The organism is Lysinibacillus sp. BF-4 (genome assembly GCF_000743635.1).
GTDB classification, from domain to species: domain Bacteria; phylum Bacillota; class Bacilli; order Bacillales_A; family Planococcaceae; genus Metalysinibacillus; species Metalysinibacillus saudimassiliensis.
Genome location: NZ_JPUW01000012.1, coordinates 1 through 54963, shown reverse-complemented (window position 1 = coordinate 54963; position 54963 = coordinate 1). Strand labels below are relative to the sequence as shown.

Genomic DNA, 54963 nt, shown 5'->3' with positions numbered 1-54963 from the left:
TCTGCCTAAAAAAGAGCACTACGACTAGCGTAGCGCTCTCATTTTTATTGTAATCCTTCTGTTAATACAGGGACAATTTGCTTTTTACGTGATACTACTCCTGGTAATACAATACGTGAGTTAGTAAGAGTTGCATTAAATGCTTGCGCCGCTTGTGACTGTGCAGCACCTAAAACGATAGCTTCAGAGTTATTGTTTAAAATATCCGTTACTACGAAGAAGTATAAGCCTAAGCCCTCTTTTTCGATTAATGCAGCACCTAATTTTTCGACCTCTGGCTGACGTACTAATACATCATTTACATCAACTGCATTAACTTGCGCTACGATTGCTTTATGTTCGCCAAATGTAAACTCTTTAGCATCAAGCGTTAGTAACTCTTCAGTTGTTTTTTTACTTAAATCAGCGCCAGCTTTCAGCATAGCTAAGCCGTACTCTGCAGCATCTACACCAGCAATTACAGCTAACTCATTAGCTGCTTTAACATCTTGCTCTGTACATGTTGGTGATTTAAATAATAATGTATCCGAAATAATAGCTGATAACATTAGTCCTGCAATATTTGCTGGGATTTCGATGTTATTTTCTTTAAATAATTTATTTAAAATTGTAGCTGTACAGCCTACTGGCTCAATACGCATATATAATGGATCAGCCGTTACAAAGTTTGCAATACGGTGGTGGTCCACTACTTCTAAAATTGTTACGTCTGCAATATCTACAGCTGATTGTTGAAACTCGTTGTGGTCAACAAGCATTACTTGTGTTGTCTCTGCCGCTACTCGTTCTACTAAGCGTGGTGCTTCAAAGCCAAACTTATCTAATGCAAATTGTGTTTCACCATTTACTTCGCCTAAGCGTACTGCCTCAGCATCAACACCTAACTGTTGTTTTAAATACGCATGTACTAGTGCCGAAGAAATTGAATCTGTATCTGGATTTTGGTGTCCAAAAACTAAAACTTTCGTCATTTTATTGCCTCCTAAATGATTATCTACATTCACGTTTTATTTTATCACATTTAGGTGTAATTGAAATCAATGTCTACCAAAGAACACTCTCAACTTGTTGTACCTGTGGATTTTTTAAATCTTGTCGTAGCCGTTCCTGTAAAGCTGCAAAGCCGTTGACATCAATTGCATAACAAAAACGCACAATGGTCGACTCACTAACACCAATCTCCTCACTTATCCGAGCAATACTTTCCGTCGTTATTTTTTTAGGTTGTTTGATGATATACTGCGCCACAATCTTTTGTCCCTTGGATAAACGAATATATTTTGCTTTAATTTGTTCGTTGAGTGTCACGACTCTTGTCCCGCCTTTTCATTTACATTTTTTGTTCACCCTAACGTACCACCTTAACAATCTGAAAACAATGATTTTTCTGATAATTTACTAATTTAGACATAAAGCACGCCACAAATTGTAGCGTGCCTATCGTTATGTTAATTCAATTTGTTTTGTTTCCTTACCTAATATAACAAGCACAACAACGCCGAGTAAAATGGCCCCACAAAAAATTGTAAATACCACACTAATATCATAACCACGAGCTAACATCGAACCAACGAGTAATGGCCCAAAAATACCACCTATACGCCCGCTAGCTGCTGCTAAGCCTGCACCAGTCCCACGTATTACTGTAGGGTATTGCTCAGGTGTATACGCATAAAGTGCTCCCCATGCACCTAAATTAAAGAAGGATAAAAACATACCTGCAATTAATAATGTAGTTGCTGTTTCTGCATTACCAAAAACAACTGCACTAATGGCAGTGCCTATTAGATAGGTAGCAAGTACAAATTTTCTTCCTGCTCTTTCGATTAGCCAAGCTGCAGTAAAATAACCTGGTAATTGTGCTAGTGTCATGATTAACACATATTTAAAACTCGAAATTAAATCAAAACCTTTACCCATCATTACACTTGGCAACCATAGGAACATACCATAATACGAAAATACAACCGCAAACCATACTACCCAAAGCACAAAAGTTTGGCGTGCATGCTCTTTTGACCAAACCTCTTTAATATTTTGCCATGCACTACGATTAGGATTTGCCTTCGCCGTAAACTGCGGGGAGTCTGGTAAATTCCAGCGTAAGTAAATCGCATAAAAAGCTGGTAACGCTGTTAAAATTAAAGCTATACGCCATCCATACGTTGGTATAATAAAGAAGGAAATTAGTGCTGCAACTAACCAACCTGCTGCCCAAAAACTTTCGAGCAATACTACCATTTTGCCTCGCTCTTTAGCATCGACACTTTCTGCTACTAAGGTAGAAGCCACCGGTAACTCTCCCCCTAGCCCCATGCCTACAAAAAAGCGCAATAGTAAAAAGATTGCAAGTGTTGAAGTAAAGGCCGACAGCCCGCTCGCTACAGAAAATAAAATCAGCGTTGCCATAAAAATATGTTTGCGCCCAACTTTATCTGCTAGTACACCAAAAACAATAGCTCCTACCGCCATACCAATAGAGTTAACACTACCTATCCAACCCATTTCGGTTGGTGTTAATGCCCAGTCAGCTGCAAGCGCTGCAATGACAAAGGATAATATCCCCACATCCATTGCATCAAACATCCAGCCTAACCCTGCAATCCCTAGTAGTTTGCGTTTTGAAATCGTTTGTTCTTTCATGTTAATTCTCCTGTCTTGTCAGTATGTTTTACACTATACGCCTCTTTTTTTCCGCTGACAATGGTGTTATCTTACAAAAGTCATGCGAATTTAACACATTGTTGCGACAATTTGTTGTATCCTATTGTATATAAGGGCTATTTACGTTAGAATGTCCTGTATACAAAAACAACTGTTCATCACAAGAGAACATTAAGGAGCTCGTTAGCTATGTGGAAAGGTTTAATCGAAGAATATAAAAATTATTTACCTGTAACAGAAAATACACCAGCACTAACTTTAAATGAAGGTAACACACCGTTAATTCATTTAGTAAATTTATCAAAAGAGTTAGGCATCGAACTATACGGAAAAATCGAGGGCGCTAACCCAACAGGTTCATTTAAAGACCGCGGTATGGTTTTTGCAGTAGCAAAAGCTATTGAAGACGGTAGTAAATGTGTAATCTGTGCATCAACTGGTAATACATCTGCGGCAGCAGCGGCTTATGCTACACGCGCTGGTATCCAATCAATCGTTGTTATCCCTAAAGGTAAAGTAGCGCTTGGTAAATTAGCACAAGCTGCAATGTATGGCGCTAAAATTATTGAGATTGATGGCAACTTTGACGATGCACTTAACATCGTACGTCAAGTAAGTGAAACATCACCTGTTGCACTTGTTAACTCAGTAAACCCTTACCGTATTGAAGGTCAAAAAACAGCATCATTTGAAATTGTTGATGCACTTGGTAAAGCACCAGACTATTTATGTATCCCTGTTGGTAACGCTGGTAACATTACAGCTTATTGGAAAGGCTTTAAAGAATATAATGAGGCTAAACAATGTGGTACACCAAAAATGTACGGCTTTGAGGCTGAGGGCGCTGCTGCTATCGTAACAGGTCAACCAATTGCACAACCTGAAACAGTAGCTACAGCCATCCGTATCGGTAACCCAGCGAGCTGGTCATTAGCTGAAGCTGCTCGTGACGAGTCAGGTGGTATTATTGACGCAGTAACAGATGCTGAAATCATCGAAGCTTATAAAATGATTGCTGGTAAAGAAGGTATCTTCGTAGAGCCAGGTTCGGCAGCATCATTAGCAGGCGTAATTAAATCTGTTAAAGCAGGTAAAATCGAAAAAGGCGCACAAGTTGTTACTGTATTTACAGGTAATGGACTTAAAGATCCTGACACAGCAATGGACGTATCAACAGTTGAGGTTAAATCACTGAAAAACGATGAAGCTGAAATTCGCACTTACATCGAGGGCGTACTATGAGTCAATGGCGCATCACTGTGCCAGGCAGTACAGCTAACCTAGGTCCAGGCTTCGACTCAATCGGGCTTGGCTTAGCACTGTACTTAACGCTGGACGTAAGTTTACAAGATGAGTGGGAAATTATTCACCTTGATGAAAATGGTCCTTCTGATTTTATACTAAAGGATCACCTAGTTTATAAAATCGCTAAAATGACTGCAGACAAGTATAACGTAGCGCTACCTGCTTGCCGTGTAGAAATGGCAAGTGAGTTACCATTAGCACGCGGCCTAGGAAGTAGTGCTGCTGCAATCGTAGCAGGTATTGAGCTAGCCAATCAGCTCTGTGATTTACAGCTTAGCACACAAGATAAACTCGATTTATCCTCTGCAGTCGAAGGTCACCCTGATAATGCTACAGCTTCTGTTTTAGGTGGGCTAACTATTTCTAGTATGCAAACTGAAGACACAACTGATACATTGCATATTAATGGTATTGATGCAGCGTTTGTCGTCTATATCCCAGATGTTGAACTAAAAACTGCAGACGCACGTTCTGTGCTTCCTGAAAAGTTTTTACGCGGTTATGCGGTAACAGCGAGTGCCAATGCAAATATGCTAGCGGCCTCTTTAATGGCAAAGGATTTTGAGCGTGCAGGACGCTATATGGAACTTGATAAATTTCACGAACCTTACCGTGCAACGCTAATCCCTAACTTTGCTGATATTAAACAAACTGCTAAAGAATACGGTGCTTACGGTACTGCATTAAGTGGCGCGGGTCCTACCATGATTTCAATAGTACCTAGTGTTGGTGCGGAAGACTTTGCACAAAAAATGCAAGAAGCTTTCCCTAAACATCGTGTAATTTTAACAAAAGCAGATGAACACGGTATTCGTGTAAACTAAAAAAATGAGGCATTGCGTAAATTCGCAATGCCTCATTTTTATTGACGTTTAATTACACGCTCACGGTACTCGTACCAAAATACACTTAGCATAAACCAAGCAAAACCTAAACTAAAGCCACCTAGCACATCAGAGCCAAAATGACGGCTCTCAGCAATGCGTGATAGACCAATTAATATCGTTAAGATAGCTGCACCTAGCCACACGATATAAGCACGCTTTTGAGATGTTGTATAATGCGAAAAAATATACGCTAAAGTAAATAAATAAATAATGCCGCCCATCGAATGTCCCGATGGAAAACTAAATGACGATAATTGCTCAAGACGCTCTGGTCTTGGGCGTTGTATTGCATACTTAAATGCTTGATTTAATACCATACCACCCGCGTTAGCAATAAGCACAAAAAACATGGCGCGGTAATTTTTACGCAACCATAAAAATGCCATTAATAGTGCAACCACAACTACTACAAAAGCCGGCTCACCAATATAATGAAATACAGCAAGTAGCTGATTGCCCTTAAACCAATGAGCTGCTGTGGTATCCAATTGTAAAATTGCATCGCTTTGTAAGTTTAACCATATCGCAATAAAAGCGAGTAACCCTACGCCACCTAAGGCATAAGCCGTTTTTTTCATTCTCTCAACTCCTCTACTTTAGTATACCCGTTTTTTTTGCACAAAAATAGGCATCCCACTTGTGTGGAATGCCTATTGTGCTAATTAGAATGCTGCGTCGATTGACTTCACTTTTTCTAATTCAGATACTAAACCGCCACCTGATAAGTACCAGATTGTTGGGTCTAAGTAGTAAATGTCTTCGTTTTGTGCTGCTGTTGTTTTGCTCACAATTTTATTCTCGATTGCTTCTGCAGTTTTTGATTCTTCACCAATTGCTGCATCACGGTCGATAACGAATAAGATGTCTGGGTTTTTATCTAAAATGTATTCAAATGATACTGAGTCACCATGACCTTCTACTTTGATGTTTTCGTCTACTGCTGGTACACCGTAAACATCATGTACTACGCCAAAACGTCCACCAGGACCATAAGCAAATAATTCACCAGCTGAACCTAATGTTACTAATGCTTTTTTGTCTGTTGCTTTTGCTTTTTCTTGTAATGCTGCTACTGCTGCATCGAACTCTGCTAATTTTTCAGTTACGATATCTTCTTTACCAAAGATTTTACCTGCTAATTCTGAATTAGCTTTGAAAGAGTTAACGTAATCTGTGTTGTCTAAACCGATGTAAACAGTTGGTGCGATTTTGCTTAATTCTTCGTAAGCATCACCTTGACGACTTGAGATAAAGATTACGTCTGGTTTCATTGTTGCAATTGCTTCAAAGTTTGGCTCTTTTAAGCCGCCTAAGTCTTCGTACTTGTCATCGGCAAATTTATCTAAATAACTTGGTAATGATTGTTTAGCTACTGCTGCTACTTCTACACCTAATGTGTCTAATGTATCAAGGAAACCATAATCAAATACCGCTACTTTTTCTGGCATTTTGTCTAATGTTACTTCGTTAAAACCATCTGGTTGTGCAATTGTTAGTGGGTAAACGCCTGCGTCTTCTTCTTTTGTTGTTTCTTCCGCTGGTTTGTCAGCTTCTTTTGATGTATCTTCTTCTGCTTTTTCTTCTTTGTTACCACAAGCTGCTAGTACTAATACCATCATCGCCATTAATAGCGTTAAAATCTTCCAATTTTTCATTGTGAATGTGATCTCCTTTTAAGTTAAGAATTAAAGTATACACAGATGCGACAGCCATTTTGCTCTTGCACAGGGATATCCATGTCGTAAATATCCTTTAGTGCCTCTGAGTTAATGATGTCATGTGTAGGACCATCTTTTACAACACGACCATCTTTTAGTGCTACGATGCGATCCGAGTACACCGATGCAAAGTTAATGTCATGTAATACGATGACAACTGTTTTACCTAGCTCATCAACAAGCTTACGTAAAATTTTCATAATTTGAACAGAGTGTTTCATATCTAAGTTGTTTAGTGGTTCGTCGAGTAAAATGTACTCTGTGTCTTGTGCAATGACCATTGCGATAAACGCACGTTGTCGTTGACCACCTGATAATTCGTCTAAAAAATTATGCTGTAAATCTTCTAAATTCATATACGTAAGAGCTTCGTCTACTTTTACGTTATCCTCATCATTTAAACGCCCCTTAGAGTAAGGGAAACGACCAAATGCTACTAGCTCACGAATCGTTAAACGAACGTTCATATAGTTAGATTGTTTTAAAATTGATACGCGTTTAGCAAACTCGTCGGATTTCCAACGACGTACATCTGCCTTATCTAGTAATACTTCACCTGTATCTGCGTTAAGCAGTCTACTTACCATTGAGAGTAATGTAGATTTACCAGCACCGTTAGGGCCAATGAATGATGTAATCATGCCTGGTTGAATATCTACTGTAACGTCCTCAACAACGGACTTGTTACCGTATTTTTTCGTAAGCTCTTTTACCTGAATCATTTTGCCGACCTACTTTCCTTCAATAATAAGTAAATAAAGTAAATACCACCGATAAAGTTAATAATTACGCTAAGCGTCGTATTAAATGTAAACAAACGCTCTACTACAAACTGTCCACCTACTAATGCAACAATACTCATTAGCCCTGCGCCAACGATTAATGTTTTATGCTTATACGTTTCAAAAAATTGATACGATAAGTTTGCTACAATTAAACCGAAAAACGTAATTGGGCCAACTAGTGCTGTGGATACAGCAATTAATACTGATGATAGTACAAGCATCGTTTTAACGAGCTTATCATATTGAACGCCGAGGTTAATCGCATTTTCGCGACCAAGCGTCATAACATCTAATGAGTTCATTAAGCGCCAGCCATAGATTAGCGTCACCGCAATAATCGCACCAGCGAACCATACAAGGTCACCATTTACATTGTTAAAGCTCGCAAACATTTTGTTTTGTAAGCTTAAATATTCGTTAGGATCAATAATTACCTGCATAAATGTTGTAATACTGCCTAAAAACGTACCTGTAATCATACCTACTAATAATAAGAAGTAGATTGGACGTTTTCCCTCTTTAAATAATAAACGGTAAAATAATAAGGCAAAGACAACCATTGCTACTACTGCTATTGTAAAGTTTAAGTATTTATTCATGACGAACATCGAAACCCCGCCAAAGAAGAAGTAAATACAAGTTTGAATAAGCATGTAGAGCGAATCTAGCCCCATAACACTTGGCGTTAAAATGCGGTTATGTGTAATCGTTTGGAATATAACCGTCGAATACGCAATTGCCACACCTGTAAATGCCATAGCTACTACTTTAATTGCACGTCGTGGTAGCGCATAATCATAGCTGCCATTTAAGCCATAAAAAATATACAGTAAGATGGATACTATTGCTAAGGCTACTAATACTATCATGCGAATTTTATTTGCTTTGTCTCGATTACGCATATGCTTTCCCCCTAAATAACATAATTAGGAAGATGGCACTTCCGATAACACCAACAGTTAAATTAATTGGTATTTCGTAAGGATACTTAATCACGCGGCCTAAAATATCACATGCGAGTAAGAACGACATACCAAGTAGTGCGGTATGTGGGATTGTTTTACTTAAATTATCACCTTTAAAAATAGAAACGATATTTGGGATGATTAGCCCTAAGAAAGGAATCATACCAACTGTTAGCACTACAGTTGTAGATACTAATGCTACTAGGATTAACCCTAGATTGACGATGCTCTTATACGATAAACCTAAGTTTTTCGCGAAGTCTTCGCCCATGCCTGCTACTGTAAAGCGCTGTGCATACACATACGACAAAATCAGTACAGGTAAACTAATGTAAAGCAGCTCATAGCGCCCTTGCATAATTAATGAAAAGTCGCCCATCAGCCATGCAGAGATATTTTGAATAATATCTGCGCGATATGCAAAAAATGTCGTAATGGAAGATAAAATGTTACCGAACATTAAACCAATGAGTGGGATAAAGACGGCATCTTTAAATTTAATACGATTTAAAATTTGCATAAATAAGAATGTGCCCGCTAAGGCAAAAACAAAGGCAAACGATATTTTTTGAAAATAGGTTGCATTTGTAAAAAATAACATAGACATTAATATACCGAGTCTCGTCGCATCCAGCGTACCAGCCGTAGTTGGTGATACAAATTTATTGCGGCTTAAGCTCTGCATAATTAATCCAGCAATACTCATGCCTGCACCCGCTAATAAAATGGCCATTAAGCGTGGGATTCGGCTAATGTAAAAGATTTGTGCTTCTTCCGATTGAAAATCAAGTAAATCCTTTGGCGAAATGTTATAGGCGCCAACAAATAAGGAAATGACCGCTAATACAATCGTTATAGGTAATAGATATCTTATTTTCATTATAATCCCCGGTAGATTCATTTTTGTATGTAATGACAAGTCAGTGAAAATGATTATCATTACTTACGATTTCAATTATAGCATGTTTATCACTTAGGTCAACAATAAGTGAGAATCATTATCACGTTTTGCGAAATAAAAAAGAATTTCCTGCTTTATTAACAGAATTAGCTACAAAGCGCGATATTCCATAAAGAAACCTTTTCCGTTTAAGTATAATTTCTCGTTGAAACGATATATTTCTGTAAGACTTTATCATTTAGCTCATAGCCAATACCCACTGTTTGAGGCACTTTAATTTGACCATCTATCATCTCCACTTGTGGGGAAATAATATCCTCCTGCCAGTAATGGGAGGAGCCAGAGGTATCACCTGGTAAAGTAAACTGTGGTAATGAAGTGAGTGCTACATTATGCGCACGCCCAATCCCCGCCTCTAACATGCCACCACACCAAATGGCAACATTATGCATAGCACAGTAATCATGGATGTTACGTGCCTCTGTTAGCCCACCTACGCGCCCAATTTTTACATTAATAATTTTACAACTGCCTAAGCTAATTGCCCGCTTAACATCTGCTAAAGAGTGAATGCTCTCATCTAAGCAAATTGGTGTTGAAAGCGCACGCTGTAATGTAGCATGCTCTACAATATCATCATAAGCTAGTGGCTGCTCAATCATTAATAAGTTATAGCGATCAAGTTGCTGTAATAAGGCTGTATCTTCTAATGTATAGGCCGCATTAGCATCTGCCATTAATGGGATGTCAGGGTATACCTCACGTATGGTATGAATTATATCCACATCAGCACCTGGCTTAATTTTAACCTTAATGCGTGCATAACCTTTTGCTAGGGCTTGCGCTATTGCTGTCAGTAAAGCTTCTTTTGTTGGCTGTAAACCAATAGCAATACCAACATCAATGGCTGTTCTTGTACCACCAAGAGCATGAGATAAGGACTGCTTAGTTTGCTGACAATAAATATCCCACATCGCACCTTCAATCGCAGCTTTAGCCATATTATTCATACGAATACTCGAAAACAGCTCGCTAACTTCATCAGGATGTTGCAAGGTTTTGCCGATAAGCATAGGGATTAAAAAGTCTTCTAACATATGCCAGCAAGTTTTTACAGTTTCTTCGGTATACCAAGGCGCGACAAAGGCGACACATTCGCCGTAGCCAACTGTGCCGTCCTCGTCTGTCGCCTCTATAAGTAAAAATTCTTTTTCATTCATCGAGCCAAAACTCGTTGTGAAGGTAAACTTCATTGGCATTTTAACATGATGAATGCGAACACTTTGTAACTTCAATGTAAACGCTCCTTATAGTGCGAGTATTGCGCGCTTAACTAGCACATAATGATTCACATGCTCTGTTCCACGAATCACATCTACAATGGCATAGCCTTGCGCAAATAATGTGCTTAAAATTGTACGCATTTTATAGCGCCAATCCTCCGCAAGTTGTGGACTTTCGACCTTAAGTTTTTGGAAATATTGAGGTATTGCAACAGTATAAGCATCCTGTGTGTAGGCTTGCTCAGCATCAAAACTTGCTAAGGCAGGTAAGCCTGCTGCTGTTACTTGCCAAGATACTACCGGTTTTGCTTCTTCTGCTAATTCTTCAATCACATCGTCTGCATGAGAGCGTTGTACCCACCACTCCGCAACAATACGATCAGATGGTAAACCACTATTAAAGTAATCATCAAGCTGTCCATAGTAATCATTAACATACGTTTGGCTAATGGCGCCTAGCTTCGCAAAACCAAGTGTTGCATTCGTTGACTCTAATGGGTCAAATACCCAACGAATTTCGTCATAGCCACGGTCTTTTGCGATTTGCTTTTGCTGATGCTTTAATAACTCACCAATACCATGTTCGCGATAAACTTGCTTTACACCAAGTTTGTGAGAGTTAACATACATCTGCCCATCCTTAAAACCTATAAAGCTGTAGCTAAATCCTACAAGCTCGCCTTGATAGTAAGCACCTAATAAAATACCACCATTTCGAATAGCACCAAGCGTTTGGTGTGTAGGTAATGCGTCAGCCTCCCAAATTTCCTTGTCGAGCACTTGTAACTGTTGTAATTGTTCTGCTGTTGTTAATTCTTTAACCTCAACTTGTTGTAACATATTACCCCTCCTATTGTGCTTTTTGTATAGCTAATAGTAAAACGCGTGTTAATATTTCCACCCCTGTAATTAAGCGAGTGTGATTAAACTTCATGTGGGGGTGATGCAAACCTGGCTCTAGCCCACAACCTAAGCCAAGCATTGTTGTTTTTAATGCAGGTCGTTGTACCGCATAATGGTGAAAATCTTCACCGCCTGGTGTGTGTACAGGAGGACGTAGATTAGCTTCTCCTACACTATCAATAATGGCTTGCTCTAGTAACATCATCGCATCTTCATCTACCTCAGCTGCTACAATGTCTGACGCAATATGTGTCGTGATTTTCACGTGGTACAGTAGTTCTTCAGAGTCCATGACACGTTGCACATTATCCTTTAGCTCTTTCATTACGCTGTTTTCTTGTGCGCGTACATCTAAGGTAAATGCTGCGCGCCCTGGAATCACATTAGCTGCCGAGCCACCAGCTTGAAAACGTGTCATTTTAACAGAAGTTGGCACCATGGGATTTGTATACGTCGAACGAATGTCCTCAATAATTGCCGCGCCTACCTCAATCGCATTTTGCCCTAAATGTGGTCGCGCTGCGTGTGCATCCTCGCCTACGATGTTTCCTTCTATTGTAACAGAGGCTCCGTGGTAAAGGGCTGCACAGTACGTACCGTCGCTTAATTCTTCGATTGGTCTAACATGCACACCAAATAAATAATCTAAATCGTCAATAACGCCCTCTTTTAATACAGCTAATGCGCCAAGCCCTTTTTCTTCTGCAGGCTGAAAAATCACACGAATTGTACCTTTAAAAGACTGTGGTAATTGTTTTAATAATAATAGCGAGCCAAGCGCCATTGTCATATGCCCATCGTGACCACAAGAATGATTGGCTTTAAACACACCGTCCACCTCTTGCCATAATGCGTCCATATCTGCACGTAAGCCAATATAAGGCGCACCACTGCCTACATCCACATATAAGCCCGTACAATTTTTAAAGCGATGTGGCGTATAGCCTGCCTCTATTAATGTACGCTCAATAAACTTTGTTGTGTTGTACTCCTCAAAGCTTACCTCTGGATTAGCATGCAAGTGCTCAAATATCTCCATGATTTTTGGTCGCAATTCGGTCAATGGTTCTATCATTAAATCAATCCCCTCAAGTTAATTGTAAAACTATTATATACAATTTGTTAGTGTTACACGTCATATTCCCCTTTTTTCCATAAAAAATGCCTAGTTGGCGCACCAACTAGGCAAAAACTTTATTTTACACCACGCATCGCTTTTGACACGATTGGCGAAATGATTAAGATAATAACACCGAAGGCAATTGCAATACCACCAATAATACCAAAGTATAAAAACTCAGATACTACTTCATATACTTTTGCCAGCTGTGCGTTAATTGCTTGAGCTGCAGCACTTGTTAAGAACCAAAGGCTCATTGTTTGTGCAGCAAAGGCTTTAGGCGCAAGCTGTGTTGTTGCTGATAGACCAACAGGTGATAGTAAAAGCTCACCTACTACTACAAGGAAGAAGCTAAGCACTAACCATAGTGGACTTACTAAAGTTGTACCACCTGATAGTGAAGAAGGAATCATCATTACAATAAATGATAGCCCCGCAAAGAATAAAGCATACGCAAACTTACGCGGAGTTGTTGGTTGCTTCTCGCCCCATTTTACCCACAACATCGCAAACATTGGCGCGAGTGTAATAATAAATAATGGGTTAAGTGATTGGAACCATGATGACTTTAATGTAATACCTAAAAAGTTTAAGTTAGTACGGTCATTGGCATAAGTCGCTAAAATTGTAGCTCCTTGTTCCTGAATCGCCCAAAAAATTACCGCCGAAATAAATAACGGGATGTAAGCAAGCACGCGTGATTTTTCATCCTTTGTTGTTTTCTCACTGCGATACATCACAAAGAAGAAAATCGTAGGGATTAAAATACCAAGTGCTGTTACTACTAAACCAAATGTATTTACAGTTAGTAGACCTTGCGTGTGCAATGCATACGCAGCTAAGGCAATAACTACTGTACCACCTAGTGCCATCATTGCTGTTTTCTTACGTTCTTCAGGTTGAAGTGGGTTGTTAACTTGCGTACCCGCTACGCCTAAATATTTTTTCTCTGTTAATTTAAAAATAACAAGACCAAAGAACATACCTACAGCTGCGATACCGAATCCTAAATGGAAACTGTATGTTTGACCAATTGTACCAACAATTAATGGTGCTAAAAACGAACCTGCGTTAATACCTGTGTAGAAAATAGAAAAACCTGCGTCACGACGGTAATCACCATCTGCATAAATATCACCAACAATACTTGATACGTTTGGTTTTAGTAAACCTGTACCAATAATGATAAATGCCATTGACGTAAATAACATTTCAATACCGCCGGGTAATGCTAATAAAATATGACCAATCATGATCAAGATACCACCATAGAAAATGGTCTTACGTGTACCTAAAATACGGTCAGCAATCCAGCCACCAATAATACCTGACATATATACGAGTGAACCATACAGCGCCATAATAGAGTTCGCTGTGCCTCGGTCTAAACCAAGCCCACCCTCATTTAATTCGTAATACATAAAGAAAATTAAAATTGCGCGCATACCATAATACGAGAAGCGCTCCCAAAACTCAGTGAAAAATAGTGTAGACAATCCTTTAGGATGCCCTAAAAAGCCTTTTTGCGGCACACTTTTGACGATTTCATCTTTACTCAACATAAAAATACCTACATCCAATCCATCTTACATGTTTGATAGAATCTAATTTTATCGGAATAAATGATATTTTGCAATAATTTAAAAGTAATCTGAATTACTTATAAATTCAATAAAATCAATTATTTTACGCTAAAAATATAATGATTTATTATACCAAACAATATAAAAAACGATAATTACGCACAGGTAATTATCGTTTTTGCTATTTCACTGCATATATTCGCTAAAGCGTTTGGCGTCCATATCATTTAATTCTACCAAAATTCTTGTGCCATCTTCCTCATAATCTGTTGACTGAATTGCCGCATTTTCATTTAAATAAGCGACTACTTCACCACGGTCATACGGTACAAGTAGCTCGCATTTTACATAATTAGCAAAGACATGTTGGCTAATAATCGCTAGTAACTCATCTAAGCCGACACCTTCTTTAGCTGCAAGCCAAATATGATCACCACTCACAACAGGGTAAGGCTTATCTGTAATATCACATTTATTATAAACATGTATCGTTGGTATACCCTCAACGCCAACAGCCTGCAAAGTTTGGTCCGTCACTTCCATCATATAACGATATTCCTCATGTGATACATCTACCACATGTAATAATAAATCTGCATTTCTAGCTTCCTCTAGTGTTGATCGGAAGGCTTTTACTAAATGGTGAGGTAACTTACTGACAAAGCCAACGGTATCTGTTAATAAGAAAGATTTTTTATCCACTAGCTCAATTTGACGCACGGATGTTTCGAGTGTGGCAAACAGCATATCTTTTTCAAATACTTGCTTATGTTCACTCTGTCCTGATTTTTCGAGCAGTTGGTTCATAACGGTCGATTTACCTGCGTTCGTGTAGCCTACTAAAGATACAACGGGCAATGCATTACGTTCACGTTGCTTACGCTGTGTATCACGTTGTTCTTTTACATGCTCAAGCTCTTTTTTTATTTTACTAATTTGGTCTTCAATTTTACGACGGTCAAGCTCTAACTTAGTTTCACCAGCACCACGGTTTTTAAAGCCACCGCCTGTGCCCCCACCTTGACGTCCAAGCGAAGCACGTAAACCAATTAAACGCGGCAACATATATTGTAATTGTGCAAGCTGTACTTGTAGCTGTGCCTCTTTAGTATTAGCTCTGCGCGCAAAAATATCTAAAATTAACATCGTGCGGTCAATAACTTTACAAGCTAACTCTTGTTCAAGATTACGGATTTGTGAAGGCGTCAGCTCATCATTAAAAATAACAACGTTAGCCTCGCGCTCTTCATAAAACGCTTTGATTTCTTCAATTTTACCTGTACCTACATAGTAGCCAGGGTTAATACGCTCTAAGTTTTGTGTGACTGTGCCAACAACCTCAACATTTAACGCGTGCGCTAAATTTTCGAGCTCCTGCATGCCGTAGTCAAAATGTGTATCTTTTTGTAATTGCACACCAACTAAAACCGCATATTCCTTTAGTGTATCGACTTCTTTCATTGGTATAGCCCCCTTAACGTTCAATATAAATTCATCTTAACATATGTTACAATTAACCCCATTATGAAAGGGGCGAACATGTTATGGAGTTTGCACAAATGCTAGAGGCGTTAAACGAACGCATCTTAAATGAACAATTAATCCACGCGACGATTAGCCAGCCAAGGATGCGCTCAAATGAAGTAAAGCGTATCAAATTAAAACCGGTGATGGTGAAGGAGCTTTACCATATTCAAGTCGAATACCAATACGAACGTATTTTAAAGCATGATAACATTTTATTAGCTGACTTCCCCGCAAAACTAGAAGCCATTTTTGCTGATTTCCGTCAGGCACAATTACGCTTTACAGAGGAAAGTGTGCACATTCAGCTTTCAAAGAAAAACAAAGTACTTTGGAAACAAAATGCGGAACAAGTAACGAATGCCAGCCTTACACATAACCGCAAAAAGCAGTATGTACTTGAGGAAAACACCGCCTATCCTTTTTTAGTACGTCTTGGCGTACAAACAGCTGATGGTAAAGTGAAGCAAGCAAAGTTTGATAAGTTTAAACAAATTAATCGCTTCGTTGAAATGATTGATGACAGCCTTAGCTATTTACCTAAAGACCGTACGATTCGTATTTTAGATTTCGGCTCTGGCAAATCCTATTTAACTTTTGCACTCTACCACTATTTAAAAATTGAAAAAGGCCTAGACATTCATGTTACGGGGCTTGATTTAAAAAAGGAAGTTATCGAAGAATGCGCGCAAATTGCGGAGGATTTAAACTATGAGCACCTTGAATTTTTAGTTGGTGATATTAATGATTATAACGACGAAACCGCTGTTGATATGGTCGTAACCTTGCATGCCTGTGATGTAGCAACGGATATGGCACTAGCGCGCGCTGTACGCTGGGGTGCCAGTGTTATTTTAAGTGTACCTTGCTGTCAGCACGAACTTAATCGTCAGTTGCAAGCACCTGCGTTAGATGTAATGTTACAACATGGACTTGTTAAGGAACGCTTTGCTGCCTTAGCGACAGACAGTATTCGGGCCGAAATTTTATCGCTCGTTGGCTACGAAACACAGCTACTGGAATTTATCGACATGGCACATACACCTAAGAACATTTTAATCCGTGCTTACTATACAGGTAAAAAGCCAAGTGCTGAGCAATTTGAGCGTTACGAGCGTTTTACTCAACTACTACATGCACAACCCTTCCTAGCGAAGGAATTAAAAATCGAGCGACCATAAGCGGCCGCTCGATTTTTTTATACTTCTTGACGCAATGCTTGAATGACATCAATCTTTGTAGCTTTGCGTGCAGGACGCCAACCAGAAATCATTGCCACACCAATACTAATAGCAGAGGCAATAACGACAAGTTGCCACGGAATAGCAGAAAAAATCATTTCACGCTCGCCCATATCTTCACCCGTTGCCATCTCTAATACAATCGGTAGTGCAAAGTTAACCGTAACGCTAATCACATACGAAATAATTACCGCAATTACTGTGCCAACAATGCCAATAAAAGCACTTTCCATTAAAAATAAACGTTGAATTAATTTAGGGCTTGCGCCAATAGCCTTTAATACACCAATTTCGCGTGTACGCTCAGTTACTGCCATCGTCATCGTATTAAAAATACCAATAGAAGCAATTAATACGGCAATTGTGCCGACAAATAATAGCCCTGCCTTAAATACGGCAAAGAACACATTGATTTGGTCCATCTGCTCAATAACAGAGTATACACCTAAGCCTTCTTTTTTCAGTTTTGTTAGTAAAGGCTTAACGTTTTCCATTGAGTCCATATGAATAATATACTCACTTGGGAAAGGATCAGGTTGTAAGCCTGCAAAGAAGTTAATAGCTTTATCGCTAAATATAACTTGATTATCAATCATCCACTCATAGCTTGGCGCTTGTAGTACACCTACTATTTTAAATGGTTTAACCACTTGTTGTTCCTCATCATTTTCGACAGTAAGTGCTACGGTTTGCCCAACAATAGCACCTTTAAACCCTTCGTCTTCACCCATATAATTTTCTTGCTTTTTATTCGCCGCTTCTACTTTTTCGTTATAGGCTTCTTGATCTGCCTCATTCATTAAGCGCTGTGCATAATGGTAGCCAACGACAATTTCATCTGCTGCCTTTGGATAACTACCTTGTGCTAACTTGCCATTTACCTTTTGGAAAGCAGTCATGTCATAAAACTTACCTTCACTATGTGCCTCGTGGTCATCAAGCTCAGATTTTAAAGCCATTGGCAACTGTGTTTTTTGTACAACCGCTTTAACATTATCTTCGTCTTTAAGTGATGCTGCTCGCTCTTTTGTTAAACTATCATCATAAAGCTGGATACGGGTCACCGCTTCGTCTGATAAAATTTCATTTTTAACGGTTTGTTGAAGCCCAAAACCAACAGAGGCAAGCACAATTAAAAAGGCACAGCCAATCGTTGCCGCAAGAATGGTCATAAATACACGCATTTTATTTTTTACAATATGCTGTTTCACAAAGTCCAATTGGTCTTTCAGTAACATTAGGCTTCCTCCTTTAATTGTCCGTCATGCATTTTTAATCTGCGATGCGCAAAGCTCGCAACCTCGTCATCATGCGTAATAATCACAAATGTAATACCAAACTCTTTATTTAAATCTGCAATTAGCTGAAGAATTTCTTGTTCGGTTTCGGAGTCCAAGCTACCTGTCGGCTCATCCGCTAAAATAATTGGCGGGTTTGTAATCAGCGCGCGCCCGATACTGACACGTTGCTGCTGACCTCCTGATAGCTCATTAGGATAATGCGCTGCAACCTCTGTTAATCCGATACGTTGCATAAGCGCTTCGACACGTGATTTGCGTTCACTTGCTGGTATGCCTTGTAGTTTTAAGGGTAACTCAATATTTTCAGCCGCAGTTAAACCTGGCATGAGCTGAAAATTTTGAAAAACAAAACCAAAGTTTGTTAAGCGAAAAGCTGCGTGCTCTGCCTCATTTAAGTCTGTTGTTTCCTTACCATTAATTTTTACGCTACCTGTATCAGCCTTCATAAAACCTGCCATCACTTGCAGTAATGTGGACTTACCAGAGCCACTCTTACCAACTATAGCTACGATTTCCTTTGGCTTAATCGTAAAACTAATTGCTTTTAATACGTGAATAGGTTGTTCTGCACCCTTTTTACCAATTAAAAAGGTATGCGCAATATTTTGTACTTCTATCATGTATGTACGCCTCGCTTTCATTACTTACTATACGAGGTAAATCTTAATGTTAGCTGTTGATAATTATTAAGATTCTCTGAAGAAAAAAGGTCGAGCGCTAGGCTCGACCTTTAAATTTTGGCAGTAAAGTGTTCCTTTAACTTACCTATCATCATTTTAGCATTGTATTTTTCCATTGCTTTTGCTAACTTGCCTGCATCAATCATCGCAAACTTCATCATATCCTGTGCAGAAATCATTTGTCCTGCCTCTAACTGATTAGCTAGACGTGCTGCTATGCGTTGATCTTCAGCTCTTGCTTTTTTCATGTCTTCAGCATAGCCCTTATCACGTGCCGCGATTTGTTGGGGCGTCATTATGCTAGCCTGACGCTCTGCCTCAATAGCTTTCATACGGTCAGCGTAGAGCTTAACACCTTCGTCATAATAGCGTACGGACGCTTGCTCAGAATCCCGACGACGGAAAAATGAAGTTAAAAAATAGTCGCGTAGCTCACCTTCCGACTTACCGACAAGGTCTGGCAAAATATAGTCCGGTCCATAAGGGTCAATCCCTTTGTTAAACAACGCAATGGGATCCTTTGGCACGCCAATTGCTGGGTTATCTTTTAAGCGTTCCATACGCGCCATAATTTCTTCTGTGCGTTTGAGTGCGATTTCCACTACTTGGTCATCCGTCATTGTTGCCATAGGTAAATGAGGTCGCCAATGTGTGGCGCCTGATGCATAGGTACGATTATAGCCAAAATCCTTATCTGCTACTTGTGTCCAACCATCACCTGTAGTGGGCGGTTCTTTACTTAATAGAGCATTTGAGGATTGATTACTGTAGTGCGACAATGCCGATGAGTACTGAAAGTTTTTTTCGTCCTTAGTTACAGCAGGCTGTAGCGGTTGTTTAGGTAGCGCCTTAGCTACATGTGATGTCGCGATTTGCGGGTGAGAAGCAATAATTTTCATCCTGTCACATCCTTGTGTTAAGTTACTCCTTATATCGACATATCCTACAAAAAAACACCTTCACAGTAAATGTGAGGGTGTTGAGCTGATGTAATACGTTGTATCAGCACTTGTGTTAATTTGTACAGGCTTAGGCTCGTAATATTTGAAAAACAAATAAATGCTAAGCGCACAGCCTGCGGCTACTAATATTGCGAGTGCAATAATAAGTGATGCCATCTTCTTACCATTCATAAGGCTGCCTCCTTATTGTTTTTTAAAGCCTTCCTCATAAAGATAAGCCTTTGCCTCTTCATACGTACCGAAAGCTTCTTCAAAGTTGCCATTATAATAAACAACCCATGAGCGTTGTTCAAATAATAATTTGATTTTATCGCCGCTTACATTTTCCCAGTCTTCCTCAACATTTGTGTCTTCTGATAAGTAGGCGATAGCTGCTGCAATAATTTCACGCAGTGCCTCCTCATCATAGTCACGAATATTAACCATACTTTTAACTGCTTGTTCGCTATATTTTGGCATATCTCCTACAAAGACAAAGCCATTACCGTTAGGGTGTAATTTTTCTACGACAATTTTCTTTTCATATAGGCTTTCCTCAAAGTGATAGTTTACACGCTTTAATGAAATTTCTTTTTTTGTTAATTGGGCAAACGATTCAATAATCGCTTGTTTTTGTTCAAATGTTAGCACGTTGCCAACTCCTTTTCTACAATCTCTCTACAGTATAGCCGAAAAAAAGATGCTCGAATATGACTTCGAGCATCTTTTCATTAAATTGATTTAGTTGCGGCCTTTTTAATAGCCTGACGCGAACGATACATATTCATTACTAACACCTTCATTACCGCATAAAACGGTACTGCAATCACGATACCAATAAAGCCTGCAATTTTACCTGAAGCTAAAATAATCGTTATTACTGTGAGTGGGTGAATATCTAATGACTTACCCATTACTTTTGGTGTAATAAAGTTACTGTCCGTTTGTTGTGCAACAAGTGTAACTACCGATACCCAAATCGCTAGCATCGGATCTTGAATTAAAGCAACAATTAACGCTGGCGTAAAAGCAATCCATGGCCCAATAAACGGTATGACGTTCATAAAGAACGCAAAGATTACAAGTAATAGCGCATAGTCAAGACCAATAATTAAATACCCAATAAACATAATAGTTGCAAGCAAAAAACTAATCAATAATTGCCCTTGAATATAGCTACGTAACACATTATCAATTTCGCTAAGTGTCTTCTTTACCCACTCGCGACGCTCGCCAGAAAATAAGCGGTAAATACTTGGCGCAAATTTTTCGTGATCCTTTAGCATGAAGATTAAAAAGAACGGTACTAACACAGCAAGCAGTGAAACTTGTACAACAGATTGCAAGAAGCTCACAAGCCATGTACTCGCAACAATTGCGATATCCTGCACAGAGTTTGTAATATTATCAATAATTTCAAGTAACTGCGGTGGTAAATTATCCTTGTTACGTAAGTAATAATTTACACCGTCTTCTAACTGACGCCCAATCTTTGGTGCGTTTTTTACAAGCTCGTTTACTTGGTTAGCAATCGGCGTACCAACAATCATAACGAAGGCAGTAACAAAAGCAATAATCGTTAATAAAATCGTTAGCGTACTCCAACCGCGTGTAAATTTATGTTTTTCTAAAAAACGTTGCATAGGCTCCGTTACATAATACAATACCCCGCCCAATAATAATGGCACAAAAATAGTTTTTAAAATCGTAAGTAACGGCGAAAAAATCCAATTGACCTCAATAAAATATTTTACAATAAGCAGGGCAATTAATATCCCAACCCCTACTTGAAACCATACCTTCCTTGTCAAGAAGCCACCTTCTTTCTATAGCTTACATTTTATCATCTTCAACACTATTTAAATATACCTCTACAGCCTCAATTACTGCTGCTACTGTACCGTCCTCAAATGGTGAATTTAAATTAGCTGATGCTACAAGCTGTGTAAAAGATTTAGACCCTCCAAGCTTACATAAATTTGTATAATCTTGCCACGCCGCCGTGAAGTCCTCACGCGACTTTTGCCAAAACTGCAACGCACAAATTTGAGCTAATGTGTAATCAATATAATAAAATGGACTGCTATAAATATGTTGCTGACGTTGCCAAAAAGCGCCATCCTCTAAATAAGCTAAGCCGTCATAATCGCGGTGAGGTAAATAAATTTGCTCAATCTCACGCCACTTTGCATTACGCTGTGCAGGTGTCATTGTTGGATTTTCGTATACTGCATGCTGAAATTCATCTACAGCAACACCGTATGGTAAAAATAATAACGCACTGCTTAAATGACCAAATTTATATTTATCGGTTTGCTCTTTAAAGAATAGTTCCATCCATGGCCATGTAAAGAACTCCATACTCATTGAGTGGATTTCACATGCTTCATGAGTTGGCCAAATGTATTCAGGTATTCCAACATTACGGCTTGAGTATACTTGGAAGGCATGCCCCGCTTCATGTGTTAACACATCAATATCTCCTGACGTACCATTAAAGTTTGAAAAGATAAATGGTACTTCATAATCTTCCATAAAGGTACAATAGCCGCCGCCTTCTTTACCTGTTTTCGCTACAAGGTCCATTAAATTACGCTCAATCATCATTGTGAAAAATTCTTTTGTTTCTACTGAAAGCTCACTGTACATTGTTTTTGCATTAGCAACAATCCAGTCTGCATCACCTTGGGGTGTAGCATTACCTGTTAAAAAGTTTAATCCCTCATCATAAAATGCTAACGTAGGTACACCAATGCGTTTGGCTTGTCGCTCATATAGTTTTGTAGCTACTGGTACAATTTCGTCACGTACTTGGTCACGGAATTTTTTGACCATTGTTGCATCATAATCTACGCGGTCCATACGAATATAGCCAAGCTCCACAAAGTTTTTAAAACCAAGTGTTGTTGCAATCTTATGACGAAGCTTTACTAAGTCATCATAAATCGCATCAAATTGCTCACGATTTTGTGCATAAAAATTAAAGCGGGCCTCTGTTGCACGTTTGCGTACATCACGCTCTGTTGACTCTAAGTAAGGCCCCATTTGTGCTAGTGTTAAGGTTTGCCCATCAAACTCAATTTGTGCTGACGCTACCAGTTCTTGATAGCTCGATATTAATTTATTTTCTTGCTGTAACATTGGCATAATGGCTGGCGAAAAAGCATCCACTGCATTTTGTGCTAACGCAAATAGTTGTGTGCCCCACTCTTGCTCTAACTCTACACGAAACTTCGAACTAACTAATGCCTCGTAATATGCACTTTGTAATTCCTCAAAACGCGGACCATTATCATCAAGATAATCACGCTCTGTTTTATAAAACGCATCGCGTGTATCAACACTCGCACGAATATAAACAAGTGTAGCGTTTGTTTGGTAGTTAGCCGCAATGCTATTCCACGCACTAATTACTTCACTTTGCTGCGCTACAGAGTTAGCCTCCTTAAATTGTTGCATTAATATTTTATGTTGCTCAGCCATGGCTGTTAAGTTTGGTCTTTCATAAGTAAATTGGTCAAATGTTTTCATTTTAGCTCACTCTTTTCTTGAATATTTGTACTTTTCTATTATCATATGAAATGCTGTAGCATGCAAGGAATGTAAAAGACTAGGTCCAAAAGAAAAATGTTAGACCAAGATGTAATTGGTCTAACATTTTTTCCGTTTATCGAGGCTGAATTTACCCCTTTGACATAAAAAAGTTACTATTCGATGTTATAGTTTTTCATTACAATCAAGTTATATCCCAGCCTTTGCTACTAACGTATACGGAAACGTGCAATAGCTTCATTTAATGCAATAATCTCATCGCTTAGCTCATTTGCTGAACGCGTGACAATCGCAATTGCATTTTGTTGCTCCTCTACGGAAGCAGTTACCTCCTCAGAAGCCGCGGCATTCATTTCGCTCATACCCGCAATACTATCAATAGCCGCTGTCATAATTTCCTTTGACTCACTAATTGTACTTACACTTGTTAATACTTCATCAATAGCACCTACAATATGAGTCACTGCTTGTTCAAGTTCCTCAAAAGCAAGCTCTGTGCTAGCTACTGATTGATTTTGTGCTTGGACAATCGTATACGTATTAGTCATTTCGTTTGTTACAACTGCTGCCTCCTCTGCAATCCCTCGCAGTGTTGTACGTACAGAGTCTGTCGCTGTTACAGTTTGGTCCGCGAGTTTACGTACTTCCTCTGCGACTACCGCAAAGCCTTTACCATGCTCACCTGCACGTGCCGCTTCAATGGATGCGTTAAGCGCTAATAAATTAGTTTGATCGGAAATATCACTAATCGTACCGACAATGCTTTCGATTTCCTGCATTTTATTAGTAAGCTGTGCAAAAATGGTACGCATACGCTCAATAATTGTAAATGTCTCTGCTGATTTTACTTGTAGTGCCTGTAAGCTTTGTACCCCTTGCTCATTTGATTTCTTCATTTCTGTAGAAGATGCGTACATCACCGCATTACGGTCATGCAGTACATTAAGTTGCTCTGTAAATTGCTGTGAGGTTTCCTGTGTGCTCTCTGCATTGGTTGCCTGTTGCTCAGCACGTGCCGACACCTCTGTAATAGCGCGTACAATCTCATCACCATAAGCGGTTGTTTCTTCGGACACAGCTGATAGATTGCCTGAGGTATCTTTAATTAATACAATCGCGCCTTCTACTTCTGTAATGAGACTCTTTAAGTGCCCAACCATTTCGTTAAAATTACGGTTTAATGAACCTACCTCATCTCGGCGTTGTAAATCCTCTAGCGGCACCGTTAAGTTACCACGTGCTACTTCACGCACACGTTTTGTTAAACTAGCGAGTGGGCTAGATATGTGTCGAGCTACTAGTGAAATTACTACAATGCCAATAACGACAGCAATGGCTAACATTAGTAAAATCGTTGTTAAAATATTTTTTGCAGGTGCGTTAAAGTCCTGCATATATGTACCTGCCGCAATAGTCCAACCCCAGTCCTTATCTGTTTTAGCATAGACTACTTTTTGTGCAACTGTTGTTTGAAATGGTAAAGCAAAATAGTATTTAGTAAAGCCGCCTGTCTCAGCCGCTTCAATAACGTGTCGAATAAAATATTCGCCGTCGGTATCTTCCTCCTCCCATAAACTCTCTCCCTCACGCGTAGGATGCATTAACAGCACACCCTTGCTATCTACAATATAAAGGTAGCCCGTCTCTCCTAAATCGGCAGGATGTGTAATTTCTCGCTTGCCATCAGCTTGTTGCTTACCAAGCAATAACGTTTTAACTTCCTCCTGCGCTTCCTCTAATGTAAGATTGCCCGCATAAAAATCACGCTTCACACTCTCTAATAGCTGCATAGATGTTTCTACGCTATTTTTCAGCACAGTTTCTCCTAGTGTGTTCAAACTATTTTTAGCTTGTGTGTAACTCACAAATGCCATAATCGCGCTAGGAATTAATAATAAGGCTAGGCATAAAATCGTAAGCTTACCTCGTATTGTATTCAAATATCCCAACATACCTACCCCCGTCATTAGTATTTTAGTAATATCCTTATAATATCCATGTCACGCCTAATTAATCAATACATTTATTAAGTTTTTTGCTACTCTACACCATTTTTATATGCTTTAAGACATAATAAAAGCAGCCAAACAATTAAGTTTGGCTGCTCATTATACTAGGCTATTAGTCTAGGTCTGCGTTATGGTAAACCGATTGTACGTCCTCTAAGTCTTCTAGTACGTCAATTAGTTTTTCAAACTTCTCTGCATCTTCACCTGTTAATGCAACTTCAGTTTGTGGCATCATTGAAAGCTCAGCTACTGTAAATTCTTCTACACCTGCTGCTTTTAATGCTTCCTGTGTAGCGAAGAATTGGTCTGGCTCAGCGTAAACAATTACGTGGTCATCTTCTTCAAATACATCACGCGCATCAACATCTGCTTCAAGTAATACTTCTAACACTTCATCTGCTGTTTTGCCTTCTAGACCAAATACAGCTGTTGAATCAAACATGTAAGCAACTGAACCACTTACACCCATGTTGCCGCCATTTTTACCAAAAGCTGCACGTACTTCAGAAGCTGTACGGTTTACGTTATTTGTTAGGGCATCCACAATAATCATCGTACCTGCTGGGCCAAAGCCCTCATAACGTAATTCGTCGAAACTTTCTTCGCCGCCGCCTTTTGCTTTTTCGATGGCTTTTTCAATAATATGCTTTGGTACTGAATACGTTTTAGCACGCTCTAAAACTACTTTAAGTGCACGGTTAGCCTCTGGATCTGGCTCACCAGATTTTGCTGCTACATAAATTTCACGTCCAAATTTTGCGTTTACGCGACTTGTACTTTGGTCCTTTGCCGCTTTCTTTTCTTTAATATTATTCCACTTACGACCCATGTTTGTCATCTCACTTTTCTTGTTTTCTGTCGTTTATTTTACTACTACTCTTAGCTATTTGTAAAAGAAAATCTTACAGCGCCTTTGCATTAAATGTGTCGCCACCTTGAATGGTACCAGTTTTGTATCCATTTTTAAACCAGCGCTGACGTTGTTCTGAGGTACCGTGTGTAAAACTCTCTGGTACAACATAGCCGCGTGCTTGCATTTGTAATGTATCATCACCAATTGCATTTGCTGCTGTTAAAGCTTCGTCTAGGTCACCCACATCTAAATAGCCTGCATTTTTTTGATGATGTGCCCATACACCTGCATAATAATCAGCTTGTAATTCTAGTTTAACTGTAGCTGCATTATATTCTGCTTCACTGACTTTGTTACGTAGCGCATGTACCTTTTGTGACGTACCTAATAGCGTTTGTACATGGTGACCTACTTCATGTGCTACTACATAAGCCATCGCAAAATCACCTGGCGCTTTAAAACGGTCTTTTAACTCTTTATAAAAGCTTAGGTCAATATATAACTTATGATCACCAGGACAATAAAACGGACCAACAGATGCACCTGCTACACCACAAGCTGACTGTACACTATCACTAAAAATAACAAGTGTCGGTTCTTCATAAGTTAAACCATTATCTTTAAAAATACGTGACCAAACGTCTTCTGTGTCTGCCAATACGACCGACACAAACTCCATCAGCTCGTCTTCTTCTTCAGAACTAATGTATGGACGCTCACTTTGCGGTGCTGTTTGTTGTGTGCTATTGCCTACATTACTAATAACATCGCCAATACCGCCGCCACTTAATAAGGTAAACAGCACAACAATAATTAAACCAATACCGCCAATGCCACCTCCTACTTTACCAACACTCATACCACGACGGTCTTCTACATTATTACTTTTACGTCTACCCTCGTATTTCATTGGTCATCTTCCTCTCTTTACCTTTTCTGTTCACCATTTCGTGTTAATCGAAACACAGTAAAAAATCAGGAATGGCAATCACTCCTGATTCACTACTTATTTTTTCGACACCTTCGAAAGAAATGTAACTTCTTTTGTTAATTCGTCTAGTTTATCTTCTAGCACATGTGTAAACTCATCGCGCCCTTCTTTGCCTCTTGCTGTTACATAAAAAGGCTCGCCAAAGATTAAATAACCTTTGTTACGCTTTAATACGTCGCCAACACCTTTAGCCCCAATATAAGCTGCTGGTAAAATTGGCGCTTTTGTTAATTGTGCAATCGTAATAGCGCCTTGCTTTAAGTTAGCACTCTCTGCATTACGCGTACCACTTGGGAAGATGCCAACAATCTTACCTTCCTTTAATAGCTGCCTTGGCACCTTAATTACACTTGGTCCTGGATTATCTCGGTCAACAGGGAACGCATTAAGCTGATCAATCAACCAGCCAATCCCTTTCATTTCAAACAATTGCTTTTTTGCCATGAAATGAATCTCACGTGGCATTAAACTTAAACCTAAATTAATAATATCGACGTACCCATTATGCGTGCAGGCAATAATAAAGCCGCCTTCTTTTGGGATATGTTTTGTACCGTATAATTTTGCCTTAGAGCCAGATACCGTTAAAATAGCATTTGCTACATTACCCATCAATTTATACACGTTGACTACCTACCTTACTTTTTTCATTACTCTTATTGTACTGATTTCAAGGTATTCATGCAATATGCCAAACTTTTCGTTACACTAGGAGTAAAGGAGCTGATAGTATGGAACGTTTATTTATTACGACAGCTGAGCAGCAAGCTTGGCAACAAAAACTAGAACAACTCGGTGAACAATTTGCCCAAAATGCTGCCCAAGTAGATGCTACAGATGGCTTTCCGTTTGCTACAATTGACGCCTTACGCGCCATTCATTACCCTCGCGTCACATTACCTAAGGCATATGGTGGAGAAGGATTTTCGGTTTACGATATGTTACTCACGCAAGAAACACTTGGCAAATATGATGCAAGTGCCACACTTATTATGAGTTGGACACTTGGCGTTGTAGGCGAAATCTTTGAAAATAAAACGTGGTCTGAGGATAAACTACAAGCCTTCGCAAAGGAAATTTGCAACGGTGCTATGGTTAATCGTGCAGCAAGTGAAGCTGCAACCGGCAGTCCAACACGCGGTGGTCAACCTCAAACAACTGCTACTCGCACAAAGGATGGCTGGTCAATTACTGGCCGCAAAACATTTACGACGGGCTCTTATGCACTTGATTATATTATTGTCTCTGCATGGGTACCTGAACTTTCACGCATTGGCAACTTTTTAATTCATAAAGATACTGCAGGGCTACGTATCGAAGAAAACTGGCAAGTGATGGCTATGAAAGGCACTGGTAGCCACGACCTTGTGCTTGAAAATGTGTGCGTTGCAACGGATGACCTTGTCGAATCAAACACATCGCGCCGCGCAAAATTAAATGGCTGGAGCTTACACATTCCCTCTACGTATTTAGGTATTGCACAAGCAGCGCGTGATTATGCGGTACACTTTGCTAAAACATATCAGCCAAACAGTTTATCAACAACCATTAGTGAGCTACCTAATGTACAAACGCATATTGGTGAGATGGATTTATTACTCACCCAAGCACGCTTTATGTTATACGGTACAGCGCGCGCCTTTGATGACGAAAATAAACGTGCACTGCTCGGCAATGAAATTAACGTCGCTAAATATACCGTAACCAATAATGCTATTACTATAGTAGATAGAGCCATGCGCTTAGTTGGTGCTAAGAGTTTACAACTGGCTAATCCGTTACAGCGCTATTACCGCGATGTGCGTGCAGGTCTGCACAATCCACCGATGGATGATATGACCATTCAACGTTTAGCAGCTAGCGCACTGCAATAAAAAATACCGCCTTCTGCAAACGCAGGGGCGGTATTTTTATTCTAACGCAAATTGTTGCATATTTTTTCGTTTTTCTGTCGTAAGGGCGAACTGCTCCGCTAAAAAATCGTCTACATTACTGTAACGTGTGTCAATGCCGTCAAAGACTGCTTGCAAATAATCCTCACGCGCCTGCATCAATGCGTAAAATTGCGCCATTTCCATTTCATCAGAAGTCTCGCGCACCTTAGTCGCCATTTGCTCGACTGTTGCTTGTAACAGTGCATTTGTTTTTAAATAATCCTCAAAAATAGTTTCACGCGGTACATCTAGTGCTAATAAAATCATAGCTCCGCCAATACCTGTACGGTCCTTGCCAATCGCACAGTGATGCAGTAAGCCAAGTTGGGCTGGATTCTGCGCCACCTGCATCAAGCGCTGAAAAGATGGGTTATCAAAAGCCATTTGAGTATACAACTCTGTAAACATAGCAGGGGTTACACGCTTATAAAAACTTGTCGGTGCTTTTTCATTCGTTGGCATTTTTGCTAGCGTATTAAGTTTTGCTGGGATACGAATATTAGTTACATCCTCAAAAGTTGGGTCAGGGTTTTTACTTGCTTCCTCGTCATCTCGGTAATCAAATATGGTTTTAATACCAAGCGCACTAAACTTTGCTTTATCCGCAGGCGTCATCTTACCTAATGCTGCTGAACGATAAAAAAGCCCGCGCTTTACTTGTCGCCCATCACTCGTTGCATAGCCGCCCATATCTCGAAAATTAGGTACACCATCAAACTGTATTGTCATACACTCACTCTCCTTACTCATTATTACTCTAATGATAGGCAATTTTCAAAATTTTAGCTACTTCAAACCCATTACCTAGTTGTTGTTTCATTAATTTTAGACACAGTGTTATACTGTTCAATACATTTAACGCAAAGCGGAGGGAATCGATTTGAAGGAAATTTTATTAATTTTAGTCTTACAACTTGTTTACGTACCGCTGCTTACATTGCGTACCATTTTCTTAGTGAAAAATATTACATCACTCGCAGCCGTTATTGGCATTGCTGAAATGTTTATTTATGTCTTTGGCTTGTCACTTGTTTTTAGTGGTGATCAAAGCACAATGGCGATGGTCGTGTATGCTGTCGGTTTTGGGTTAGGAATGTTTTTAGGTACACGCATTGAGCAAAAGCTTGCCATAGGTTATGTGTACGTTACCATCAATACACAATCACGCAATGCGGATATGATTACCATCTTACGTGATCGTGGTTTTGCGGTTACTATTTTTGTTGGTGAGGGACGTGACAGCGCACGTTATAAATACGAAATTTTAGCCAAGCGTAATCGCGAAAAAGAATTATTTGAAATTGTAGAGGAGCTTGAACCTCGCGCGTTTATTATTTCTTATGAGCCTAAATCCTTTAAGGGCGGCTTTTTACTTGAACGCATGAAAAAAAAGCCACAGAATCACTAACATTAATCGCATTACACTAATTTTTCTATGCTAAAATAGAACATACTATATGGAAGTTAAGCAGGTGAACGAGTTTGAACAAAGCGGCCGTTAAAAAAACGCTTATTACTACGTTAGCTATCATTGTTATTGGGGTAGCAGCGTACTTTATTATCCCCGTATCTGTACCATTTATTTTAGCTGGCTGTACCGCATTTTTATTAGAACCAATCATCACTTTTGTTAAACGCAAATGGAATTGGTCAAGACAGCTTGCTGTTGGTGTTATTTACACAATTAGTATCGCATTTATTTCGTTTTTATGTTATTTGACTGTTACACAATTAATTGCACAAGTGATTAATATGTCTAAGCAAATGCCTATGTATATCGCAAAACTTACAGGGATTTGGGTTCAAATGCAGGGCAATATCGCAAAGTATACCGAAAATCTACCAGTTGAAGTGGCTGACTCCATTCAAAAGACAATGGTAGAGTTTACAAACAAGCTAGAGATGTCGATTGTTAATGTTTTTAATTACGAACGGATTACTGCCTTTTTAGGCGAAATGCCAAGCTTTTTAGTTAGCTTACTCGTTTATATGATTGCATTATTTTTATTTATGCTAGAGCTACCACGTTTAAAGGAAGCCTTCTTTGCACGTTTAAAGCCCTCAACTGAAGAAAAAACACGCATGATTATGAACCGCCTAAAAGACGCCGTATTTGGTTTTATGAAGGCACAGTTTTTAGTGAGCTTGTTAATTGGTGGTGTCGCATTTATTGCGCTACTACTTATCCATCCCAAATATGCTATTTCGATGGGACTGGTCATTTGGATTATTGATGTCATTCCGTTTCTTGGTTCAATTTTAGTGTTAGCACCATGGGCCATTTTTTACTTCTTAATTGGTAACACGGCACTAGGAGTAAAACTATTAATCTTAGCTGGGATTTTATTAATCATTCGTCGTACAGTGGAACCAAAAGTGATGGGCTCTCATATTGGGCTATCACCATTACCTACATTAATCGCAATGTTTGTAGGATTAAAATTGTTTGGCATTATTGGTTTACTACTTGGCCCTCTCCTAATTATTTTAATTATGGCATTAAAAGAAGCGGGTATTATTAAAATGCAATGGAAAATCTGAGTGAATGCTAACGCATTCGCTCTTTTTTTCGGCTTTATACTATAGTTACTTGTGCTAGCGTACATTTGCAGTTGCTTTACCATTATCTAACGACTCGTATAATCAAAAGAAAAGTTACTGATTTAGATTTTATTTAGGTAACTTTACTATGATTATTTAGTACGAGTAGGGGTATACTACTAAAAGCATAGTAGTTAGGGGATAATTAAATGAATTTACAAGAACAAAACTTAAACAAATTTATCGTACAAGCGCTGGATAAAAATATGGCGATTATTTTATTTGATAAAAATCGTACAGTACAATATGTTAGTGAGGCGTTTGCAAACGTTGTGGGTTACACACCTCGGCAAATGATTGGCATGCAGCATAGCGACCTTTGTTTCCCTAGTTTTTCACAAAGTCAATCGTATGAGCGCTTTTGGCGTAACCTATTATCAGGCCGTAAATATGAAGATAAAATTGAACGTCGTGATGCACGTGGTAATAGTCTCTGGCTTGAAGCAAATTATATGCCCATCTTCGACGAACGTAAGCGCGTATGTAATGTGTTAAAAATTGCATTTGATATTACCAAGCGCAATACAACAATCATGTCAGTAACGGATAACCTTAGCCATATGGCAGAGGATTTAAATAATTTATCAAGCAATGGCATCGAAAGTAGCAGTATCCTCGCAACAGGTATTGAACAAGTAGCCGCTATTTCAACCAATAATGCGCGTATTATTTCCTCCTTAGAAAAACGTACAAAAGATATACAGCAAGTTGTGCAAACCATTCGAGAAATTGCTGCACAAACTAATTTACTAGCGCTCAATGCAGCGATTGAAGCAGCGCGCGCTGGTGAGCATGGACGAGGCTTTAATGTTGTAGCAGACGAGGTACGTAAGCTATCCGTCAGCGTCGAAAAATCCATAATTGAAGTACGCTCAAGTGTTGATGCAATTACTAATGAAATCCAAGAAATGGCGACAGGTGTGCATGACATCCATAGCACAGTAGCAACAAATTTATCGCAAATTCAGACAACCTTAAATGATTTCGAAGTTATTACTGAAGCAGCACATTCGTTAGACAAAGAAGCAAAAAGCTTCACTTCTATTATTTAATTTAAGTGAGTAGTCATTGGCTACTCATTTTTTTGCTTTACATAGTTGTTGATATCATTTATCATTGGGATTATCGAAAGTTGGTCTTAGGAAACTTCGACTATTTTTTTACTTCAAAAGTTGCACGTAGGAAAATCAAATTTTTTTGCGCATTAAGTTGCGTTTAGGAAACTTTAAAGAGAAGGTGATGTTATGGGTCATGCCATAGAGGTGAATGACTTATATGTTTCATATTATGGAAAACAAGTATTAAAGAAAGTTAGCTTTACTATGGAGCAAGGACGGCTAATTGGTATTGTGGGCCCTAACGGCGCTGGTAAGTCTACATTGATGAAAGCCGTTTTAGGACTTATCCCTAAAGATCGAGGCAATGTGCTAATTGACGGGCAACCTATTAAAAATGTGCGTAATAAAATTGCCTACGTACCGCAACGTGCCACTATTGACTGGGACTTCCCCATCACGGTGCTTGATACCGTTTTACTTGGCACGTATCCAAGCCTTGGGCTATTTAAGCGACCTAAAAAAGAGCACCGTGAATGGGCTTACCATTGTTTAGAAAAAGTTGGGATGGAGCATTTCGCTAAAAACCAAATTGGTGAGCTATCTGGTGGTCAGCAGCAACGTGTCTTCTTAGCACGAGCACTCGCTCAAAAAGCAGATACTTTCTTTTTGGACGAACCTTTTGTTGGGATTGATGTGACAAGCGAAGCACTCATTATTAAAATCCTAAAAGAATTACGTGATGAAGGTAAAACAGCACTCGTTGTACACCATGATTTAACAAAGGTTAAGGATTACTTTGATGACTTAATTATTGTTAACGGCGAAATCATCGGTGCAGGCGCTGTCGAAAAAGTAATGGTGCCTGAAACAATGAAGAAAGCCTTCAAAGCACAATTTTCACTTTGGGATGCAATGGAGGTAGCACCGTCATGATGAGTTTTATTCAGGATATTCAACAATATGAGTTTTTACAAAAAGCATTATTTACTTCTGTTATTGTAGGTATTATTTGCGGTGTACTTGGTTCGTTTATTATTTTGCGTGGTATGTCACTTATGGGTGATGCTATTTCACACGCAGTACTACCTGGTGTCGCGCTATCCTATATGATGGGCATTAACTATTTTTACGGCGCTGTAACTTTTGGTTTAATGACAGCGTTTGGCATTGGTTTTATTACACAAAACAGTCGTGTTAAAAATGATACATCTATTGGTATTGTCTTTTCTGCATTTTTCGCAATTGGTATCATTTTAATTGGTAAAGCAAATACAAGTACCGATTTAACAAGTATTTTATTTGGTAATGTGCTATCTGTACGTGACTCAGATATGTGGATGACACTTGCAGTTGGTGTTGTTGTGTTAATTGCAGTTGGCTTATTTTATAAAGAGCTACTTGTGAGCACTTTTGATCCAACGCTTGCAGCAGCTTACGGGCTACCAAATAAATTAATTCATTACTTCCTAATGGTGCTGCTAACACTCGTTACTGTTGCATCACTACAAACAGTAGGTATTATTTTAGTTGTTGCTATGTTAATCACACCAGCTGCTACTGCCTACTTATTAACCAACCGACTATCTATCATGATTACCATTTCAGCTATTCTTGGCGCATTGTCAGCAGTTATCGGGCTATACATTAGCTTTGTTTACAACTGGCCATCAGGTGCAGCCATCGTACTCGTTACGACTTCATTCTTTATCGTAGCGTTTTTATTCTCACCAAAACACGGGATTGTTTGGCGCCAATTGCGTGCGCGTAAGCATAAAACAGCATTACAATAATTTAATCAAAAGGAGATTACACATGTTTAAGAAATTTTGGCAAGTTAGTTTATTAGCACTCGTAGCCGTATTTGCACTCGCTGCATGCGGAGATAAAAAAGAGGCTACAGATTCACCTAAGAGTGAAGAATCAAAAAGTGAAAAGCTTCAGCTTATCGCAACATTTTCTATTATTAATGATTTATTAAATGAAGTGGGCGGCGACTTAGTTGATGTACACAGCATGGTACCAATTGGTCAAGATCCTCATGAATACGAGCCACTACCTGAAGATATTAAAAAAGCTACAGACTCAGACGCAATGTTCTTTAATGGTTTAAACCTTGAAGGCGGCGAAAAAGGCTGGTTTACTAAGCTAACAAAGAACGTTAAAAAAGAAGATGATAAAGTTTTTGAAGTAATGAAAGGCGTAGAGCCAATGTACTTAGCTTCAGAAGATGGTCAAGAAGAAGAAATGAATCCTCACGCCTTCTTATCACCTGTTGTTGGTATTCAAATGGTGGAAAATGTACGCGATGCATTAGTACAAATTGACCCAGACAATAAAGAAACTTACGAAAAAAATGCAGATGCATTTTTAGCTGAGCTAACAGAGATTGATGATTTATACACATCGAAAATTGCCGACATCGACGAAAAAAATCGTATGCTTGTGACAAGTGAGCGTGCTTTCCAATACATGACGTCTCATTATGGACTTGATGAAGGTTATATTTGGGCAATTGATACAGAAGAAAATGGTACACCTGCACAAATTAAAGCACTTGTAGAATTAGTAAAAGAGAAGAAAGTCCCTGCGTTATTTGTAGAGTCTAACGTAGACAAGCGTCCAATGGAAACTGTTTCGAAGGAAACGGGTGTTGACATTGCTGCTGAAATTTATTCGGATGAATTAGGTCGCTCTGGTACAGACGGTGAAACGTATACAAAATTCCTACGTTCTAACATCGAAAAAATCCATGATGGTCTAGTAACAAAATAATAAAGTTAAAAGAGTGAGGGCTCGTTTCCTCGCTCTTTTTTTCGTTAACAGGTAGTATACATGTAAAGGAGTGAGTGGAATGTATCGACATACTGAAGATTTTTTAGTGGAGTGGCAAAATGCCGCAAAAGGTGCAACTAAAGCAATCGAAGCCATTACAAATGATACGCAAGACACAGCCATTGTAGAAGGACATAATACATTAGGTTGGCTAGCTTGGCATTTGGTTGAAGTAGGCACGATGTTTGGCAATGTGATTGGCTGTACACTTCCAACTGTTAAGGCTGACCGCGATATGGCGCACGCGATTGCGAGTTATACAACTATGCAGTCAACAATTGCTGATAAAGTAAAAACACTAATGAATGAAGATTTACTACAACCTGTGACATTGTTTGGCAATGACATGCCTCGTGGACAGGTATTACGTATTTTAGTTAATCATCAAACGCATCACGTGGGGCAAATGACGGTACTATTACGTCAAGCAGGTTTACGTGTGCCGCCTGTCATGGGCCCAACTAAAGAAATGCAATAAAAAAAGCTAACGGCGTGGTCAGTTCAATTACCACTTCGTTAGCTTTTTGCTTATAGTGTTTTTAGTAAAGCTGTAAGTTCGGTTAATGATGACACTTCATAAACAGGTTTAACAGTTGTTGGTGTTGCACCCTCACGGTTAATCCAAACGTTGTTCATGTTAAGTCGTGATGAGCCTAAAATATCGGTATTTAAATTATCACCAACCATAATCGCCTCGTCCGCTGTAATGTCAGCTACTTCAAGCACATGCTCAAAAATCGAAACATCCGGCTTACCTTTACCAAAATCGCCTGAGATAATAATGTGATCAAAGTATGGTACTAACTTTGGTGTAATTCGTAACTTTAAGTTTTGTAGGCTAGGTGCGCCGTTCGTTAACATAATTAACTTGTACTTGCCCTTTAGCTCATCTAACACTTTAAATGTATCTTCATATAACTGCGGTGAAGCAATGCGTGCCTCAACAAAGTACTCACCTAATTCAGCACCTAATGCCTCGTTATCAATACCGCAAGCCTTTAAGCCTTGTGTCCAAGCATCGCGTCGATATTGTGGCACAATGTCCTTCATTTTTTGGAAGGAAGGTGTCGGATCATCAAATGTGCCCCATAGTCCTTCAAATGGATTGATACCAATTAATACGGTGTAATCATATGTTTCATAGCCTTGGTAAAGCTCACGTGCAGCTTGACGTGTTGCTTGCTCTAGTTGTATAGGGTCAACCTCTACTTTAGTTGCTGCGTACGCACATGTTTTATCAAAAGCCGTTTGCACACTTTTTTTATCCCATAATAATGTATCATCTAAGTCAAAAATAACAGTTGTAATCAATGTCTCTATCTCCCTTACATGGTAGTTACTTTAGTTTACCATAGTTATTTACGTTTTTTATTGCGTAGTTTTTGCATTAGCGCATGTACCGTTGCTTGTGCATCTTCTGTTTGTTGTTGCTGCTGTTCAAAACAATAGCAGCCATTGTGCTCTGTAATCGTTACAATGTCCCCTACTTTAATAGCCTCAGGTACAAACGCTTGTTTAATAAGCAATTGCTCCTCTTCGTCAGGTCGCTGTAAAAATACAGCAAAGCCATCATCAATGCGGTCTAGTGTGTAATCAGTCGAGTTCACTTACAACAGCTCCCTTCGCATCCTTTAAAATAGCCGCATCACCATCATTTAACCAAATTTGTTTGCCTGTCCATTTGATATGATGCTTCCCTTCTTTAGCTCCGCTACCACTCGTTACTGTGATTTTTTTGCCAGGCTGTAGTGTTACATCAGGGAAGGTAAAGATTTGATTACCCTCAACAGAAATTAACTGCCAATTATAAAGTGATACTGCTTCATTACTACCATTTGTAATATCTACCTCTTCACCGATTAAATCCTTACGCGTGATACTTACGCCTGTTGGTTTTTCACCTTCTAAATGCTCAAATGGAACGCCCGTAATAGAGTAATGAACCCCATCCGTTGCTGTAATAATCGTGCCACTCTCCGCTGTACTGTAAATTTCGACGTCCTCTGCAATTAAGGCATCTACTACTTCTTTATGTGGGTGACCATATTTATTACCCTCGCCATAACTTAAAATGGCTACTTCTGGTTGGACAGCTTTAATAAACTCATGCGAGCTACTTGTATTTGAACCATGATGACCAGCCTTTAAGAATGTCGCTTGAACATCGCCATTTGCGAGCATTTCCTTTTCGAGTTTAATGCCTGCGTCTCCTGTTAATAAGTAAGATACCTCACCATAGCTAACACGTAATACGATAGAGGCATCATTATTATCTTTTGCCGCTTCGTTAGCATAAAGCACTTCTACTTTTACCTTTTTATCAAGCTGCCATGACTCACCAATGGTTGGCACCTCGTAATTGACATCATGCTCATCAATCAGCGTCAGCATATCAATAAAAGTTTGCGATGTGTGCTCCTTGCCTGAGTCAACAAATGTGCCGACTTCTAACTCTTGTAAAATAGGCACTAGCCCACCAATATGGTCAGCATCAGGGTGTGTAGCTACTACAAAATCAAGCTTAGTAATACCTAGTCCTTTAATATAGCTCGCTACATTACGCCCAGCTCCCTTTGTACCTGCATCCACTAGCATCGTTTTACCATTTGGTGCGATAACCAAAATACTATCGCCTTGCCCAACATCTAAAAACTGTACTTGTAAGGTAGCGTCTCCTTTAATTTCTGTAGTTTCCTTTTTTTCTTGCGGTACTTGTGTACAACCCGCAATTACTAAAACAAGGAGTGCAAGGATTAGCCCGATATATTTCTTCACACGCGCTCCTCCTCTAATTGTGTTAACAATGCTAACTTCTTCTCTGTATCCGCTTTGACAGTCATTGCGTATGCCGCAGGATCCTTAGCATTATGGAACTGGGTAATACGACCATTAGCGTCTACAAGCTTAGACGAAGCCCCGCAGCCAATGCCAATAATCGTTTGGACTTCTTCCATAATAACAATATTGTAAATGCTCTCCTCACCGAGCTTACTATAACCAACATTTTCGAGATTACCTAAAATATTTTTTTGGCGGTATAAATAATACGGCTCGTATTGGTTACGCTTAGTCCAGCGCTCTGCCATATGCATCATTTCTTCGACAGTAGCACGGTCAGCAACACGATACTTATCTTTGTTTTGTGTCATCTCTGACGCGCGTTTAAAAGATAGTGTGTGTACAGTTAGGGATTCTGGTTGCATTTTCTCAGACTCTAGAAGTGAATGCTCAAACTCTTCAATACCTTCATTTGGTAAACCAATAATTAAATCCATATTAATATTATTCATGCCTTCCTCACGTGCTAACCAAAATTTTTCAATGGTTTCTTCAACACTGTGATGGCGTCCAATAGCTTTTAAAGTTTCGTTAGTATAAGACTGTGGATTAACACTAATGCGGTCCATATCCCATTTACGTAATACCCCCAGCTTTTCAGGTGTGATTGTATCAGGTCTTCCTGCTTCTACCGTCACCTCACGAATGGCAGTTAAATGTGGGAAGTAATCATTAAATGTTTGGTAGAGTGCGTCCATTTCGTCTGCTTCAATCGAAGTTGGTGTACCACCACCCCAATATACAGATGTGATTTTTTTGTTATGCGCAGTTAACCAGTTACCAATCTCCTCTAGCTCATAATGTAGCGCATCTAAAAAGCCCATGACATGTCCCTTTTTACGATGGTGGCCAATCGCATAGGCCGGAAAAGTACAGTACGCACATTTGGTTGGGCAAAATGGAATGCCAATGTAAATACTTACTTCCTCTTGAATGCGGTCAAGGTCCTCAATAGTTGCGAGTTGTCGCGTAACAATCGTTTGCATAAGCTCAATTTTTTCGTCACTAATTCTAAAGTCTTCACGCAGTGTTGTTGCAATGTCCTCATCGCTCATACCTGATTTACGCATTTTATGATAGAGCTTTGTTGGACGAATGCCCGTTAAAATCCCCCATGCTTGCTTCATGCCTGTGTACTGCTCAAGCACATCTAGTAAAACATGTGACAGCGCGCGCTTGCGACGAATATTTGTTTCGCGCTCGCTCACGTTTTGTTCATATGTTTTACTATAGGCATGCGTATACGTTTTACCTTCTACAAGTAGCGTCGCTGTTGTTGAGAAGGTTAGCCCCTCCACTTTTTCCGTAAAGCTAACCTGCATATCAGGTTGAGCCGCTTCGACTTTAATTTTACTGTCCTCAAAAAATAAATTCGCTAAGTGATTAAATACGCGAATAAAGTCTTCCTTGTAACTTTTATCTAACTGAATAATTTTCATAAGTGTTTTACGCTTCCTTTACTTTATGTTCTCTCTCATTGTAACAAAAAAAGCTGCTAACTACGTCATGTAGTTAACAGCTTGTGTTTAGTCTTGTTCGGTTTGTTCTTCTACTGGCTCTGGTAATTTTTTAACCTCAACATATAAAATGTGATGTCCGTCTAATTCTTTAGCAGTGAAGGCATAGCCTTGCGCCTCAATTGTATCACCTTGTACAGCGTTGAAGTGGTTTGTCATAAACCAGCCACCAATTGTATCAATATCATCATCTTCAATTGAAATATTAAGTAAATCATTCACGTTTTCCACAATAACCTTGGCATCTAAAATATAGTGATCTGTACCAATCTTACGTACTTCTGCTACTTCATCTGCGTCAAACTCATCGCGAATGTCGCCCACAATCTCCTCAATAATATCTTCAATTGTAACTAAGCCTGATGTACCACCATACTCATCAATTAAAATCGCCATATGGATGCGCTCACGTTGGATTTTTAATAATAAATCACTGATTGGCATAGTTTCCATAACACGAATGATAGGTTGCATATACGCGGTAATTGGCTTATTGCCGTTGGCTGGATTTTTAATATAGGCCGTTAAAATATGTTTCATATTAACAAGTCCTATAATATTATCCTTATCCCCATCAATAATTGGGTAACGTGTATATTGCTCAACACCCATAACTTCAAATACTTGCTTGATGGTTAACTCTTTTTCGATACCTACGATTTCGGTACGTGGTACCATGATTTCTTTTGCTAGGCGATCAGAGAACTCAAAAATACTGTTCACGTATTTATACTCCGAAGTATTAATTTGACCGCCTTTTAAACTATCAGCTAAAATCATGCGCAGCTCCTCTTCAGTATGGGCTGCCTCTGACTCGTTAATTGCTTTAAAACCAAATAGGCCTGTTAATGCACGAGCAGAACCATTTAATAACTTAATAAATGGATACATGATGTTATGGAATAAAATTAGCGGACCAGCTAAATAAAGAGCGATTGTCTCAGCTTTTTGAATAGCAATTGTCTTTGGTGCTAACTCCCCGATAACGACGTGTGAAAACGTTACAATCGAGAATACGATAATAAATGACAGTATTGTAGTTAAGCGCGCATCTAAGTTTAAGAAATCAAAGAGTGGCGTTAGCATCACCTGAAATGTAGGTTCACCAATCCAACCTAAACCAAGCGCTGTCATTGTAATACCTAATTGACAAGCTGATAAATATTCATCCAAATTATTAACGAGCTTTTGCGCTTTAACCGCTTTTTTATTTCCTTCTAAAACGAGTTGATCAATACGTGTTTTACGAACCTTTACAATCGCAAACTCCGATGCAACAAAAAATGCCGTTAGGGCAATTAAGACAGCAAATACTGCCAAGCGTATGGTTATCACCAATATGTCTCCGTCCAAATAAATCCTTTGTTCCCACAGCGTGAAAACAAAGTGTACACCTCCTACAGTGAAAAAATGTTAGTTGCCTTCAATAATAAATTATTTAGGCGTAAAATACAAATTTAATCATATACGTGAAACAGCATTAACTCATGCACCATATCTTTTACTTTTTGCTCATCTTCGGGTGCATTTTGTAAAAAGCGTATCGTGCCATCTTTCGCATATTCTGCCTCGTAACGTTGTTGTTTATAAAAGAATGAAACGTACCAGCCAGGTAGCTGCGTGTTTTCAAACATTGGTTTAAAATTAAAATGTTGAATCATGCAAAATCTTCCTTTCTTTATCACGTGTTTCTACAGTATGACGTAACACGCGCATTATGCCAACAACAACGGCGCATTTGTTTTCTTTTCATTACCCCATTTTGCTATAATAACAACAGGATTTCTGTAGAAAGTGAGGCATATTATGAAAATTATTTTTACCTTAGCCTTTATGGCTTTCATTGGCGCTTTAATTGGTGGCATGACCAATCACCTAGCAATTAAAATGTTATTCCGTCCACATAACCCTATTTATTTTCGTGGAAAGCGCTTACCCTTTACACCCGGTCTTATCCCTAAACGACGCGATGAGTTAGCTAAACAACTTGGCGTAACGGTAACGAATTATTTATTAACACCCGATACCATCCGAAAAAAATTCTTTTCGCAAGATATTAAGGACAAGGTGCAGGATTTTGTAACTAAAAAATCAGACGAGTTATTGTTTGATGACCGCACCATTCAACACTGGCTAACAACAGCTGGCTTCCCGAATGTCGCTAGCGACATTGAACAAAAGGTCGACACCGTCATTGTACAGCAATTTGGTAGCCTACATCATACACTAGCAACTAAGCCCATCAATCAATTATTATCAGATGATATTAAAGCAACCATTGATGGCAAAATCCCTTTAGCTGTTGAGCACATTTTAAACAAAGGCCGCGATTATTTCGTCTCACCTGAGGGCGAAGCAACAATTAAACATATGATTGACGAGTTTTTAGGCTCTAAAGGCTCGCTTGGTAATATGGTGCAAATGTTTATGGGTGATTCTACTTCAATGGTATTTAAAGTACAAAAGGAAGTTGTTAAGTTACTACAGTCGGACTCATCTCACCAACTGCTAACTTCAATTTTCGAAAAAGAATGGCAGAGCTTGCAAGAGCGTCCAGCACTTGATTTTTTACAGGACGTACAGTTTGAGCCTATTGTCGAAAAAGTACAAAGCTATGCAAAGCAACAACTTGCTGTGCAAGCACGTTTGGATAAACCACTTAAATATTACTGGCAAGATGGCAATACTTACATGAATGATACGCTAATCCCTAAATTAGTAGCTAAAGGATTTGTAGCAGCTGAGGATAAATTAGAGGACGTGCTAAAACGATTAAATCTACAAGAGGTTGTACGTGAACAAGTAGATTCATTCCCTGTGGCAACTCTTGAAGATTTAGTGCTTGGTATTTCGAAACGTGAGTTTAAAATGATCACCGTGCTTGGTGCGCTACTTGGTGGTTTAATTGGTATTGTGCAAGGCTTAATTGTATACTTAATAGGATAAATTATAGAGAAGAGGCTACGTATGATTAATATTTATGATGATTTAAATCGCCTAGAGGCAACTTTCCGTAAAACGGACGAATTTAAAACACTTGAAGAAGCTGTTAAAATTGTACAAGAAGACGAGGAAGCACGCGCATTATTTACAAACTTCCGCGATGTACAAATGCAGTTAATGCAAAAGCAAGAGGCTGGCATGGAGCTTGCCGAAGACGAATACCAACACGCACAAAAAGTAGCGTCACTTGCACAGCAAAACCCAAAAATTTTAACAATGCTTGAAGCAGAAATGGCACTAAGCGGCTTATTACAAGAAATCAACCGTGTGCTAACGAAGCCAATCCAAGGCATGTACGATAATTTATAAGCAAAAAGCGTTCGTCGGCCGACGAACGCTTTTTCTTTAGCTTTCTGTTAAGCCATGCTTCACCGCATATAATGCTGCTTGCGTACGGTCTTGTACTTCTAGCTTGCTAAATATATTAGAAATATGTGTCTTAATGGTTTTTTCAGTAACAAATAGGGAGCTCGCAATCTCTTTATTACTTTTACCTTTTGTTAGCTCCGCGAGTACATCACGCTCACGCGGTGTTAAAGGGTTAGCAGTATGCGGTGCATTTGCTAACTCCTGTTGTTGCGCCTCTAAAGTAATTGTAGCATCAGGATGTAAGATATGTTCACCGCCCATAATTTGACGAATGGATTTGACTAATTCGTCGGGCTCAATATCTTTTAACTGATAGCCTGCCGCCCCTGCCTCTAGTGCAGGTATCACATGGTCACGGTCCGAAAAACTCGTTAACATTAATATCTCTGTCTTTGGCAATAACTCCTTCACTTTAGCTGTAGCTTCAATCCCATTAAGCTTTGGCATAACTAAATCCATTAAAATAATATCTGGCTCAAGCGCAGTTGCTAGTTGCACCGCTTCTTCACCATTTGAGGCCTCACCTACTACCTCAATATCCTTTTGCGTCTTTAAAAAAAATAATAAACCACGTCGTACAACATGGTGATCATCCGCAATTAATACGCGTATCATACGCTTACCTCCTTTAATAGGGCAGGCGCACTAAAATTTCTGTGCCTTGCCCAATTGCACTTACCCAATCGGCAGTACCGCTCATTTCTTTCGCACGATCACGAATGGACTGTAACCCCATCGATAATAATTGACTACTAGCATCAAACTCAAAGCCACGTCCCTCATCACGAATTACTAATAATACATCAGTTGATGTAACCGTTACATATAATGTAGCTGTTGTAACGCCTGCATGTTTACGTATATTATTTAACGCCTCTTGTGTAATTCTAAATAATGCTTCTTCAATACGTGAGGGAAATTGTAGCACACCTGCTACTGTCACATGTAATGTTAGGCCAAGCACTTCGGCATAAGCTTTAATTGCCTCAAGTAACCCTGTCTCTAAACCTTTAGGGCGCAACTGCCAAATTAAAGCGCGCATTTCTGTTAAGGCATCTTGAGTCAGTGTTTGGATTTCTTTAAAAGTTTCCTTTACGATGGGTTGCTCTGCCATCTCCACACCTGCACGCGCAGTTAACGTAACAGAAAACAATAACTGATTAACTGAGTCATGCAAATCACGCGCTAACCGATTACGCTCTTGTGCTAATGCCACCTCTTGTGCCTGTTTGGTTAAGCCAATACGTTTAATTGCTGATCCCATTTGAAAGGCTACTGACTCAAGTAAGGCTAGCTCCTCATCCGAAAAACGTACCGTATTTGGCGAAGCAACATTTAACAAACCAAAGCGCTCATCGCCCGACTGCAACGGCACAGTCGCATGGTGCGTAATATCATTATGTTGTCCCACTTCTGCCGCAATAGCATTGTCAATGCGCTGGCATGCAATGATATTAGAGGCCTTCTCTAGTTTTTGGTTGCGGTAGCGTGACACACACCAGCACTCACCGTGCTCTAAATAATAGCAACCTTTATAGGATAGTGTTTCAGGTAAATTAGCTTGCGTAACGAGCTTTGGCTTGCCTAACTCATCAATAAAAAATATCCAACCTGCTTCAAACGCTGTACCTGCTAAAAATTTATCGAGCGCCTTTTGCAACATCGGAAAAATTTCAGTACCTTCATTTAATAACTCTGCAATTTCCTTTAGCAATACAATATTAGATTGTTCTTCGTACATCTTATCTGCCTCCCTTTATCATAGCACTTGCTACTGTTATAATTTGTTCATACTTTTGGCGGAAAGCTGTGACCTTTTCATTTACAAGTAACTTACTAAGATTTATAATCAATAGCGAAATCATGGAGGTGTTTACCATCACAAAAAAATCAGAAAACCTACTCATTGCCATTTGGACAGTTTCACTTGTTGCAACGCTAGGCTCGTTATATTTTTCTGAAGTACGCAACTACATCCCTTGTGAGATGTGCTGGTATCAGCGTATTTTAATGTATCCTATTTTACTACTATCAACGATTGCCATTATTCAAAAAAACGCCAAAATCGCCTTAACATTATTAGTCTTTTCAGGTATTGGCGGCGCTATTGCGCTTTATCACTACGGCATTCAAAAGCTTAGCTTTTTAGCAGACACAGCACCTGCTTGTAAAACAGTATCTTGTACATCACAATACATCGATTGGTTTGGCTTTGTTACCATCCCATTTTTATCACTGGTAGCTTTCGTTATGATTATCATAGCGTCAATCGCCTTAATGCGTGAAGCAAAATGATTTATACTTTAACGCACGACACTACCATCGAAAATGTCCTACGCAATGAGCTTCACTTAGGTAAAAAATATGTACACGCCTTGCGTATGGCAAAAGCAGTTAGTGTTAATGATGAGCTTGTTAGCTGGACAGCCACATTACCCGCTTCAACTGAACTTGTAATCGCAGTACCTGTTGCTACAAGCAGCTATGTAACAAATGATACCCCCCTCACAATTGCCTTTGAGGATGAACATTTACTTGTTGTCAATAAACCACAAAATATGCCAACTCACCCCAATGAACCTGGGCAAAACAATACATGCATGAATGCGGTAATGAAATATACTGATGGTTATGCAGAACACGTCCATCGTTTGGACGAGGGTACAGGTGGTCTATTAGTTATTGCAAAGAACCCTATTGTAAAAGCAGCGCTTGATGCCGCACTTGCAGACAATAAGGTCACACGTAAATATACTGCTGTTGTCGAAGGTGTGCTTCGTAAAAAGCAAGGCGTTATTACAAAAGGTATTGGCAAGGACCGTCATCACGGCTCTCGTCGTATTATTAGTAATGCAGGGCAAAAGGCTACTACGCATTATAGCGTGCTAGCACAAACCGCTGCCACAACTACAGTAGAGCTAACGCTTGAAACAGGTCGTACTCATCAAATCCGTGTCCACATGGCATCCATTGGACACCCTATTGTAGGCGATACCTTATATGGTGCACAGCCACGTGGCAATACGTATGCACTGCAAGCTACTACAGTTGGCTTTACGCACCCAATTACTCACCAAAAATTAACGATAACAAAAAAATGAAATGGCGCTCTACGCCATTTCATTTTTATTTAAAGTGCTTCGCAAAATCCGGTAACTCTGGATTGACCCCAAAGCGTTTATTTTGATTTAGATTAGATAGTAAACGCATATCCTCATCACATAGTTCAAAATCAAAAATTGTGATATTAGATTTAATACGTGATGGTGTTACTGACTTAGGTATTACAATTACATTTTGTTGCACATGCCAACGTAAAATAATTTGTGCTGGTGTTTTACCATAACGCTTCGCTATTTCTGCTAGCACTTCATCATCTAGCACAACACCGCGACCAAGCGGTGACCAAGCTGTAATTGCAATATTACGCTCTGCACAGTAAGCACGTAACTCATTTTGTTGCAGGTAAGGATGCATTTCGATTTGGTTAACCATTGGCATTACATTTGCCTCGCGCTCTAAAGTAGCTAAATGCTTTTGATGGTGGTTAGATACACCTGGCACACGAATGAGCTTTTGTTCGTAGAGGCGTTCAATCGCACGGTATGTATCAACAAATTTATCTTCAATTGGCCAATGTGTTAAATATAAATCAAGGTAATCCATATTTAATTTTTTCAGTGACACTTCAAATGCACGTAGTGTACTATCATACCCTTGGTCATCATTCCACACTTTAGTTGTAATAAATAAATCCTCACGTGCTATGCCACTTGCGCGCACAGCCTCGCCTACTTGTTGCTCATTATTATAAAAAGACGCAGTATCAATCGCACGGTAACCGTCCTTTAATGCCTCATCAATTGCTTGTAATGTTTGTTTAGGGTCTGTCATTTTATAGACGCCTAAGCCTAGCTGTGGCATATTCACACCATTTGCTAATGTAATAAAGTCCATCCTCACCACTCCTTTATTTAGTAGTGTAAAGCATTATTGTTTTTTATGCTTAACATGATGCTCAGCATCCGTAAATTGCTCAGGATCTGCTTGCTTATGCTCTGCAGCTAATTCAGTTTCATCATGCATTTGTTCCATCTCTTTACCTAACTTTTTTACTTCTTCAAAGTCATTAGCCATTTCGCCATTTGGGTTCTTTTTCATACAAACACTCCTCTCTTTTTATCCTATTCCCCCTTCCGAACGATTTATGCCATAATTTCGTACAGAATATCATTTCATTTTGTTTTTAGTTGAGCTATACTTAACTATATATTGTTATTACATGAGGAGGGTTCTTCCATGAAGTTATTACTAATTATTGGAGTTTCTATTTCATTCCTAACTGCTATCTTCACGGCAGGTTACGAAGGTAAAGGCTACTCAGCTGATAAATAATAGCGTAAAAAGAAGCGTCGAGCATTCGACGCTTCTTTTTTTATATTTTGGGGTATAGTAAAAGCAAACAAAGGAGGAACAATTTATGAAATTCCATGAAAAACCCGCACACTATATTAAACATATAACACTACATGTTAAAGACTTGCATGCTATGACAAATTTCTACGAAAAAACACTCGGTTTTAAAGCTATTTTACGTAATGACAACGAAGTAGAGCTAAGCGCAGACGGTGTACATCCACTCGTAACATTGCAGCAACTAGCTAGCGCTACTGAACGAGAACACCGAACAGCTGGCCTCTACCATATTGCTTTTTTACTACCACACCGCTCAGATTTAGCTCATATTTTACAGCATTTTGATCGCATTGGTATGCGTCTTGGTGCATCGGACCACGATGTCAGTGAAGCGCTGTATTTAAATGATATTGAGGGCAATGGTATTGAGATTTATACTGACCGCGACCCTAAAGTCTGGGAGTGGTTAGATGATGGTATGGTTAAAATGAGTACGTATCGTTTAAACGTAGCTGATGTCTTAACAGAAGCTACAGATGGTTGGCAAGGCATGCCTGAAGGTACTATTTTAGGTCATATTCACCTTTCCGTAACGAGTCTTCCTGCTATGCGCGATTTTTATACTCAAGGCTTAGGCTATAACATTACAGCAGCTTACGGTGATCAAGCACTGTTCCTCTCTACGGACGATTACCACCACCATATCGGTATGAATATTTGGGAGTCACTTGGTGCGCCAGCTAAAAAGGCCAGTGAAACTGGGCTCGCTCACTTTACGATTGATGTAGCTAATAAAGCTGAGGCGGATAAAATTATGCATAATTTACGCCCCTTTAATGCCGAAATTACACCACTTACAAATGGCTTTTCGACAATTGACCCCTCTGGTAATGAAGTACGTATCCTCTATTAAAAAAAGCGCCGAGCTCGGCGCTTTTTATTTTAACCCTTCAAATCCGCGTTGACGCAACGCTTCATAAATTATAATAGCTGCACTGTTTGATAAATTTAATGAGCGCACATTATCGCTCTGCGGAATGCGCAAACACATATCTTTACGCGCCTCTGCAAAATCCTTGGGCAGCCCTGTTGTTTCGCGTCCAAACATAAAATAAATATCACGCTCTCCACTAAAATCATACGCAGAGTATGGCTTATCACTATACGTCTCAATTAAATAAACTTCTCCTTGTGCCGCATAAGCTAAAAAATCTTCCAGTGAATCGTGATAATGTACATCGACACTACTCCAATAATCTAATCCTGCACGCTTTAACATTTTATCATCCGTCGAAAAACCTAGCGGACGAATTAAATGTAGCGCGGTATTTGTACCAGCACATGTACGGGCAATATTCCCTGTATTAGCAGGGATCTCAGGTTGATATAATACAATATTTAATGACATACTTACTCTCCTAATATACGGGCAATTTCTCGTAGCACCGCTTCATCTGTCTCTCGTTCTCTTGCCTGCTCTAGCATTACTGTATCTTCAGTAATTTCACTAATAGCATAAGCTGCTGTAGCTCTTATATCTGGTCGTGGATCTTCAAACAATACTTGTTGCAATGCAGGCAACGCACTTTGTTCTTTAAAGTGGGCCAGTGCAAGCATAGCATTACGTTGAATCGGCTTTTTGCCTCGCCACGAGCCTGACATATCACCATACTGTTCTTTAAATTCGCGATTTGAAATCGTGAGTAATGGCTCTAACAAGGGCTTCACAAGCGCTGGCTCTGGTTTAAACTCTTCATGCCACATATTGGTCTTCCCCTTATTTTTAGGGCAAACCGTTTGACAAGTATCACAACCATACACACGATTACCAATATGCTTACGAAACTCAAGTGGCATCTCTTGCTTAGTTTGTGTTAAATACGCAATACAACGCTGCGCATCTAGTTGTCCTGGTGCTACTAGAGCTGTCGTCGGGCATACGTCTAAACAAAGCCTACAATCCAAGCAGGCATCTTCTATGGGCTCATCTGCTATAAAAGGTATATTTGTTAGCATTTCGCCTAAGTACACGTAGGAGCCAAACTCAGGCGTAATAATAGAACAGTTCTTACCACTCCAACCAATACCTGCCCGCTCTGCAACTGCTCGGTCTACAAGCGCCCCTGTATCCACCATCGAGCTCAGCTCGGCTTCAGGCACACGCTCACGTAGCCATGCCTCAAGTTTTGCTAAGCGCTCACGCAATACCGTATGGTAATCCGTACCCCAAGATGCCCGGCAAAAAATCCCGCGTCGCTCACCCTTCTTACCCGCAATATGCTCTGTCATACGCGAGGGGTAAGCTACAGCTATCGCAATGATGCTCTGTGCTGTAGGTAAGAGCTTAAGCGGCTCTGTTCTAAGTGCTATGTCACTCTCCTCAAACCCTGAAGCATAGCCTAATTTTTGTTGCGTATATAAACGGTCCTTGAGCTTTACAAAAGGCTCTGCCGTAGTAAAACCAATTTTATCAATACCAATTTCTTTCGCATACGCGATAAGCTCTCGTTGTAGCTGATGCACACGCATAACGCTTCTAGCCTCCTATATGTTATACTACATTTATTATTGCAAGGGGGTGCCCATGTGTTAGTAGGTACAATAAAATACACAGGCGTTACTATTTCAGATGCGCCTCAAATGATTAAAGGACGTGTTCGATTATATCAAGAAAACTTGCTTCTTGAAATGGATTTAACCCCATTATCTGAACGCGCTGGTGTTAAGTTATGGCAACATATCACACCTGAGCCTCATTTCATTCACCTATTCAAACAAATCCACCGTGGCGAGTTTTTACCAACACGCAACGGCGCACATGATGTTAATGATTTCTTTATGCTACAGTATGAATCACCCGTACAACTTTTTGATACAACTAAACTTACGCATTACACAATACAAGACGTACTTTATACAACTAACCTAGCGCCCATTGATGCACAAACAACAGCTATCACACAGGTATTTCTATTAAAAGATTTACCTAAAGAACGCGCACTGCAGTTACTAGCATCTGCAGCCAAAATGTTTTGCCAAATCAATGGTGGCGACTATACGATTGACGTAAAGGAGCATACCCAATGAACTTAGCTGAAGCAGTTAAACTAAAAAGTATTTTAAAATCAAAGTTTTCGGAGTATACAAGTGAGCTTCATCGCTCAGCCTTCGTTACAACTGAAAAAGATCAAGCACCTGTAACAAGTAATCGCTCAATGGAGGCTATTCATGCTGACCTCGAACGTGTACGTAAAGATATCCGTACACTTGACCGTTTAGTGTATGAGGCTAACATTGCTAACACTGTTACCTTTGAAGATGAAGAGCTAGCTTTAGTGGAGGCAATTGAACTGGCTTCACAACTTCGCGAGAGCGCTTCAACCTACCGTATGTTTGGTGAAAATGAAAAAGAAGAAGCACAACACGGTTATGGTGATACAGTGCTATATCGTATTGCACAGTTTGACCCTGCCACTTACCGAGAGAAAGCCGAAGTACTTGAAAAAAAAGCACATCGCCTATCCAATGCAATCAATGCGAAAAATTATAGCATTCAATTAACTTTTGATGATTCGATGTACTTCTAACGCCTAGCACGGTGAGACTCCAAGCTAGGTGCGCTTACGGCTATTACCTTATATGCAACCAATGACTCGTTACCTTTTACGTCGTTACCTTTGACCAATAACCAACCAAAATCAATGGAACCTCGTAGTTTATGTCACTAGCAAAATTCTATAGCCGTAGCAATAATAAAACCACTGTTCCCCAAGGGAGCGGTGGTTTTATCCATACATATGAAAGGAGTACCCTATGCGATTTCATCCTAGTTTATTATTAGTACTTGCCACATTACTTTGGGGTGGTAACTTTGTTATTGGACGTGCAGTTAGCGATCAAATTGCACCATTTAGTTTAGCTTTTCTTCGTTGGTGTACAGCTTTTATTATTTTCGCTCCTATTGCCTATCCACATGTTAAACGTGAGTGGCGTACACTTTGGCATCATAAATGGATTGTACTCTTAATGGCTTTTACAGGTGTCGCAGCCTTTAATACCTTAGTGTATATCGGGCTTCATTATACAACCTCAATTAATGCGTCATTAATGAATTCTTCCACGCCTATTATGATTTACTTGTTATCCTTTTTATTATTGCGTGAGCGCCTTGCCATCAATCAAATTATTGGTACACTTATCTCATTAGCTGGTGTCACCTTTATTATAGCTAAAGGCAATATCAGTTCACTTGCTTCACTTAATTTTAACAAGGGCGATATGATTGTACTTATCGCTGTAATGTGCTGGAGTCTCTACTCATTACTTGTTAAAAAGTATGCTACTAAGCTTCATGGTCAGGCAAACTTTTTAGTTACTATTGCTCTTGGTATTATTATGTTACTGCCATTTTTTATTTATGAACAATTCACAATGCCCCATGCCATTACATGGAGTGTTAGCACAGTAAGCGCTATAGGCTATGTTGGTATCTTTGCTTCTATCATTGCCTTTCTTAGCTGGAATAGCGGCGTCATACAAATCGGAGCCAACCGCGCTGGTATCTTTTTAAATTTCATACCTGTTTTTGCTACACTATTTGCAGTGCTATTTTTGAATGAGCAACTAGCAGGCTTTCAACTACTTGGGGGCATTGCTGTAATCACTGGTGTATTATTATGTAACTATCAAAAAAATCGCTACGCACTTAAATAAGTACGTAGCGATTTTTTATTTTGTTCCACCATAAATAATTGTGATATTATCATGTGTTGTTAACTGACTAGCAGGAAAATCCTCTGATAGCTTGCCTGTTTTTAGTTGCTCCATTGCCTCTAACTTACGCTCACCAAATGCTAGCAATACAATTTCTTTCGCATTCATAATGGATTGAATCCCCATTGTTACAGCATGCGTTGGCATTTCAGCGCCTTCTTCAAAGTAAATCGCATTTTCAGTACGCGTTGACTCTGTAAGCTCGACAACATGTGTTAAAGAATCAAATGATGTACCTGGTTCATTAAAACCAATGTGACCATTTACACCAATACCTAATAGCTGTAAATCAATGCCACCTGCTGCTGCAATACGCTTATCATAATTTTCGCATTCTGCTTCAAGGTCCGTAGCAACACCATTTGGTAAATGTACATTATCCTCATTAATATCAACATGATTAAATAATGTTTCATGCATGTATGTCCAATAGCTCGCTGGACTGTTTTTTGCTAAACCAACGTATTCATCTAAATTAAATGTAGTAATATCTTTAAACGAAATATCTCCAGCCTTAACTTCTTCTACAAGCACTTCATATAATCCTACTGGTGTACCACCTGTTGCTAAACCTAGCACACTTTTAGGATTAGCTTTCATTTGTTTGCTAAATAACTCTGCTGCAATACGACTCATTTCTTCGTATGTAGTAACCTCTATCCATTTCACCATAATAGTTAAGTATCCTTCCTGTTTACAACGCGTTTATCTTAAATAAGAACGTTTATAAGTAAGTATTAGTTGCACAATTTAATATATTCATTTTACATTCTTAGACAGCATAACGCTATCTTTTTCCTTCTCATACAAAAAAAGATTCTAGCCGCTAAGCTAGAACCTTTTATGATACCGATGGCCGGGATCGAACCGGCACTCCAAAGGAATGCGATTTTGAGTCGCACGCGTCTGCCAATTCCGCCACATCGGCCTAATTTAAAGTAAAAAAAAACCGGAATTTCCGATTAGAATAATGGAGGCGGCAACCGGATTTGAACCGGTGGTAGAGGTGTTGCAGACCTGTGCCTTACCACTTGGCTATGCCGCCTTATTATGGAGCGGAAGACGAGGTTCGAACTCGCGACCCCCACCTTGGCAAGGTGGTGTTCTACCACTGAACTACTTCCGCTAAATACTGGGGAACCAGGATTCGAACCTGGGCATGACGGAATCAAAATCCGTTGCCTTACCGCTTGGCTATACCCCAAAAATAAATGGGGCGACTGATGGGAATCGAACCCACGAATGCCTGAACCACAATCAGGTGCGTTAACCACTTCGCCACAACCGCCATAATTATATTAGATGAAATAAAAAAAATTGGCAGGGGCAGTAGGAATCGAACCCACACCAAAGGTTTTGGAGACCTCTATTCTACCGTTGAACTATGCCCCTATAAAAAACTGGTGGAGAGGGGCGGATTCGAACCGCCGAACCCTAAGGAGCGGATTTACAGTCCGCCGCGTTTAGCCACTTCGCTACCTCTCCAGGTTAATAAGCTAAAAATAATGGTGCCGGCGAAAGGAGTCGAACCCTCGACCTACTGATTACAAGTCAGTTGCTCTACCAACTGAGCTACACCGGCAAATATAAAAGAAATATGGGTCAGGACGGAATCGAACCGCCGACACTTAGAGCTTCAATCTAATGCTCTACCAACTGAGCTACTGACCCATAATTAAAATGGCGGTCCCGACCGGGATCGAACCGGCGATCTCCTGCGTGACAGGCAGGCATGTTAACCGCTACACCACGGGACCTATTTGGTTGCGGGGGCCGGATTTGAACCAACGACCTTCGGGTTATGAGCCCGACGAGCTACCACTGCTCCACCCCGCGTTAATACTACTATAAATAATTATGGTGGAGAATGACGGGCTCGAACCGCCGACCCTCTGCTTGTAAGGCAGATGCTCTCCCAGCTGAGCTAATTCTCCTGGGTATAAATGAAATGGTGACCCCTACGGGATTCGAACCCGTGTTACCGCCGTGAAAGGGCGGTGTCTTAACCGCTTGACCAAGGGGCCATACTAAATTAGATTATCTGGCGGAGAGCAAGGGATTTGAACCCTTGAGACAACTTGCGTCGTCTACATGATTTCCAATCATGCTCCTTAGGCCACTCGGACAGCTCTCCAAGAATGGCTCCGAAGGTAGGACTCGAACCTACGACCGATCGGTTAACAGCCGATTGCTCTACCACTGAGCTACTTCGGAATAATATGAGTACTGCCTAGCGATGTTCTACTCTCGCAGGGGCTAACCCCAACTACCATCGACGCTAAAGAGCTTAACTGCCGTGTTCGGTATGGGAACGGGTGTGACCTCTTTGCCATTATCACTAGACTCACACAGATTACTGTGTTAGTACTCTATTTAACTAATTTGCTGCTTAATCTATATTGAAAGAAGTATTCTT

The 54963-nt window shown here is 39.6% G+C and carries 56 protein-coding genes, 15 tRNA genes, 1 rRNA gene and 2 pseudogenes; 20 read left to right on the top strand and 54 right to left on the bottom strand.

Translation table 11 applies throughout. The features are described 5' to 3' along the window. Positions 1-44: 44 nt before the first annotated feature. The 3 genes from CH76_RS06190 to CH76_RS06180 all read right to left on the bottom strand — a co-directional run bounded on the left by CH76_RS06190 (position 45) and on the right by CH76_RS06180 (position 2643). Positions 45-971, bottom strand: a complete 927-nt coding sequence (locus CH76_RS06190) for a manganese-dependent inorganic pyrophosphatase (RefSeq protein ID WP_036144273.1) — start codon at positions 969-971, stop codon at positions 45-47. 73 nt (positions 972-1044) lie between these two features. Continuing rightward, positions 1045-1308, bottom strand: coding sequence for a MurR/RpiR family transcriptional regulator (locus CH76_RS06185; RefSeq protein ID WP_036144271.1), 264 nt, complete (start codon positions 1306-1308; stop codon positions 1045-1047). Between the two features lie 135 nt (positions 1309-1443). Next, positions 1444-2643 (bottom strand): MFS transporter, encoded by a 1200-nt coding sequence (locus CH76_RS06180; protein WP_036144269.1) that lies wholly within the window; start codon positions 2641-2643, stop codon positions 1444-1446. 210 nt (positions 2644-2853) lie between these two features. Between CH76_RS06180 and thrC the strand changes: the two genes are divergently transcribed. After that, on the top strand, positions 2854-3906 hold the full coding sequence (thrC, locus tag CH76_RS06175) for a threonine synthase (RefSeq protein ID WP_036144267.1): 1053 nt from the start codon (positions 2854-2856) through the stop codon (positions 3904-3906). After that, on the top strand, positions 3903-4793 hold the full coding sequence (gene thrB, locus CH76_RS06170) for a homoserine kinase (protein WP_036144266.1): 891 nt from the start codon (positions 3903-3905) through the stop codon (positions 4791-4793). The genes thrC and thrB overlap by 4 nt, the downstream gene beginning before the upstream one ends. A gap of 38 nt (positions 4794-4831) precedes the next feature. On the opposite strand, the gene CH76_RS06165 is transcribed toward thrB, so the two are convergent. The 10 genes from CH76_RS06165 to hflX all read right to left on the bottom strand — a co-directional run bounded on the left by CH76_RS06165 (position 4832) and on the right by hflX (position 15575). Beyond that, positions 4832-5434, bottom strand: a complete 603-nt coding sequence (locus CH76_RS06165; protein WP_036144264.1) for a phosphatase PAP2 family protein — start codon at positions 5432-5434, stop codon at positions 4832-4834. Between the two features lie 84 nt (positions 5435-5518). After that, on the bottom strand, positions 5519-6511 hold the full coding sequence (locus CH76_RS06160) for a siderophore ABC transporter substrate-binding protein (protein WP_036144263.1): 993 nt from the start codon (positions 6509-6511) through the stop codon (positions 5519-5521). 23 nt (positions 6512-6534) lie between these two features. After that, positions 6535-7296 (bottom strand): ABC transporter ATP-binding protein, encoded by a 762-nt coding sequence (locus CH76_RS06155; RefSeq protein ID WP_036144261.1) that lies wholly within the window; start codon positions 7294-7296, stop codon positions 6535-6537. Next, on the bottom strand, positions 7293-8228 hold the full coding sequence (locus CH76_RS06150) for an iron chelate uptake ABC transporter family permease subunit (RefSeq protein WP_369792366.1): 936 nt from the start codon (positions 8226-8228) through the stop codon (positions 7293-7295). Before CH76_RS06150 ends, CH76_RS06155 begins: the two co-directional genes overlap by 4 nt. Before the next feature lie 25 nt (positions 8229-8253). After that, complete coding sequence (locus CH76_RS06145; RefSeq protein WP_036144257.1) at positions 8254-9204, bottom strand: ABC transporter permease; 951 nt, start codon at positions 9202-9204, stop codon at positions 8254-8256. 209 nt (positions 9205-9413) lie between these two features. Beyond that, a complete protein-coding gene (gene menC / locus CH76_RS06140; RefSeq protein WP_036144254.1) occupies positions 9414-10520 on the bottom strand; it encodes an o-succinylbenzoate synthase in 1107 nt (368 codons plus the stop codon). A 12-nt stretch (positions 10521-10532) separates the two neighbouring features. Next, a complete protein-coding gene (locus CH76_RS06135; RefSeq protein ID WP_036144253.1) occupies positions 10533-11348 on the bottom strand; it encodes a GNAT family N-acetyltransferase in 816 nt (271 codons plus the stop codon). Between the two features lie 10 nt (positions 11349-11358). Next, on the bottom strand, positions 11359-12486 hold the full coding sequence (locus CH76_RS06130) for a M20 peptidase aminoacylase family protein (RefSeq protein ID WP_036144251.1): 1128 nt from the start codon (positions 12484-12486) through the stop codon (positions 11359-11361). A gap of 119 nt (positions 12487-12605) precedes the next feature. Further along, complete coding sequence (locus CH76_RS06125) at positions 12606-14093, bottom strand: peptide MFS transporter (RefSeq protein ID WP_036144249.1); 1488 nt, start codon at positions 14091-14093, stop codon at positions 12606-12608. 207 nt (positions 14094-14300) lie between these two features. Continuing rightward, positions 14301-15575: a GTPase HflX gene (gene hflX / locus CH76_RS06120; protein WP_036144246.1), complete on the bottom strand. Its 1275-nt coding sequence runs from the start codon at positions 15573-15575 to the stop codon at positions 14301-14303. Between the two features lie 83 nt (positions 15576-15658). On the opposite strand from hflX, the gene CH76_RS06115 reads away from it, so the two are divergent. Further along, positions 15659-16819 (top strand): SAM-dependent methyltransferase, encoded by a 1161-nt coding sequence (locus CH76_RS06115; RefSeq protein WP_036144244.1) that lies wholly within the window; start codon positions 15659-15661, stop codon positions 16817-16819. 17 nt (positions 16820-16836) lie between these two features. Here the strand turns inward: CH76_RS06115 and CH76_RS06110 are convergent, their stop codons facing one another. From CH76_RS06110 to CH76_RS06065, 11 genes are all read right to left on the bottom strand, one after another. Beyond that, positions 16837-18117, bottom strand: coding sequence for an FtsX-like permease family protein (locus tag CH76_RS06110; protein ID WP_036144241.1), 1281 nt, complete (start codon positions 18115-18117; stop codon positions 16837-16839). Then, positions 18117-18800, bottom strand: a complete 684-nt coding sequence (locus CH76_RS06105) for an ABC transporter ATP-binding protein (protein ID WP_036144239.1) — start codon at positions 18798-18800, stop codon at positions 18117-18119. The genes CH76_RS06110 and CH76_RS06105 overlap by 1 nt, the downstream gene beginning before the upstream one ends. A gap of 110 nt (positions 18801-18910) precedes the next feature. After that, complete coding sequence (locus tag CH76_RS06100; protein WP_036144237.1) at positions 18911-19759, bottom strand: hypothetical protein; 849 nt, start codon at positions 19757-19759, stop codon at positions 18911-18913. A gap of 60 nt (positions 19760-19819) precedes the next feature. After that, positions 19820-19993, bottom strand: coding sequence for a hypothetical protein (locus CH76_RS13900; protein ID WP_161769864.1), 174 nt, complete (start codon positions 19991-19993; stop codon positions 19820-19822). Positions 19994-20005: 12 nt separating this feature from the next. Then, positions 20006-20452 (bottom strand): hypothetical protein, encoded by a 447-nt coding sequence (locus CH76_RS06095; RefSeq protein WP_036144235.1) that lies wholly within the window; start codon positions 20450-20452, stop codon positions 20006-20008. Between the two features lie 80 nt (positions 20453-20532). Further along, positions 20533-21612 carry an AI-2E family transporter gene (locus tag CH76_RS06090; RefSeq protein WP_036144233.1) on the bottom strand — a complete coding sequence of 360 codons (1080 nt, stop codon included), beginning with the start codon at positions 21610-21612 and terminating at the stop codon, positions 20533-20535. Between the two features lie 22 nt (positions 21613-21634). Beyond that, positions 21635-23332, bottom strand: coding sequence for a M3 family oligoendopeptidase (locus CH76_RS06085; protein WP_036144231.1), 1698 nt, complete (start codon positions 23330-23332; stop codon positions 21635-21637). 230 nt (positions 23333-23562) lie between these two features. After that, complete coding sequence (locus CH76_RS06080; RefSeq protein ID WP_235190366.1) at positions 23563-25293, bottom strand: methyl-accepting chemotaxis protein; 1731 nt, start codon at positions 25291-25293, stop codon at positions 23563-23565. Between the two features lie 181 nt (positions 25294-25474). After that, the gene (locus CH76_RS06075) at positions 25475-26191 is read right to left on the bottom strand and encodes a YebC/PmpR family DNA-binding transcriptional regulator (protein WP_036144226.1); all 717 of its coding nucleotides are present in this window, start codon (positions 26189-26191) and stop codon (positions 25475-25477) included. A 73-nt stretch (positions 26192-26264) separates the two neighbouring features. Further along, positions 26265-27125: a neutral zinc metallopeptidase gene (locus tag CH76_RS06070; protein ID WP_036144224.1), complete on the bottom strand. Its 861-nt coding sequence runs from the start codon at positions 27123-27125 to the stop codon at positions 26265-26267. A gap of 96 nt (positions 27126-27221) precedes the next feature. Further along, positions 27222-27830 (bottom strand): 1-acyl-sn-glycerol-3-phosphate acyltransferase, encoded by a 609-nt coding sequence (locus CH76_RS06065; RefSeq protein WP_036144221.1) that lies wholly within the window; start codon positions 27828-27830, stop codon positions 27222-27224. A gap of 107 nt (positions 27831-27937) precedes the next feature. On the opposite strand from CH76_RS06065, the gene CH76_RS06060 reads away from it, so the two are divergent. Next, positions 27938-29080, top strand: a complete 1143-nt coding sequence (locus CH76_RS06060; RefSeq protein ID WP_036144220.1) for an acyl-CoA dehydrogenase family protein — start codon at positions 27938-27940, stop codon at positions 29078-29080. Between the two features lie 36 nt (positions 29081-29116). On the opposite strand, the gene CH76_RS06055 is transcribed toward CH76_RS06060, so the two are convergent. Beyond that, a complete protein-coding gene (locus tag CH76_RS06055; RefSeq protein ID WP_152553294.1) occupies positions 29117-29869 on the bottom strand; it encodes a tyrosine-protein phosphatase in 753 nt (250 codons plus the stop codon). Positions 29870-30020: 151 nt separating this feature from the next. Here CH76_RS06055 and CH76_RS06050 point away from each other — a divergent pair, with 151 nt between their 5' ends. The 8 genes and pseudogenes from CH76_RS06050 (at position 30021) to CH76_RS06020 (ending at position 36109) form a co-directional block, all read left to right on the top strand. After that, positions 30021-30548 carry a DUF2179 domain-containing protein gene (locus tag CH76_RS06050; protein ID WP_036144216.1) on the top strand — a complete coding sequence of 176 codons (528 nt, stop codon included), beginning with the start codon at positions 30021-30023 and terminating at the stop codon, positions 30546-30548. A gap of 74 nt (positions 30549-30622) precedes the next feature. Next, a complete protein-coding gene (gene ytvI, locus CH76_RS06045; protein ID WP_036144214.1) occupies positions 30623-31681 on the top strand; it encodes a sporulation integral membrane protein YtvI in 1059 nt (352 codons plus the stop codon). Positions 31682-31890: 209 nt separating this feature from the next. Further along, positions 31891-32256 (top strand): annotated as a pseudogene (locus CH76_RS14280) (PAS domain S-box protein); the annotation flags it as partial. Positions 32257-32460: 204 nt separating this feature from the next. Next, positions 32461-32793, top strand: a pseudogene (locus CH76_RS14275) (methyl-accepting chemotaxis protein); the annotation flags it as partial. A gap of 192 nt (positions 32794-32985) precedes the next feature. Continuing rightward, positions 32986-33732: a metal ABC transporter ATP-binding protein gene (locus tag CH76_RS06035; protein WP_036144210.1), complete on the top strand. Its 747-nt coding sequence runs from the start codon at positions 32986-32988 to the stop codon at positions 33730-33732. Further along, positions 33732-34589 (top strand): metal ABC transporter permease, encoded by an 858-nt coding sequence (locus CH76_RS06030; RefSeq protein WP_036144280.1) that lies wholly within the window; start codon positions 33732-33734, stop codon positions 34587-34589. The genes CH76_RS06035 and CH76_RS06030 overlap by 1 nt, the downstream gene beginning before the upstream one ends. 22 nt (positions 34590-34611) lie before the next feature. Continuing rightward, positions 34612-35571, top strand: a complete 960-nt coding sequence (locus tag CH76_RS06025) for a metal ABC transporter solute-binding protein, Zn/Mn family (protein WP_036144208.1) — start codon at positions 34612-34614, stop codon at positions 35569-35571. 79 nt (positions 35572-35650) lie between these two features. Next, complete coding sequence (locus tag CH76_RS06020; RefSeq protein WP_036144205.1) at positions 35651-36109, top strand: DinB family protein; 459 nt, start codon at positions 35651-35653, stop codon at positions 36107-36109. Between the two features lie 50 nt (positions 36110-36159). Here CH76_RS06020 and CH76_RS06015 read toward each other — a convergent pair whose 3' ends face one another. The 6 genes from CH76_RS06015 to CH76_RS05990 all read right to left on the bottom strand — a co-directional run bounded on the left by CH76_RS06015 (position 36160) and on the right by CH76_RS05990 (position 41647). Further along, the gene (locus CH76_RS06015; RefSeq protein WP_036144203.1) at positions 36160-36942 is read right to left on the bottom strand and encodes an HAD family hydrolase; all 783 of its coding nucleotides are present in this window, start codon (positions 36940-36942) and stop codon (positions 36160-36162) included. A gap of 44 nt (positions 36943-36986) precedes the next feature. Further along, complete coding sequence (locus CH76_RS06010; RefSeq protein ID WP_036144201.1) at positions 36987-37238, bottom strand: DUF3006 domain-containing protein; 252 nt, start codon at positions 37236-37238, stop codon at positions 36987-36989. Next, a complete protein-coding gene (locus CH76_RS06005) occupies positions 37225-38406 on the bottom strand; it encodes an MBL fold metallo-hydrolase (protein WP_036144199.1) in 1182 nt (393 codons plus the stop codon). Before CH76_RS06005 ends, CH76_RS06010 begins: the two co-directional genes overlap by 14 nt. Continuing rightward, positions 38403-39908, bottom strand: coding sequence for a coproporphyrinogen III oxidase (locus CH76_RS06000; RefSeq protein WP_036144197.1), 1506 nt, complete (start codon positions 39906-39908; stop codon positions 38403-38405). The genes CH76_RS06005 and CH76_RS06000 overlap by 4 nt, the downstream gene beginning before the upstream one ends. 87 nt (positions 39909-39995) lie before the next feature. Next, on the bottom strand, positions 39996-41324 hold the full coding sequence (locus CH76_RS05995) for a hemolysin family protein (RefSeq protein WP_235190365.1): 1329 nt from the start codon (positions 41322-41324) through the stop codon (positions 39996-39998). Between the two features lie 119 nt (positions 41325-41443). Further along, a complete protein-coding gene (locus CH76_RS05990; protein WP_036144192.1) occupies positions 41444-41647 on the bottom strand; it encodes a YheE family protein in 204 nt (67 codons plus the stop codon). A 145-nt stretch (positions 41648-41792) separates the two neighbouring features. On the opposite strand from CH76_RS05990, the gene CH76_RS05985 reads away from it, so the two are divergent. Further along, positions 41793-42932: a DUF445 domain-containing protein gene (locus CH76_RS05985; RefSeq protein ID WP_051910256.1), complete on the top strand. Its 1140-nt coding sequence runs from the start codon at positions 41793-41795 to the stop codon at positions 42930-42932. 21 nt (positions 42933-42953) lie between these two features. After that, entirely contained in the window at positions 42954-43298 is a 345-nt protein-coding gene (locus CH76_RS05980; RefSeq protein ID WP_036144190.1) for a YlbF family regulator, read from the top strand. A gap of 36 nt (positions 43299-43334) precedes the next feature. On the opposite strand, the gene CH76_RS05975 is transcribed toward CH76_RS05980, so the two are convergent. Both CH76_RS05975 and CH76_RS05970 read right to left on the bottom strand, forming a co-directional pair. Then, complete coding sequence (locus CH76_RS05975; RefSeq protein WP_036144188.1) at positions 43335-43973, bottom strand: response regulator transcription factor; 639 nt, start codon at positions 43971-43973, stop codon at positions 43335-43337. A gap of 13 nt (positions 43974-43986) precedes the next feature. Continuing rightward, positions 43987-45099 carry a GAF domain-containing sensor histidine kinase gene (locus CH76_RS05970; protein ID WP_036144186.1) on the bottom strand — a complete coding sequence of 371 codons (1113 nt, stop codon included), beginning with the start codon at positions 45097-45099 and terminating at the stop codon, positions 43987-43989. 137 nt (positions 45100-45236) lie between these two features. Here CH76_RS05970 and CH76_RS05965 point away from each other — a divergent pair, with 137 nt between their 5' ends. Together CH76_RS05965 and CH76_RS05960 are read left to right on the top strand one after the other, a co-directional pair. Continuing rightward, positions 45237-45653 carry a disulfide oxidoreductase gene (locus tag CH76_RS05965; RefSeq protein WP_036144275.1) on the top strand — a complete coding sequence of 139 codons (417 nt, stop codon included), beginning with the start codon at positions 45237-45239 and terminating at the stop codon, positions 45651-45653. Then, a complete protein-coding gene (locus tag CH76_RS05960) occupies positions 45650-46459 on the top strand; it encodes an RluA family pseudouridine synthase (protein WP_036144183.1) in 810 nt (269 codons plus the stop codon). The genes CH76_RS05965 and CH76_RS05960 overlap by 4 nt, the downstream gene beginning before the upstream one ends. A 25-nt stretch (positions 46460-46484) precedes the next feature. Here CH76_RS05960 and CH76_RS05955 read toward each other — a convergent pair whose 3' ends face one another. Continuing rightward, positions 46485-47315, bottom strand: coding sequence for an aldo/keto reductase (locus tag CH76_RS05955; RefSeq protein ID WP_036144181.1), 831 nt, complete (start codon positions 47313-47315; stop codon positions 46485-46487). A 33-nt stretch (positions 47316-47348) separates the two neighbouring features. Continuing rightward, complete coding sequence (locus tag CH76_RS13815) at positions 47349-47519, bottom strand: hypothetical protein (protein ID WP_152553293.1); 171 nt, start codon at positions 47517-47519, stop codon at positions 47349-47351. 319 nt (positions 47520-47838) lie between these two features. Here CH76_RS13815 and CH76_RS05950 point away from each other — a divergent pair, with 319 nt between their 5' ends. Beyond that, positions 47839-48687, top strand: a complete 849-nt coding sequence (locus CH76_RS05950) for a VOC family protein (RefSeq protein ID WP_036144179.1) — start codon at positions 47839-47841, stop codon at positions 48685-48687. 24 nt (positions 48688-48711) lie between these two features. On the opposite strand, the gene trmL is transcribed toward CH76_RS05950, so the two are convergent. Together trmL and queG are read right to left on the bottom strand one after the other, a co-directional pair. Then, entirely contained in the window at positions 48712-49182 is a 471-nt protein-coding gene (gene trmL, locus CH76_RS05945; protein WP_036144176.1) for a tRNA (uridine(34)/cytosine(34)/5-carboxymethylaminomethyluridine(34)-2'-O)-methyltransferase TrmL, read from the bottom strand. A gap of 2 nt (positions 49183-49184) precedes the next feature. Beyond that, positions 49185-50303 (bottom strand): tRNA epoxyqueuosine(34) reductase QueG, encoded by a 1119-nt coding sequence (queG, locus tag CH76_RS05940; protein ID WP_036144174.1) that lies wholly within the window; start codon positions 50301-50303, stop codon positions 49185-49187. Positions 50304-50360: 57 nt separating this feature from the next. On the opposite strand from queG, the gene CH76_RS05935 reads away from it, so the two are divergent. The 3 genes from CH76_RS05935 to CH76_RS05925 all read left to right on the top strand — a co-directional run bounded on the left by CH76_RS05935 (position 50361) and on the right by CH76_RS05925 (position 52487). Further along, the gene (locus CH76_RS05935) at positions 50361-50861 is read left to right on the top strand and encodes a hypothetical protein (protein ID WP_036144172.1); all 501 of its coding nucleotides are present in this window, start codon (positions 50361-50363) and stop codon (positions 50859-50861) included. Next, positions 50858-51361 carry a hypothetical protein gene (locus CH76_RS05930; protein WP_036144170.1) on the top strand — a complete coding sequence of 168 codons (504 nt, stop codon included), beginning with the start codon at positions 50858-50860 and terminating at the stop codon, positions 51359-51361. The genes CH76_RS05935 and CH76_RS05930 overlap by 4 nt, the downstream gene beginning before the upstream one ends. Before the next feature lie 226 nt (positions 51362-51587). After that, positions 51588-52487, top strand: a complete 900-nt coding sequence (locus CH76_RS05925) for a DMT family transporter (RefSeq protein WP_036144167.1) — start codon at positions 51588-51590, stop codon at positions 52485-52487. 15 nt (positions 52488-52502) lie between these two features. On the opposite strand, the gene nagB is transcribed toward CH76_RS05925, so the two are convergent. The 17 genes from nagB to rrf form a co-directional block, all read right to left on the bottom strand. Further along, positions 52503-53216: a glucosamine-6-phosphate deaminase gene (nagB, locus tag CH76_RS05920; RefSeq protein WP_081892639.1), complete on the bottom strand. Its 714-nt coding sequence runs from the start codon at positions 53214-53216 to the stop codon at positions 52503-52505. A gap of 178 nt (positions 53217-53394) precedes the next feature. Continuing rightward, positions 53395-53475, bottom strand: a tRNA-Leu gene (locus CH76_RS05915). Between the two features lie 43 nt (positions 53476-53518). Then, a tRNA-Cys gene (locus CH76_RS05910) sits at positions 53519-53592 on the bottom strand. A 6-nt stretch (positions 53593-53598) separates the two neighbouring features. Further along, positions 53599-53673, bottom strand: a tRNA-Gly gene (locus tag CH76_RS05905). A 6-nt stretch (positions 53674-53679) separates the two neighbouring features. Next, positions 53680-53751, bottom strand: a tRNA-Gln gene (locus tag CH76_RS05900). An 8-nt stretch (positions 53752-53759) separates the two neighbouring features. Then, a tRNA-His gene (locus CH76_RS05895) sits at positions 53760-53835 on the bottom strand. A gap of 30 nt (positions 53836-53865) precedes the next feature. Further along, positions 53866-53939, bottom strand: a tRNA-Trp gene (locus CH76_RS05890). A 9-nt stretch (positions 53940-53948) separates the two neighbouring features. Continuing rightward, positions 53949-54032 (bottom strand) — tRNA-Tyr (locus tag CH76_RS05885). Positions 54033-54053: 21 nt separating this feature from the next. Further along, positions 54054-54129 (bottom strand) — tRNA-Thr (locus CH76_RS05880). A 16-nt stretch (positions 54130-54145) separates the two neighbouring features. Continuing rightward, positions 54146-54218: transfer RNA gene (locus CH76_RS05875), tRNA-Phe, on the bottom strand. A gap of 10 nt (positions 54219-54228) precedes the next feature. Beyond that, positions 54229-54304: transfer RNA gene (locus CH76_RS05870), tRNA-Asp, on the bottom strand. 4 nt (positions 54305-54308) lie between these two features. Then, positions 54309-54383 (bottom strand) — tRNA-Met (locus tag CH76_RS05865). A gap of 22 nt (positions 54384-54405) precedes the next feature. Beyond that, positions 54406-54481 (bottom strand) — tRNA-Val (locus CH76_RS05860). A gap of 15 nt (positions 54482-54496) precedes the next feature. Continuing rightward, positions 54497-54571, bottom strand: a tRNA-Glu gene (locus CH76_RS05855). Positions 54572-54589: 18 nt separating this feature from the next. Continuing rightward, a tRNA-Ser gene (locus CH76_RS05850) sits at positions 54590-54681 on the bottom strand. 5 nt (positions 54682-54686) lie between these two features. Further along, positions 54687-54761: transfer RNA gene (locus tag CH76_RS05845), tRNA-Asn, on the bottom strand. A 14-nt stretch (positions 54762-54775) separates the two neighbouring features. Continuing rightward, a 5S ribosomal RNA gene (gene rrf / locus CH76_RS05840) occupies positions 54776-54890 on the bottom strand. Positions 54891-54963: the final 73 nt, after the last annotated feature.

Bases quoted from the DNA above. Each gene is read 5' to 3' on its own strand.
- CH76_RS06190 (WP_036144273.1), bottom strand. From the start codon at position 971: ATGACGAAAGTTTTAGTTTTTGGACACCAAAATCCAGATACAGATTCA.
- CH76_RS06180 (WP_036144269.1), bottom strand. From the start codon at position 2,643: ATGAAAGAACAAACGATTTCAAAACGCAAACTACTAGGGATTGCAGGG.
- thrC (WP_036144267.1), top strand. From the start codon at position 2,854: ATGTGGAAAGGTTTAATCGAAGAATATAAAAATTATTTACCTGTAACA.
- thrB (WP_036144266.1), top strand. From the start codon at position 3,903: ATGAGTCAATGGCGCATCACTGTGCCAGGCAGTACAGCTAACCTAGGT.
- CH76_RS06165 (WP_036144264.1), bottom strand. From the start codon at position 5,434: ATGAAAAAAACGGCTTATGCCTTAGGTGGCGTAGGGTTACTCGCTTTT.
- CH76_RS06160 (WP_036144263.1), bottom strand. From the start codon at position 6,511: ATGAAAAATTGGAAGATTTTAACGCTATTAATGGCGATGATGGTATTA.
- CH76_RS06155 (WP_036144261.1), bottom strand. From the start codon at position 7,296: ATGATTCAGGTAAAAGAGCTTACGAAAAAATACGGTAACAAGTCCGTT.
- CH76_RS06150 (WP_369792366.1), bottom strand. From the start codon at position 8,228: ATGATAGTATTAGTAGCCTTAGCAATAGTATCCATCTTACTGTATATT.
- CH76_RS06145 (WP_036144257.1), bottom strand. From the start codon at position 9,204: ATGAAAATAAGATATCTATTACCTATAACGATTGTATTAGCGGTCATT.
- CH76_RS06135 (WP_036144253.1), bottom strand. From the start codon at position 11,348: ATGTTACAACAAGTTGAGGTTAAAGAATTAACAACAGCAGAACAATTA.
- CH76_RS06130 (WP_036144251.1), bottom strand. From the start codon at position 12,486: ATGATAGAACCATTGACCGAATTGCGACCAAAAATCATGGAGATATTT.
- CH76_RS06125 (WP_036144249.1), bottom strand. From the start codon at position 14,093: ATGTTGAGTAAAGATGAAATCGTCAAAAGTGTGCCGCAAAAAGGCTTT.
- hflX (WP_036144246.1), bottom strand. From the start codon at position 15,575: ATGAAAGAAGTCGATACACTAAAGGAATATGCGGTTTTAGTTGGTGTG.
- CH76_RS06115 (WP_036144244.1), top strand. From the start codon at position 15,659: ATGGAGTTTGCACAAATGCTAGAGGCGTTAAACGAACGCATCTTAAAT.
- CH76_RS06110 (WP_036144241.1), bottom strand. From the start codon at position 18,117: ATGTTACTGAAAGACCAATTGGACTTTGTGAAACAGCATATTGTAAAA.
- CH76_RS06105 (WP_036144239.1), bottom strand. From the start codon at position 18,800: ATGATAGAAGTACAAAATATTGCGCATACCTTTTTAATTGGTAAAAAG.
- CH76_RS06100 (WP_036144237.1), bottom strand. From the start codon at position 19,759: ATGAAAATTATTGCTTCTCACCCGCAAATCGCGACATCACATGTAGCT.
- CH76_RS13900 (WP_161769864.1), bottom strand. From the start codon at position 19,993: ATGAATGGTAAGAAGATGGCATCACTTATTATTGCACTCGCAATATTA.
- CH76_RS06085 (WP_036144231.1), bottom strand. From the start codon at position 23,332: ATGAAAACATTTGACCAATTTACTTATGAAAGACCAAACTTAACAGCC.
- CH76_RS06075 (WP_036144226.1), bottom strand. From the start codon at position 26,191: ATGGGTCGTAAGTGGAATAATATTAAAGAAAAGAAAGCGGCAAAGGAC.
- CH76_RS06070 (WP_036144224.1), bottom strand. From the start codon at position 27,125: ATGAAATACGAGGGTAGACGTAAAAGTAATAATGTAGAAGACCGTCGT.
- CH76_RS06060 (WP_036144220.1), top strand. From the start codon at position 27,938: ATGGAACGTTTATTTATTACGACAGCTGAGCAGCAAGCTTGGCAACAA.
- CH76_RS06055 (WP_152553294.1), bottom strand. From the start codon at position 29,869: ATGACAATACAGTTTGATGGTGTACCTAATTTTCGAGATATGGGCGGC.
- CH76_RS06035 (WP_036144210.1), top strand. From the start codon at position 32,986: ATGGGTCATGCCATAGAGGTGAATGACTTATATGTTTCATATTATGGA.
- CH76_RS06030 (WP_036144280.1), top strand. From the start codon at position 33,732: ATGAGTTTTATTCAGGATATTCAACAATATGAGTTTTTACAAAAAGCA.
- CH76_RS06025 (WP_036144208.1), top strand. From the start codon at position 34,612: ATGTTTAAGAAATTTTGGCAAGTTAGTTTATTAGCACTCGTAGCCGTA.
- CH76_RS06020 (WP_036144205.1), top strand. From the start codon at position 35,651: ATGTATCGACATACTGAAGATTTTTTAGTGGAGTGGCAAAATGCCGCA.
- CH76_RS06000 (WP_036144197.1), bottom strand. From the start codon at position 39,908: ATGAAAATTATTCAGTTAGATAAAAGTTACAAGGAAGACTTTATTCGC.
- CH76_RS05990 (WP_036144192.1), bottom strand. From the start codon at position 41,647: ATGATTCAACATTTTAATTTTAAACCAATGTTTGAAAACACGCAGCTA.
- CH76_RS05985 (WP_051910256.1), top strand. From the start codon at position 41,793: ATGAAAATTATTTTTACCTTAGCCTTTATGGCTTTCATTGGCGCTTTA.
- CH76_RS05980 (WP_036144190.1), top strand. From the start codon at position 42,954: ATGATTAATATTTATGATGATTTAAATCGCCTAGAGGCAACTTTCCGT.
- CH76_RS05975 (WP_036144188.1), bottom strand. From the start codon at position 43,973: ATGATACGCGTATTAATTGCGGATGATCACCATGTTGTACGACGTGGT.
- CH76_RS05970 (WP_036144186.1), bottom strand. From the start codon at position 45,099: ATGTACGAAGAACAATCTAATATTGTATTGCTAAAGGAAATTGCAGAG.
- CH76_RS05960 (WP_036144183.1), top strand. From the start codon at position 45,650: ATGATTTATACTTTAACGCACGACACTACCATCGAAAATGTCCTACGC.
- CH76_RS05955 (WP_036144181.1), bottom strand. From the start codon at position 47,315: ATGGACTTTATTACATTAGCAAATGGTGTGAATATGCCACAGCTAGGC.
- CH76_RS13815 (WP_152553293.1), bottom strand. From the start codon at position 47,519: ATGAAAAAGAACCCAAATGGCGAAATGGCTAATGACTTTGAAGAAGTA.
- CH76_RS05950 (WP_036144179.1), top strand. From the start codon at position 47,839: ATGAAATTCCATGAAAAACCCGCACACTATATTAAACATATAACACTA.
- trmL (WP_036144176.1), bottom strand. From the start codon at position 49,182: ATGTCATTAAATATTGTATTATATCAACCTGAGATCCCTGCTAATACA.
- queG (WP_036144174.1), bottom strand. From the start codon at position 50,303: ATGCGTGTGCATCAGCTACAACGAGAGCTTATCGCGTATGCGAAAGAA.
- CH76_RS05930 (WP_036144170.1), top strand. From the start codon at position 50,858: ATGAACTTAGCTGAAGCAGTTAAACTAAAAAGTATTTTAAAATCAAAG.
- CH76_RS05925 (WP_036144167.1), top strand. From the start codon at position 51,588: ATGCGATTTCATCCTAGTTTATTATTAGTACTTGCCACATTACTTTGG.